The sequence below is a fragment of the Spirochaetota bacterium genome, assembly GCA_035477215.1.
In the GTDB taxonomy this organism is placed as follows: Bacteria; Spirochaetota; UBA4802; order UBA4802; family UBA5368; genus MVZN01.
Genome location: DATIKU010000036.1, coordinates 1 through 57,671, shown reverse-complemented (window position 1 = coordinate 57,671; position 57,671 = coordinate 1). Strand labels below are relative to the sequence as shown.

The following is a 57,671-nucleotide window of genomic DNA, read 5'->3' as shown; positions in this document are numbered from 1 at the left end:
TTGATCTTTAAGCCTTCGTGGCTGCGGTGCTTTTCGGCGGCCCGTCGGGGTGCCTTGCAGAAGCGGATTACCATACGGTATCGAACGATAGACAGCGCAGATTCGGCGAAAACACATCCTTGGAAGAAACACAATCTTCGGCCATTAGCGAATCGAGTATAGTGCGGCACTGTTTTTATGTGCCTTCCCGCCGTACGGCATTTTTGGAGAGCGGCATTACCATCGACAATCCTGTGTGACGGAACACGAGAGACTCTTAATAACAGCAAAGGTGAATTATGGCACGAGTAAACGGGACTTCCAGGCCTGAGGGCAGGTATACCGCCGGCTCGGACGAAGAAAAAAGAAGCGGTTCCGCGTCGCCCCGGCCGGCCGGAGAAAACGGTGGAGAGAGCGCTTCGCCGGCGCCTCACAGGCGCAATCTTCCGCCCGAAAACAGGCTGGACCTCTCCGACCTGAAATCCAAGACCATCAACGAGCTTCTGGCGCTTTCGCGCACCATGGGCGTCGATGGCGTTTCCGGTCTCAAGAAGCAGGACATGATCTTCGAGCTGCTCAAGGCCCAGACCGAGCGTAACGGCCTTATCTTTTCGAGCGGCGTGCTCGAGATACTCAGCGACGGGTACGGATTTTTGCGCTCCCCGAATTACAACTATCTGCCCGGTCCCGACGACATCTACGTTTCCCCGTCGCAGATACGCCTCTTCGGTCTGCGCACCGGCGACACCGTCACCGGTCAGATACGGCCCCCCAAGGACAACGAGCGTTTCTACGCGCTGCTCCGGGTGGAGGCCGTCAACTTCGAAGACCCGGACCGCCTGCAGAGCCGGACGCTCTTCGACAACCTTACGCCCCTGTATCCGATGGAGCGCATCGTAATGGAGACCGCGTCGGAAAATGTCGACATGCGCATCGTCAACATCATGACGCCCTTCGGCAAGGGTCAGCGCGCTCTCATCGTCGCCCCGCCGAGGACCGGTAAAACCATGCTGTTGCAGAAGATCGCCAATTCCATCACCACCAATCATCCCGAAATATTCCTCATCGTGCTGCTCATAGACGAGCGCCCCGAAGAGGTCACCGACATGCAGCGCACGGTCAACGGCGAGGTGATATCGTCCACCTTCGACGAGCCCGCCTCGCGCCACGTGCAGGTGACCGAGATGGTGCTCGAAAAGGCCAAACGACTCGTGGAGCACAAGAAGGACGTCGTCATCCTGCTCGATTCGATCACGCGCCTGGCGCGCGCGTACAACCAGGTGGTGCCGACCAGCGGCAAGATCCTCTCGGGCGGCGTGGACTCCAACGCCCTGCACAAGCCCAAGCGCTTCTTCGGCGCGGCGCGCAATATCGAGGAGGGCGGGAGCCTCACCATTCTGGCCACGGCGCTCGTCGACACCGGAAGCCGCATGGACGAGGTCATCTTCGAGGAGTTCAAGGGTACGGGTAATTCCGAGCTGCACCTGGACCGCAAGCTCTCCGACCGGCGCATATTCCCGGCCATCGACATCAACAAATCGGGAACGCGCAAAGAGGAATTACTGCTTGACGATGAGGAGCTTAACAAGCTATGGATACTGCGCAAAGTCATCTCGGCGATGAGTCCCACCGAGGCGATGGAGCTACTGGTTGAGAAAATGAAGGCCACGAAGAACAACAAGGCGTTCTTCAAGGCGATGAATACATGATGAGGAGACTGAAATGAAGCCGAACATTCATCCCGAATATAAGGAAACCGTCGTCAGGTGCGCGTGTGGAAACGAGATCAAGACGCGCTCGACCTCCAAGGACCTCCGCGTGGAAATATGCTCCGCATGCCATCCCTTCTATACGAAGCAGCACAAGATTCTGGACGCCACCGGACGCGTGGATAAATTTAAAAAGAAGTATAACATCAAGTAACCCCCCGCGCACTATCTATTCGAAAAGAACCACCAGTGTAAAAATTACACACTGGCGAGCGAGATATGTGTAAATAATACACTATTGTGTGCTTTTTACACTCCAGATGCGCTATTTGTTGCCGGTCGAACGGCCCTATCAGGATATACCGGTACCTCCACTTTGCCGGAGCGCATGAATATAGCCGCCTTCCGCAGTCGATGCACGTAAAATAAACCGCATAAACGCTGTTTATACTGGAAAAACCGGCGCTTTTGCGCTCCCGGGACGATCGTGTTTCCGCCAGGGGCGCTGTTTGAAGTAATATTGATTAATGATCGAGCGCAGGGACTTCTGGAACGATTATTGCTTGTTAATGGTCAGTACCCCTTAGAGAAGGAGAGTTGCATGAGAGCGTACGAAGGCTATGATGAAATCAGCATCAGTCAGTATTTCCACGCAATCAACGCGGTGAAGCTCCTCACGGCCGAGGAGGAAGTCGAGCTGGCCATCGCGAAAGGAGAAGGAGACGAGCTCGCCAGGGAGCGGCTTGTAAACGCCAACCTTCGACTGGTGGTCAAGATTGCGAAGAACTACACCGGCCTGGAACCCTCGCTCATCGACCTGGTGCAGGAGGGGAACATCGGTCTCATGCGGGCGGCCGAGAAGTTCGATTACAAGATGGGCTGCCGTTTTTCGACCTACGCGTCGTACTGGATAAAGCATTACATCACCCGCTTTATCGCAAAACGGAGCCGGGCAATCCGCATCCCGATTCGCAAGGGCGACCTCTTCAAAAAGGTCAGGATGGCGCAGGAATCGCTGACGAACGACCTGGGCAAGGAGCCGTCGACCAGGGAGATCGCCGATCTCCTGGGGGTCGATGAGAACACGGTGGTCGATATCATCGAGGTGTTTCAGCCGACGGTATCGCTCGAGCATCCGCTCAACGACGACGAGTTCAACCTCTATGAGGTGGTGTGCGACGAGAAGTACCAGTCGCCCGACCAGGCCGTTTACCGGAAGGATCTCCGCGGGGAACTGGAAGAGGCGATGTCCTCGCTCATGAATAACGAAAAAAAGATTTTACGGATGCGCTTCGGTTTCGACGACGAGCGGCCGGTCACGCTGAAGGAGGTGGGGGCCGAATTCGGCATCTCCGCCGAAACGGTGCGGCAGATCGAGTCGAGGGCCATGAAGAAAATCAGGAAGACGTACGCGCACCTGGAAAACTATCTGATGTAACAGGCTTGCCCAAGCCGGTCTCTACCCCATTCCCGCTTCAGGAGGATCCCCATCCTCCTTTTTTGTTTTTCCGGGGCGACTTGTCGTTGACACAACAGGGGCTATTCGTAAATATTTATTATAATAGTATAAAACGGATATCACGCACACCGGGCGAACCCGATGATTTCACATTCTGCATCAGCGCTACCGACAAATGATCGGCGGACTCGCCGATAGGGCGGCATGATGGTCGAACCCGACGCTTATGATCCGCGGAACCTGCTTGTCCCGATCGAGGGGCGGGCCGGCGCCATCGTGAGGGTTGAGAGTCTCATCGCGGAGATGTCGCACCCCAATATCGACTGGAAACATGTGGTGGCGGGCATCCGCTCGTACCTGTTCGATCATATCCACGATATTTCCCCCCACGCGGATACGGTGCTGCCGGTCATCTTCCACTACCTGCGCGAGGCCACGCTAAGAAAAAAGGGATCCACCCTCAGGGCCGGCGAGACATTTTTCGACCGGTACCTGTTCGTACTCACTGCGATCGCGGAGGGGCGCGCCGAGCTTGGGCCGATCGCGCTCCGTTTCCACGAGTTCGCCCGCGACTACCTGGACCTCATGAAGCGCGAGAGCGCCGACGGCTATTATTTCGAGGGGGTCAACGAAAGGGTTTGCAGGGTCGGTGGCGTCCTCGCGGCGAACTCCGGTGCGGGGGACGGCATCCTCGACCTGGTAAGCGACCTGCTCGTGGGGCAGCTCGCCCTTCACGCGGAGCGATCGGTCTCGGCGCGCGATGTCGAGGTGGAGAATCTGCGCGCGGCGCTGGGCCGTGACGCCGGCACCGCGGAGCTCTTCGAGCTTCTGGAAAAGGTTTCGCAGCGCAGGAAGCGGGAGGATGTGCTTCTGGCCGCCCGGCCCAATGCGGGGAGCGCGGCGGAACGCTTCGCGCGGATCGCATCCGTGGCCGATTTCTCGCGCAACACGCGCACGTGGGAGCGCATCTGCGCGGTCGGCAGGGGTCTTGTGGAACGGGGCTCCGTTTCGAGCGAGGAGGGGGTTCTCGCGCTGCTCGCCTTCCTCATCCGCAGGGCGCAGGAGGGCGATGACCGGGACCTCCAGCTTTTCATCTCGCGTAGCGTCGCCTCCTTCTGCGGTGCGCTCGACGGCTCGGGTCGGGGTTCGCTCCTTAAAAGCGTCGTCGACATGGTGATGCCGCTCCTCCTGCGTGAGGTCGAATCGGACGGTAGCTATTATTCGGCCTTCGCCACCATCTACACCATCGGCAAGACGGTCGTCGAGTCCGGAAGGGTCTCGCTCATCGACCATTTCGTGGACATCCTCATCCAGTCGCGCTTTCGATTCCCCGAGTTCTCCGGCATCGCATCGGACTGGTCGGTGATCGTCAACTCCAGCCACCTTGAGAACATCCGCACGTGGATGCGGCTCATCGAGATCGATCCGCCTGTCATGAAGAAGCTCGCCGCCGGGCTCATCGTCAACCTGAAGCTCGGCGGCGTGTTCCTCAAGGACACAGATGTCTTCCAGCGAGACATCTCGCAGCTCCTCAACAGCGATTATAAGGACGTATTCCATCTCATCACCTCGCTTGCGGCGGTCTTTCCCGCCTTTTATCACGATATCGGGGCGACGGGCGACATACGCTCCTTCACCGAGAAGATCGACACCAACCACCGGATGAACGACCTGGTGCACTTTCTCAGGAAGCAGGTGCACGTGGAGTCGTCGAGCCGCACGGTGCTCCTCATTCAGCGTATCATGGAATTCTGGATGACCGGCGAGGGGCGCCTGCTCGAGGGCCTGGTGCCGGCGGAGGTGTACGATACCCTGCCGCGCGCCTGGCGTCTGATCAATCTCGACAACGAACCGGCGGCGCAGGCGCTGTTCGAGGCCGCGCGGAGGCATTTCAGCGAAGTCGCCGACGGGCACTTCTGGGACTTCCTGGGCGCGGTGGGGAAGAAGCGCTTCATCGAATTCGCCGCCGTGGCGGCGATGCAGGGCGTGAGCGACGCGGAGCGCACGGACGCCATCGGCTGTTTCGAGGAGTATTTCGACACGCGCTTTCCCGCCGAGATGACTAAGATGCTGCATTTCATCAAGAACATGTTCGACATCGACACCTCGAAGACGAAGATATGGAAGTTCCTCTACGACATCTCGGACGAGGAATTCCGGAAGATGTTCGAGAACGTGCGCTTTCTCGACATCTCAAGGGTCAACATCGAGAAGTTCATCACCTTTCTGCACGTCTACCGCATGATCTTCGACAAGTACAACTTTTCTAAGGTGCGCGACGTCGAGAAGCTCGAGGCGTACGCGCGCGAGGGGCTCTTCGCCCCGCCGGAGGACCTGTTCGAGGCGCTGCGCGGAAGCGACCCGTACGCGGCGCTCGGGGCGCTGCTCGACCTCCAGTATTCGCTCAAGTGGGACATCCTGCTTTCGGGAAAGGTGTTCGAGCCGCTCGACACCATCGAGTTCAAGCGGCACATCGCGTTCGGCATTCCCTCCATGTACGGCTCGTACAAGGAGAAGAAGTTCGACACGCTGAAGGTGTTCTTCCACTGCAACCTCATCCGCGAAAGGCTCTTCGAGTCCATGGTGGAAACGTGCAGCGTCTTCTCCGGCAGGGCGCTTGACTTCGGGGAGACGCGCCGCGTTATGCGACTTTTCGGCAGGACCTTCGAGATTGACGGCCTTTCAGGCCAGGAGATGCGCTCGGTCCTGAGCCTCATGGACGCGCCGAATCTCAGGCTGTCCCAGTTCAGGGACATCGTCACGAGCCTCTTCACCATCCACGGAGAGGTGTCGGACCACTTCAACGAGATGTACAAGTACGTCTGTACCGCCATCATCAACAATATAGGCGCCGGCCGAATCGTTGAGGATTATCTTCCCGGCGAAGGCCGCGGCAGCGCCGACGTCATCGCCGACCGTTTTCTGCGCAGCCAGATCATGCTCTCGCCGCTGCTCCAGCTCTTCGACAACATGCTCATCCGCCTGCGGGAGCGCATGGACCAGGCCCTTGGGCGGGGCGACGATTCGGTGTGCCTCAATGCGTGCGATGTTCGGCGCGCCAAAGGGGATATCTTCTTCCCCATTGGCAAATACCCGGGACGGCATTCCTACAGCGAGCTCTTCGTGCCGCTGTGGCTCGCCGGAGGCAAGGCGCAGGGGCTGGTGATCGCCGCGAACATGGAAAGCATAAGCGTGCCCGAGGGCATAGTGCTCTCGGCCGAGCTCTACAAGCGCCTGCGCGAGGGCGACGTGCGCAATCCGCGCTTTCAGCGCAAGATCATCTTCTCGCTCAGGCAGTACGTCGACCGGCTCACCGACGGGCGCTTCGGCAATCCCTCCAACCCGGTGCTTCTGTCGGTGCGAAGCGGCGGGGTGTTCTCGATGCCTGGCGTGATGGACACCATAACGAACGTCGGGATCACCCAGGACGTCATCGATTATTACGCGCGGCAGGACCCCTGGTTCGCCTACGACTGCTACAGGAGGCTTATCCACGACTTCGCGCTCTCCTATTACGGGATGGACCGCGCGCTCTACGAGCGGCTCATGACGCAGGCCAAGGAGGAGGCGGCCGTCGACCTCAAGGAGAAGCTTACCGGCAGGCAGATGGAGATACTCACCAAGAAATACCGCTATGCGATCAACCGGGCCGGTTTCTCGGTGCCGAAGGACCACTACGAACAGCTCTATCATGCGATCGTGGCGGTGTACCAGTCGTGGAACTCGCCGGTTGCACGCAACTACCGGCAGTTCGTCAACATGTCCGACGAGTGGGGCACGGCGGTCATCGTACAGAAGATGGTCTTCGGCAACAACTCTCCCAATTCCATCACCGGCGTCGTGCACAGCCACTACCTGGGCTACGAGAACATCGGCCTCTTCGGCGAGTACAAGACCCGCGCACAGGGGCACGACATCGTCAGCGGCGTGGCGCGCGTGTTCCCGATCAGCGAACAGCAGCGCTCGACCTACACGGCCTCGAGTCCATTCTCGTCCATGGAGCGAAGCTATCCCGAGCAGTACCGCAAGGTGTACGATGCCGTGAAGCGCATCCGCGAGCGCTGGGGCAACGAGGTAGAGATAGAATTCACCCTTGAGAACGATACGCTCTATATTCTCCAGATACGCGGCATCACCAATCACATCTTCGAGACGGACGAGCTCGATGAGGGACCGCTCGCTCTGTTGGAATACCTGCTGGGCAAGGGGCTGGCCGCCTCGGGCGGCGCGGTCTGCGGGCGCGCGGTGTTCGATATCGACCGGATCGATATCATTCGCAAGCGTTTTAAAGGCGACAAGATCATTCTGGTGAGGCCGGAGACCAACCCCGAGGACGTGATCGGCATAAAGAAATCGGAAGGCATTCTTACCAGCGTGGGCGGCATGACCTCGCACGCCGTTCTGCAGATGCGCCGGCTCGAAAAATCCGGCGTGAGCGACTTCTCGGTCATGAGGGTCGACGAAGGGGCCAACCGCGCGGTTGTGAACCTCGAGGCGCAGGGAAAGGGGCGGTTCGTGATAGCCGAGGGGGATTTTCTGACCATAGACGGTTCGACCGGGCACGTATACTCGGGCTTTCACGCGACGGTTAAAAAAAGGTTGTAAAATGGATTGGCGGAAGGGAGAAGACAATCCTGTCATAAACAGAGCAGTGGTCTACGGAGGTGCGGTATGAGCAGTGCAGTGTCGCCGAAGGCGCCGGTCGGCGTTTTCGGCATCGGCCGAATCGGCAAGCTTCTGGTATGGCTCATCTCGGCGAGGAAGGAGCACGGGGCGGTCGTGATCGCGACGGGCAGAAAGACGGGCCGGGGGGTGGAGGACCTTGCGACCTACCTCGGGTACGATTCGACCTACGGTCCCTATTCGCGTTTCGTGGGGGGCTTTCTGGGCCGGGGCGCGGTCGAGGTGAAAAACGGCGAACTGTTTCTCAACGGCGTGAGGATCATTTGGCTTTCGGACGCCGCACACCGTACGCCGGGCGGCGTGCCCTGGGCGGAGAACGGCGTGGAGGTGGTGTTTGACACGACCGGCAAGTACACCGATCCGACGGTGAACGACGAAAACGCTCTCCGGGGGCACCTCGGCCATGCGAAGAAGGTGGTGCTCAGCGCCCCATTCAAGATAAAAAAGAAGGGAACTCCGATGCCCGATGACGCGGTGACGCTCGTTGGCGGCGTGAACTTTTCGGCGTATGACTCCGCGCGGCACAGCGTGATATCGAACGCGTCGTGCACCACCAACTGCTGCGCCCCGCCGATCAAGGCCCTTGTGGACCATTTCGGCGAGCGCTTCATCTCGTACTCGCTCACCACGGTGCACGCGGCGACGAACTCCCAGAGCGTGCTGGACATTCTTCCGAAAGACGGCGAAAAGGACACACGCAAAAAGCGCTCCACGCTGAACAACATGATACCGACCTCGACCGGCGCGGCGAACGCGGTGATAGAGGTGATCCCCGACATCCGCGAACTGGGCATAGGCTCCCAGGCATCGTCGATCCGTGTGCCCACCATGACCGGCTCGATCGTGATCCTCGACGTGTCGCTCCTGGGAGATTACGACAACGAACACGTCCACGGAATGTTCAGGGAGTACGCGCGCAAGAATCCGGACATCATGCGCTACTCGGAAGAGCAGTTGGTAAGCGCCGACATCGTGGGATGCACCCACTCGACGATCTACGATTCCAGGTTCACCCACCGTCGTACGTCGAAGCGGGGCGACCGGTACTACACCATGGTCGACCTCAACTTCTGGTACGACAACGAGTTCGGCTACGTCTGTTCGCTGGGAAGGCTCTATGATCTGCTGACGGGAAAACACTGAGCGCATGCGCTATATGCAAGATACGGACGGATCTGACAGGAGGGGCGGGAGCGTGCATCACCGTCATCATCACGACCATGCCGGCGAATGCCGCGAGTGGACCGGGGGGAGGAAGCTCCTTCTGGTAATAGCGTTCAACGCCGTCATTGCCGCGGCGCAATACATCGGGGGCGTGCTTTCTGGAAGCCTCGCGCTCATCTCCGACGCAGGACACAATCTGGCCGACGTCCTCGCGCTCGCGCTCGGATACGCGGGGGAGCGCGTCTCGAAGGGCTTTCCAAGCCGCCGTTTTACCTTCGGCCTCAAGCGCTTCGAGGTGCTCGTGGCGCTCGTAAACGCCCTCAGCCTCGTGGCCATCGGCCTGTACATTGTCTACGAAGCGGTCGAGCGGTACATGAACCCGGTGCCGGTGAACCCTTACATCCTGCTGCCCGTCGCGCTGGTGGGCCTCGCCGGGAACGTGTTTTCCATACTGGTGCTCAACCGCAGCCGAAAAGACAACCTCAACATGCGGGCCGCCTTCCTGCACATGGTGTATGATGCGATCTCGTCGGTCGCCGTTATCGGGGTGGGCGTGGCGCTTGTTTTCACCGACATCATTCTGCTCGACCTCGCGGTGGCCCTGGTGATTGCGGTCATGATCATCTGGAGCTCAATGGACATCGTGCGGGAATCCCTGCGGATATTTATGCAGGGGACGCCGTCGGGGGTCGATACCGATGCCGTATATCGCGGGCTCCTCGCCCTTCCGGGTGTGTGCGGCGTTCACGGGCTGCATATATGGTCGATCAGTTCGTCCGAGGTTTTTCTGTCGTGCCATATCCGCACTCTGCCGGGCGAGTCCGGCGATACCGACGCGGTGATCGCCGGCGCGAACGCCATGCTTAAGCGGGAATTCGGCATTAGCCACACGGCCATACAGGTCGAGCGCGGTCTCTCATGCGGAGAAACCCCCGAAAACTGCTGCCGGTAGATGGTCCGCCGTCGGCGACGAACCGGCGTCGCTTTCCGTTTTGTGCTTGTTTTTCACCGGGCATTGACTAAGCTGGCGGCATGAGACATCGCGCCTTCGCCATCGCGGTTTCGACGCTTCTTGCACTCTCGATGGTCGGTTCGCTCCATGCGCAGCCGGAAGAGGCGGCTCCGCCCGAGAGCGCTTTCCGCCATGACGGACTCTTTTTACGCTTTCAGACCGGTTTTGGGTTCGGACGCACGCTGGAAAAAGACGTCGGCGGGCGCGACATTACGATGAGCGGCAACGCTGGGGCGTTTCGTTTTCAGCTTGGGGGGGCGGTGTTCGAGAACCTCATCATCTACGGTGAACTGGGGGCCATCAGTCTGACTGATCCGTCCATAAAGGGCGAGCGGGGCTATATCGCGACCACCCCGCAAAGCGACGTCACGCTCACGATGTCTGATACGGGCCTGGGCGCGTGCTGGTATTTCATGCCCGTCAATATGTATATTTCCGGTTCGGTTACTTTGAGCAGGGACCGGCTCGAGATCGACAAGGCAGAGGGCAGCACCGATCATGGCGCCGGCGTGTATGTCTCCGCGGGCAAGGAATGGTGGGTCTCCGATAACTGGGGCCTGGGGGTCGCAATCTTTGCGTACGCAAGCAGGATGCAGACGCGGGACTCGGCGCCCTTCAGCGGGCGCTATACCGTGTATAATACGGTCGCGGGGATAGTGTTCTCGGCCACCTACAACTGACGCCGCGTCGGCATCCCCGCCGGTTTTCCCGGCCGCACGGTCCCGCTGACTGTAATCAATCAGGGCGAATTGATATGAACGCTTATTCAGGACCGCTCCGTTTCCGTTCGGCCGTGCGCGGGGATGCCGCCGGCATAGCCCGGGTGTGTTACCATACCGGCTACCATGGCGAGGACCTCGAAGGAAGCGGCCGCTTCGATGACCGCAGGCTTCTCGCATTGCTCTTCGCGAGCTACTATACGCTTTATGAACCGTGGAACGCGTTCGTCGCCGTCGACGCCGATGACCGCGTTGCGGGCTACATTCTGGGCACTACCGATTCGCGCGCCCAGGCGCGCCGCTTCCGTCGCCGAATGATCCCGCGGATCGTTCTGCGCGCCCTGGCGGTGAGCTGGTGGCGCTATCCGGAGTCCTTTAGGGCGCTGTCGCATTTCCGCCGGATTAGCGCCACCCAGGGCGCCATGGATGACGTGTTCGAGGCCTATCCGGCGCACCTTCATATCAATCTGCTCGCCGGATTCCAGCGTGGCGGGGCCGGCTCGGTCCTCATGGAGCTCTTCGAAGCGCGTGTTCGCGCCGCGGGGGTCGCCGGCATACACCTGTCTACCTCCATGCGCAACGAAAAGGCGCTGCCGTTTTATCGGAAGCACGGATTTATACAGGAGCGCACGCTCGGGCCGGGGCTGTGGCCCGACGCCCCGGACGCGCGCGCGCTTCTCTTTGTAAAGAGTCTCGCCGGACGCTGACCCTCCCTCGCCCGGGTAATTAATATTGACAGGCCCGGCCCCCACGGGTGTACTATCTCCCTGATGAGCAGAAAGCCGAAAACGACCTGGCGGTCCGACCCTGGGAGCGAAAAACGGATTGAGCCGAACGCAGGCGGCGCCGGCACGAAGGGGAAGACCGCGTCGGCCCGGCGTGTCCCGGCCCCTTTCGCGCAGGCCGAGGCCGACCGCGCATACCGCGCGATCGTCGACACGATGAACGAGGGCGCCGTTGTGCTCGATACTGACGCCACTGTCCGCATCTGGAACCAGGGCTTTCTCCGCCTTACGGACTTTCCGCCCGAAAAAATCACCGGCGCGAACTTTTACGATTTCATCAGCCAGGAGGAGATGGATGTCTTCCTGGATTTATTCTACAGGGGACTCGACGGCGTCGCGGCGAGGATCGAGCTGGACCTCCGTGCCGGCGACGGGCGTACTGTGCCGGCGTACGTATCCATCTTCCCCCTGAACCTGGCCGGAGAGACGCACGCGTGCATACTGATCACGGACCTCAGCGATCTGGCGTCTGTCGAGGCGGAGCTGAAGCATCACGAGAAGGAGCTTCGGGTAACGCGGAACTTCATTCGGCGCATCGCCGACACAACGCCCAGCATTCTGCACGTCTACGATTTGAAGAAGCGCAGGACCGCTTATTCGAACGGCCAGGCTGCGAAGATCCTCGGCTACACGACGGAGCAAATGCGCGATGAAGGCTTTGGCATGGCGGGTATCGTGGTGCATCCGGACGACTCGCCCGGCATGATCGAATATTTGAACAAGACCTCCCGGATCGGCGACAGCGAGATCGCCGAGATCGAGTACCGCGCCAAGCACGCCAACGGCGAGTGGCGTTGGCTGCGGAGCCGCCACGTGGTGTTCAACCGCGACGCGGACGGCCTTCCGGCGCGCCTCCTGGCGACCACCGAGGACATCACCGAGAAAAAGCGCGTTGAGGAGGCCCTCGGGCGGAACAACGAGCTCCTTGAAAAAATGTTCTCGAACATCAACCTGATGATCGCCTATCTCGATACGGACTTCAACTACATACGCGTCAACCACGCCTACGCATGGCTTAACGGCCGTGATCCCGAGTTTTATCCGGGCCGCAACCATTTCGAGGTTTTCATGAACCCGTCTCACAGGGCGACCTTCCGCGGCGTTGTTGAGAAAGCGCGGCCGCATTACGCCTTTATGGACCCGATCGACTATTCGCCGCGTCCCGGCGAGGACGTGATCTACTGCGACTGGAGCCTGCAGCCGGTGAGGGAGGCCGACGGCGCCGTGGGCGGGCTCATTCTCAGCCTGGTCGACGTAACCGAGCACCGGCGCGCACAGGAAGAGGTACGGCGCCTCAACCAGGAGCTCGAGGAGCGCATCGCTTCGCGCACGGCCGAGCTGGAAGCGGCCACCAGGGAGCTCGAGCGATACCGGCGGCACAGCAAACGATGACGGCGACGCGGCAGGGACATATGCCGGGCGAAATGATGAACACCAAGCAGGTGGCCGAGTACCTTGGCATCCATGAGAAACAGGTATACGCGCTTATAAAGGACGGCAGGATCCCCTGCACGCGCGTTACCGGCAAGTGGGTGTTCCCCCGGCAGCTCATCGACCAGTGGATTCGCTCGCACGCGCTCGAGGGGGTGAAGGACGAGCACCGCGTGCGCGCCGTGACGGATGACGCGCTGCTGGCGGCGGGAAGCAACGACCCGGTGCTCGACATACTGCTCGGCACCATGAAGCACGAGGGCGACGGCTTCAACATCTTTTCGTCCTCGACCGGTTCGAGCGAAGGCCTGCGCCTTCTCGCGGAGGGCGCCACCGACATGGCGTGGTGCCATCTCTTCGATCCGGAAAGCGGCGAATACAACATCCCGTATCTCGCGCGCTATCTCGAAGGGCGCGGCGTGGCGGTGGTGCACCTGTTCTATCGCGAGCTGGGGTTTCTCTCGGGTACTTCGCTCGAACGGCCCGTGCAGGCCTTCGCCGATCTCGCCGGAGGGCGCGTGCGCTTCGTCAACCGCCAGAAGGGCTCGGGAACGCGCCTGCTGTTGGATTACCATTTACAGAAAGGCGGCATCGATCCGTCGGCCATCACCGGCTACGAAAACGAGGTCTACACGCACTTCGAGGCGGGGCTGGCCATACTCGCCGGCCAGGCCGACGTGGGAATCGCCACCGTCGCGGTGTCGCGCCTGCTGGGGCTTCCGTTCGCTCCCATCGTGCGCGAGAGCTTCGACATGGTGCTCACCAAGGAGACCTTCTTCAAGAAGGGGGTGCAGGCCTTCATCGGCGCGCTCAACTCGACCGACTTCCGCGCAAAGGTCGCCGCGCTGGGTAACTACGACTTCAACGACTCCGGGAAGATCGTGTATTCGACGCCGTAAAAATAAATGGTACTTCTGGAAGACCCCGTTTGGCAACCACCCTCGGTTGACTCCCTCCTCCATGATTTTTTCAGTAAATATGGTGATAATCAAAACATTACGTGTATATATTCCCGGATAATTGGTGTATAATGGTAATAATAATGATTTATATTTTTAAAAAATGAAAAATATTACTGTATATAACAAAATATTACATATTTGGTTGACTTTTTCGGTGTATGTCTGAGCATACTTCCAGCGTAATCCCGACCCTCATTTTCTAAGGCATCCGGCCATGGAGACGAGGGCATCAGGGTCGAACCGGAAACGGAGCGGCCTCCCGCGTTGGAAAGGGTACGGCGCAGGTTTTTCAGAATCATCCGTGTGATACGGCTCCTGGCATGCGGGTGTTTCCACCGGTAAAACCGCTCATTTTACCTCCCTGCCCGCCGCCCTTTCCAACCGGGAGAGGGATTTACCAGCCTGCGTTATCATACATGTGAACGGAGAAAACCGTGAAGAAATTCTACATCTGGCTTTTTGTTGTGGCGCTGGCGTTCGCCGCCGGACCGCTCTTCGCCCAGGACGCATCCGTGGATGGGGATGCCGCGGTGGCGAAGGAAAAGGCAACCGATTCAAAGGAAGGAGCGAAGGCGACGAAGGCCTTCGAGATGGGCGAGATCGTGGTTAAAGACCGCGCGATCGCGAACATCGAGGACGCGTCGACGACGACGGAGATAACGGAGAAGGACATAAAGGCGAGGGGGGACAAGACGCTTGACCAGTCGCTGCAGATGGTCCCCGGAATGAATGTGTATCAGACCCAGAAGGGGCAGGCCGGATTTACCCTGAGGGGCTTCAGGCAAAGTAAAATAGTTATTCTGGTCGATGGCCTGCCATTCGAAGAGATTTATGATGGCGGCGGCGGGGATATATCACGAATTCCCGTTATGAATGCTTCCAAGATCATTGTGAACAGAGGCGTGTCGTCGGCGCTCTACGGGGCGAGGGGTACGTTCGGTACAATCAATGTTGTCACTAAAAAACCTGAAGAGATGTACACGAATGTGAGTGCTGAGTATGGAGAGCATAATAATTACCTGCTTAACGTTTCTCATGGTGCGCCAATAGGTGATTTCTACTACTGGCTGACGGCATCAATGATGAATTCAGATGGATATAACGTATCAAAAAAACTTGATGCCGATAAAAGAAAGGAGTGGTTTAAAAAACTCACCAACAGCGAAGTGTATGGTGCAGGTTATGACTATGATACAATATATGCCGCGAATGCCGCATTGAGGACGTATATTAACGGCGGGGATTCGTGGGACCACACGGAATACCGGAAGTATTTTGTTTCAGGAAAAGCCGGCTATAATTTTACCGATTCACTCGAAGCCGGCGTTTCAGCAAGCTACTATCAAAATAAACAGCTTTTTCTTGGTTTTTATCCCAATGCATTGAACGCTTACGAGATTACCGCAGGTGGCGTTGGTCAATGGAAAGCTGACCCGACAACTGCTAATATTTTTGAGCAGAGGGCCTGGGAATGGAGCGATGATTATCGATATGATGTTTCTCCGTATATACATTTTGAGTCAGGGGATTTATCGGTTCGGGCAAGCATATTCTATGTTTCTCAGATGAATAACCTCTATTACTGGCGAGATCTTGAACATACCCAGATTTATTCAAATGGATGGAAGCCGTCTAAGCACTACGAAGCGAGTTACGGGTTCTATATCTATCCAACCTATAAACTTGCCTCATGGAACAAGCTTTCAGCCGTGCTTCATTACAGAAATGAAAATTTTATCAAGGAACAGCAGGATATGGTTGCATTGGTCCCAACGGGTTCCTATTATAAAGTGAGAGACATGGATGCGTCGTATATAACGGTTGGTATTGAAGATGAAATGAAATTCAATACGCAAGTAGGTGATATTGGTATAACCGTGGGAGCATCGTATGACGCACAGAAATTCGATCGCTTCAAGAAGCGTTCGTTGTCAACCGATCCCTATGCGGATGGGCTTCTCCCCGATGAGGATTCCATGCTGTGGGGAACCGTCGATTCAATCAATCCTGTCGCGGGTGTAATCTATGAACCTTTGAAAAACTTTCTTGTCGTTAGGAGTTCCGCGGGGATGAAAGTCGAGTTTCCGTCCCTCTCACAAATTTCTGATAATGATAAAGCCAGTGTCACTGAGGAACTACAACCTGAAAGATCAATAAACTATAATATCGGGTTTGAATTGTTCTTCCTTGATAAGGCTATCAGTTTCCGGAGTGATTATTTTTATACACAGTTCCGGGATAAGCTTGAAAAATTCCGGGATCCTGCCGGTGGCCCAGATTTAGTTACGAATATTGATGGTCGGACTATGCAGGGTGTTGAGAACACTGTGTCTTTCAACATCAAGAATGTTATGAAAATCGCAGATGTATCTCTTTCACAGTCATACATCTATACCAATGCAAGGGATGATGATGACTCTTATGTGACCAAAGGCAAGGAGGTTCAGGAGTGTCCCGAGCATCAGTTCATGACGCAGATACTCTTCGATTTCATCACTGGCACGAGCCTCAATATCTGGGGCACTTACAAGATGAATGAGAAATTCTATGTAATGCAATCCAATCCAGGGGGTGCTGTAGCTACGCCGGGAGATTATTCCACAGATTATTATAAAACGGTTGAGCTTCATGATCCGCTCATCTTCAACGTAAAGCTTTCCCAGAAGATCATGGAAAAGTTTGAAATCTATGTGCTGTGCAAGAACGTCCTCGACGATTACAATGCCGATCCGTTTAACCCCGGTCCCGGCAGGATGTTCTACATGGGGGGCAGCGCAGAGTTTTAACGGCATTCGATAGGTGGATAACACCGTCAGGCAGATTTATCGAAGAAGAATGCGGTACCAGGTCGCGGTTCTAAAATGTGTAAGTCCATAATCTAAGCGTATGCTGAAGCGCACGGGTGGGATAAATCCCGCCCGTGCGAATTTTTCATAGAGAGGAAGGTCCGATTAATCGCCGGGCCGGTTAAAATACCTGACTTCGCTGTTAACCGACTTCAAACCAGACCGAGGCACGCAAATGAAAAAAAATCACATCATCCTGATCGCGGTGGCGGCGGGCGCGCTGGTGCTTTTCGCCGGTTACCGGCTCGTCTTCCCGAAAAACCAGATGGAGATCATGGCCGTAACCGGGGCCACGCCGCTCGCGGTGAAGCAGGACGTTAAAAGCGGCACCACGCTCGAGGTCTCAGGGCTCACGAAGAAGGTCTACACATTCGGCGCCGATGCGCTCAACGCATTCTCGCCGACCTACATCCGCACGCGCGAGGTGGAGCCCGACGGCAAATTCATGGGGACCTACCGCTACTCCGGCATACCGGTGCTGCACATCCTGGAGGGCGTGGCCGTCAAGAAACCGGAGAAGGCCGCCTTCGACCGTCCGCTGGACATGATCGTCACGTTCGAGAACGCCGACGGAGGGCGCGTGCATTTCAGCTACGGCGAGCTCACCATGACCGACGATTCGGATCCAGTCGTACTCGCTTTTGACCGCAAAGAGCTCGTGCCCAGCAAGCCGAAAAAGGACGAGCCCTATAAATGGAACGCCCATCGGGAAAACATCAAAGGGCTGCGGCTGGTATGCGCCGCCGAGCCGGATACCGGCCGCTATCTCGATGATGTCAAACGCATATCCATCAGCGAGGTCGAGGTGGACAACTCCCTGCTTCCTGTAATGAAGAAAGGCGAAAAGTGCGTCTCCGCGTCGCTTACGGTACTTGCGGGCGGAAAGGCGAAACCCGTGCGCCTGGATGGCGTCGAGCGCGCGGCGGTGAAGGGCTGGGTGCGCACCGGCCACGGTCAGGGTTACAAGGGGATTTCGAACGCGGAGGGCTACAGCCTTGCCTCGCTGCTCGTTAAAAACTTTCCCGGCTGCGGACCGAAAAATTTCTTTCTCTTCGTCGCCTGCGACGGCTATCGCTCGCTTCTCTCGGGTACCGAGATATTCAGGACCGCTGACGGGCGCGGCATGATGCTCATCGATAAAATGGACGGCAAGAAACCCGCGGCCGGTCCCATGCTGGGACCCGTCAACGATTATTACGTGGACAGGGACGTGTGGGGGCTTTCTCATATCATGCTGATCGAGGAGATCAGATAGATGAACATTCACTCCATTATGTACGGGGTGGCGACGTTTTACGCGGCCGCCTTTGCCCTGAACCTTTGATGGGAAGCGCGCAGACCTTTCCGACATCGAACGGATGCCCGGCGTGAAACGCGGCGGGAATGCGGGCACGGTGCTCTTCGGCAGCGTCGTAAAATCGCCCGGGCGCGAGTTCGACGCGGCGGCGATCGCCTGTGCGCGGGGCATCAGCTTCCGGCCCGCCCTCGCGAAGGACCGGGTCCCCATGCGCCGCCGGATCAGGCTCCCCGTACGCTTCAGGCTGGATTCCTGAGGCAAACGGAAAGAATGTTGATTTCTAACGTGCGCGTGTATATCATTCTATCGTCATGCGTTAACGAAAGATACAGGAGGCACCATGATGAAGATAAGCGCGCGTAACATGATCAAAGGCAAAGTTAAGGCGTTGACGCACGGGGCCGTCAACACGGAAGTAGTGGTGGAGCTTCCCGGGGGCACTGAGATCGTATCCATCATTACCAAAACATCCGCCGATTCGCTTGGTCTCGCGCAGGGAAAAGAGGTGTACGCGGTCATAAAGGCCTCCAATGTGATGCTCGCGGTCGACTGACGCGCGGTTCGCGAAATGCCCACCCCCGGCCGCCGAGGTGAACGCGGACTCCTGGCCGGCGTATTCTCCGCGTGAAACCGAATCGAGTATGCGCCTTGGCGCGGCTTGACTGCCGCGTGTAATACATGTATGAGGATAACCGATCAGGAGGTATCCATGAGGAGTACAGTAAAGATAATAACGCTGTGCGCCGCGGTGACGATGTTCGCGGCGGCTACGGCCCTGTGGTCGGAGGAGAAGGGGAAGGATAAAGGGGTAATTCTGGCCACGACGACCAGCACCCTCGATTCGGGGCTGCTCGACGAGCTCATTCCCGTTTTCCAGAAGAGGACGGGATACTTCGTAAAGCCCATCGGTGTGGGCTCGGGGCAGGCGATGGCCATGGGAGAGCGCGGCGAGGCCGATGTGCTGCTGGTGCACTCGCCGGACGCCGAGAAGAAGTTCATGGACGCGGGGTTCGGGAAGAACAGGCGCATCGTCATGCACAACGATTACGTTATCGTTGGACCGAAGAAGGACCCGGCCGGAATAAACAGGGCGGGATCCGTCGTCGATGCGCTGAAGAAAATAGCGTCATCCGGATCGCTGTATATCTCGCGAGCGGACAATTCGGGTACCCACGCAAAAGAGACGAAGCTGTGGAAATCGGCGGAGACGGACCCGAAAAGCGCGAAGTGGTTCCATGAAACGGGCCTCGGCATGGGGCAGACGCTCTCGGTGGCATCGGAAAAATCCGGCTATACCCTGAGCGACCGCGGGACCTATCTCTCCATGAAGAAAGGGCTTGCGCTCGCCATTCTCCGCGAAGGAGACAAGGACCTCCTGAACATATACCATGTGATCGAGGTGAACGAGGCGAAATGGCCGAAGGTGAACGCGGCCGGGGCGAAGGCGTTCGCTGACTTCATGGTGTCGGCAGAGGCGCAGAGGCTCATCAAAAAATACGGTATCGCGAAATACGGATCACCGCTCTTCTTTCCCGATGCGATGAAATAGGCGGCATATCGGTTTCCCAGGCGACGATCATGATCGTCGCCGGGTAAATTTATCGGTCCCCGAACTTGACGTCGGCGATTAGCCGGTCGAGGTTGGGCGAGAGCGCGTTGTTGATGAGGCGCCCGCGGACGGGGTGCGCCCCGAGATCGCGCATGAGTACGGGATTGCCCGCGGCCGTGTCGGGGTACTCCGCGTACTCGGTGGTGTAGAGCGGCACGCCGAGCGTCTTCGCCGACTTGGCCGCTTCGAAGGTGCCGCCCTCCGCGGGCGCTTCGACGATGTACACGGCCTTCGACAGCGCACAGGCGAGCCTGTTGCGCCGGAAGGCGTTGAACGTGGAGTATTCGGCCGGGAAGCCGAAGGCCGACACAAGGAGCATGGAGTCGGGATTGTATACTTCCCTGAGGGACTCGGGCATCTTGAGCTGGGAGAATCCGTACGGTAAAACGCCTATGGTTTCCCCGCCGCTTTCGAGTGCCACGCGGTGCGCGATCGTGTCGGCGCCGCGGGCGAGGCCGCTGATAACGGTTATGTGATGGCGTACCAGCTCCTGCGCCGCAAGGTAGGTGACCAGTTCGCCCTTTTCGCTTATGCTTTTTTCACCCAGCACCGCCGCGCCCTTGTTTCGCAGAAGAGAGCGGTTTCCATACACGTACAGCATCGATGGCGCCTCGTTTTTAAGCAGGCGCGCCAGACGTTCGGGATAGCCTTCCTCGAAGAAGAGGACGATCTCGATCCCCGCGTCGATGAGCGTAAAATACTCGTCCTCGATCAGTGAAATCCTCCCGCGCGCGGTGTCGATCGCGGAGGCGATCGGATCGCGGAGTGAAAGCTCGGCGCGCATCTCCTCGGGGCTGAGCGTGAAGAGGTCGACGATAGAGAGGCCGGGCCCTTTAAGCGCGTCGTAAATCTCTCGCATTGAGGCCGGGCCCACTCCCTTCACCTGCTCCAGCGCCATCCAGTACTTGTCGTGCTTCATGGACCTCCCCGTATATGGCGGCGCGCGTTGCGGCCGCGCAAGGCAACCGGGCGCGATTTTACCCGTTGATCGAAATCGGACAAACCGGTGCAATATGGATCAATTTTTCCCGCCCGGTCTCCCCGCGTCACAGGCGGGGGCGGGTCGAACACGCCCCCATTTTTCGTGTACAAGATCGTTCTCACTTCCGTGCCCCGGCGGGCCCATGGGCCGGAAAGTACCACATAATATTATGCGTATATATAATATTGAATATATTTAACCACTCAGAATGATGATAGATGCCCTAAAAAATGCCTAAAATATACAAAAAAGAATGAATTCATGTTGACATCCATGAGCGTGTTTTTACAGTTTCAACCGGCGAACAAGGCAAATGCCGTTCGCCGCGGGAATGCGCAATTGCGGGGATTCTTATTTAAAGATAAGAATATTGTCAATGTTTAATGGGCAGTCGTGCCCGAAAGTGTGGATGCGGATTCCCTGGCTTTCTATTCAATGAATTATTAAAACTTGCAGGAGGTTATCATGGCCTTAAATCCATTGGTTGATTCTCGGGACGTGCGTTTCGTGCTTTTCGAAGCCCTGGAAGCGGAAAAGCTGAACCAGTATTCCAAGTTTGCCGATTTCGACAAGGACACTTTCGAAGCCACCCTCGACCTCGCCGAGCAGATAGCGGTCGAGCAGATTTACCCGACCGCCGCGCTGGGCGACAAGGAAGGCGGTTGCAAGTACGATCCTCAGACTAAACAGGTTGCGATTCCCCCCTGCTACAAGCCCGTCCTCGACGCGTATTATCAGGCCGGCCTTTTCGGTCTCTCCGACGAGCCCGATCATGGCGGGTCCGGCATGCCGGTCGCGATCAACGCGGCGGTCATGGAGTACATGTGCGCGGCGAACTATCCCCTTGGAATGTATCCCGGCCTTTCGCACGGCGCGATGGAGCTCATAGTCGAATTCGGCACGAAAGAGCAGCAGCACGAGTATATGCCCAAGATGATGAGCGGCGAGTGGGGCGGCACCATGTGTCTCACCGAGCCCGAAGCCGGTTCCGACGTGGGTAACCTCAAGGCCAAGGCCGTCAAGCAGGCCGACGGCACCTATTTAATCACCGGCCAGAAGATATTCATCTCTTCCGGCGAAAACGACTACTACAAGAACATGATCCACCCGGTGCTCGCCCGAATCGAGGGCGATCCCAGGGGTACGAAGGGCATTTCGATCTTTATCGTTCCCAAGTATCTCATCAATAAGGACGGCTCGCTGGGCGAGTTCAACGACGTCACCTGCACCGGTATCGAGCACAAGATGGGTATCGCCGGTTCGGCGACCGCGCAGCTGGCGTTCGGCGACAACGGCAAGTGCGTCGGCTATCTCCTCGGCAAGGAGCGCCAGGGCATGAAGATCATGTTCAAGATGATGAACTTCGCCCGCATGGGCGTCGCGATCCAGGGTCAGGGCAACGCGTCCGCCGCGTACATGCATGCGGTCACCTACACCAAGGGCAGGCTGCAGGGCGCGCACGTCACCCAGATGCTGAACCCGGAAGCGCCGCTCGTTCCGATCATCCAGCACCCGGACGTCGTCCGCATGCTGCTGTGGATGAAGTCGCACCTCGAGGGACAGCGCTTCCTTACTTATTACATGTTCTACAACATAGACCTGGCCACCGTTATGGAAGGCGACCTCCAGAAGGAAGCGAACGGACTGGTCGAGCTCCTCACCCCGATCTGCAAGTCGGGCTGCACCGACAAGAGCGTTGAAATCACCTCCGAGGCGGTGCAGTGCTACGGCGGCTACGGCTACTGCGCGGACTACCCTGTGGAGAAGTACATGAGGGACTCCAAGATCCTCCCGATCTGGGAAGGCACCAACGCCATCCAGTCCATGGACCTCACCATGCGCAAGATCCTCATGAACCCCGAGCAGTTCAACTACAACGCATGGAAGAAGCGCGTGGACGAAGTTGTCAAGAAGGCGAAGGGAGTTGTCGAAGACAAGTACATCGACATGGTTGCAAGGGGCATGACGAAGCTCGACGAAGTCATCGAGATGATGAAGGGCCAGATGGCGGGCGGCAAGTTCATGCACCTGTTCATGAACGCGACCCTGCTCCAGCAGGCCATGTACATGCTCGCCATGGCGTGGGCGCATCTCTGGATGCTCACCATCACCATCCCGAAGAGGAAGGCGATCGTGGGCGACGCGAAGGGCGCGGACCTCAACAAGCTCCTCGCGGACAATCCCGAAGCGGCGTTCTACTCGGGCAAGGTGCTCTCGTCGCAGTTTTACATCGGTATGGAGTTCCCGAAGTACTTCGGAAGGATCGAGGGCCTGCTCGGCGGCGAAGCCGCCGTCATCAAGGCGAGCCCGGAAATATTTACCGGAGCGCTGGAGGCCTAAACGGCTTTTCATTCACGGAACAAACAAAAACGGCGGCCCGGAAGGCTGCCGTTTTTGTTTATACGCGATAGGGGGTGAGTTCAAAAAAATCATCCCGGATCGAATCGTGATTGACAGGGAAAAACGTTCCACGTTGTATAATTAAATTACTGTATTATGTTTATATCATAGTTCAGCCTGATCATTTGGTTGATATTGAAAGCTGATACCTGTTGCATTATCGGAAATCGCAAGGGGCCCGCCATCACGTTAGTCGCGATTTCCACGGTGTTTTTAATCGCGCGCATTAATGTCCGGTGCGCCGGCCAGGATAGTGGAACCGGCGGCGCGGACAGTCGGACGGCGACGATATACTATACACGATATTCGAGGAGGGTTAAATGGCGCTTAACAAGCTGGTGGACTCGAGGGACGTGCGGTTCGTCCTTTTCGAGATGTTGAAGGTCGACGAGCTGGGAAAATTCGAGAAGTATTCCGGCTTCGACAAGGACATGTACGAGGACACGCTTCAGCTCGCCGAGAAGATGGCGGTGGAGCAGATCTATCCTACAAACGCCGACGGCGACAAAACGGGCGTTACCTACGATCCGGACAAGAAGCTGGTGAAGGCGCCCGAATCGTTCCGCGCGCCGCTGAAGGCGTTCAACGAGGCGGGATTCGTCGGCATCTTCGACGACTCCGAGGTGGGCGGCATGGGGCTTCCGCACTCGGTGGGTTTTTCCTGCTACGAGTACTTCTGCACGGCCAACGTATCCCTGACTACCTACCCGGCGCTGGCGCACGGCGCCGCGGCGCTGTTCATGAACTACGCGAGCGACGAACTGAAAAATATCTATCTCGGAAAGATGCTAAGCGGCACCTGGGGCGGCACCATGTGCCTCACCGAGTCGGACGCCGGAAGCGACGTGGGAGCGCTCAAGGCCAGGGCCTACCGGCAGAGCGACGGAACCTTCAAGATCGTCGGCCAGAAGATATTCATCACCGCCGGCGATAACGACCTCTACGAAAACATCATCCATCCGGTGCTCGCGCGCATCGAGGGCGACCCTCCCGGGACCAAAGGCATATCGATCTTCCTTGTGCCAAAGTACCTGGTGAACCCGGACGGTTCCGTGGGCGCGTCCAACGACGTGGTGTGCAGCGGTATCGAGCACAAGTGCGGCATTCACGGCTCGGCGACCTGTACGCTCTCTTTCGGCGACAACGACAACTGCCGGGGGTGGCTCCTGGGCCAGGAGCGGCAGGGCATGAAGATCATGTTTCAGCTCATGAACGAGGCGCGCACCGACGTGGCGATTCAGGGCCTTTCGGTCGCCAGCACCGCCTACATGCACTCGATAAGCTACGCGAAGAACCGCAAGCAGGGCGCCCACATAACGCAGATGATGAACCCGGAGGCGCCACAGGTGGCAATTATAGAGCACCCTGACGTAAAGCGGATGCTTTTGTGGATGAAGTCCTACGTTGAAGGGATGCGCATGCTCACCTATTACCTCTCGCACCACCTGGACCTTGAGCACGTGTACGAAGGCGACGCCCAGAAGGAGGCGAAGGCGCTGATCGATATCCTTATCCCGATCTGCAAGGCGGGCAACACCGACGCCGGCGTGCTCGTGGCTTCGGAGGCCATGCAGGTCTATGGAGGCTACGGCTACTGCGCGGATTACCCGGTGGAGCAGTTCTACCGCGACGCCAAGATCTTCGCGATTTACGAGGGGACCAACGGCATCCAGTCCATGGACCTGACCATGCGCAAGATTTTAATGAACAAGGACCAGTATAACTACCAGGTCTGGAAAAAGCGGGTGGACGATGTGGTGAAGAAGGCGAAGGGAGTCGTCGAGGACAAGTACATAGACCTGGTGGTAAAAGGCGTGGCGAAGCTCGACGAGACCATCGAATTTTTAAAAGGCCAGATGGCCAAGGGCGCGTTTATGAACCTCTTCATGAACGCCTCGCAGCTTCGCAAGGGAATGTTCATGGTGTGCCTGGCGTGGCTGCACCTGTGGAGCATGACGCTTTGCACGCCGAAGATGAAAGAGCTCCTTGGCGAGGCGAAGGGCGAGGAGCGCGAGAAGATACTTGCCGACAACGCCGAGGCGGCCTTCTACGCCGGCAAGGTGCTCGCCGGCCAGTTTTTCATCGGCTACGAATTCCCCGAGTACTTCGGCAAGCTCGATTCGATACTGGGCGGGGAGTCGGCCGTCATCAAGGCGAGCCGCTCCATCTTCACCGGGGCTCCGGAGGAATAGGTGCGGCACGGGAAAGGTAGCGGGATCGGGATCCCCGGTTGCGGTTGACCGACGTTGCCGGGTTCCGCGGCGGGTTTCTTTCAAGCGACAAAAAGGACGCGGGTGACCGCGTCCTTTTTGCACGCCGTAACAATTTGTAATTGCCCCCGGTTTTATCCGCGATAGAAGCTCCCCATCGAGTGCGCTCCCGGGAGAGCGAACCGTACGACGTGAATACCGGACAGGGAGTGAATGGAATGAAGGTCGTCGCGTTTAACGGCAGTCCGAGGAAACAGGGGAATACGTCCATATTGATCAAAAAGGTGTTCGAGCCTCTCGAGGCCGCGGGAATCGAATGCGAGCTTGTGCACATCGGCGTAAAGCCCGTCCGGGGCTGCACGGCCTGCGGCAAGTGCAGGGAGCGGAAGGACCGTCGCTGTTCGATCGATACAAACATCGTAAACGAATGCATAGCGAAAATGCTCGCGGCGGACGGCATCATCATCGGCTCCCCCACCTATTTTACCGGGGTGACGGCCGAGACCAGGGCGCTCATCGACCGCTCCGGCTGTGTGGCGCGCGGTAACGACAACATGTTCCGCCGCAAGCCCGGCGCCTCCGTGAGCGCGGTGCAGCTCTCGTCGGGGGTCAACCGGGCGAGGGCGACCGGACCGACAGAATGGCCCTGCAGGGCAGGGTCGTTCTCGGGTTCAGAATGACCGACACGCTTTCGGTCTTCGCCGGGGCGGCACGAGCTATATCTTCGAGGCGGACGGCGCCTTCGGGGACGGTGAATTCGAACCGCTGTACATCGGGGGCATCGCGTACCGGCTTTAAGCCGTCGATAACGGACACGGAAAAAGGGCGGGAGATACCCCGTCCTTTTTTTGTCCTCCGACCGGCGGGCGTGAAAAAAATGGAATATTACGTGTATCCCATGCGTCAAAATGGTATCATGGAGAGCATGAGATTGCGGAATGACGCCGTCCCATCACCCGTGTCCGCGTTCGGCGGCGAACGGGGGATGAAGGATTTTGTCGAACGGTATTACGGCAGAGTGTACAACCTCTGCTTCTCTTTCGTACGCGACCGCGACGAGGCCTGCGACCTTGCCCAGGACGTGTTCGTGAAGCTGCTCGACAGGATGGAGTCGTTCAGGGGTGAGGCGGATCTGTCGACGTGGATCTACCGTATCGGCGTCAATACCTGCATCGATTCGCTCAGGAAACGCAAAAGAAGGGCGGCGGAGCCGTTCGACGAGCGTTATCATGACGTCGCAGGCGCGGACGATTTCACGCATAAGTCGGCCGTTTCGGATATGGTGCGCGGCGCGCTCATGGATCTACCGGTTAAATATCGTACGGTCGTTATTTTACGGGAGTTCGAGGGCAGGTCGTACCGCGAAATCGCTGACGTACTCGAGTGCTCCGTGGGGACGGTCGAATCGCGCCTCTTCCGGGCGCGCGAACTGTTGAAAAGAATTCTGCATCCCATTATTCGGGGGGAGGTGGACCATGAAGTGTAAAAATGCCGGGAGACTGCTCAACCGCTATGCCGACGGCGAGTGCGCGGACCCTGTCGAGATGTCCGGCATCGAGGAGCACCTTGCCATTTGCTCCGTCTGCTGCGCGCGCCTTGACGAGATCCAGGCCCTGCGCCGCATTCTCATCCGGGCGGGAGGGACCGTAACGGCGTCGGCGCCTACGGCCGAAATTATCCGAAAATATCGTGAGGGGAAGCGCAGGGCGTTATGGCCCGGGCGCCCGTTCGGCCCTGTTCCATTCGCCGCCGCCGCTGCGGCCGTTGTTTTGCTGATCGGATCGATCGGAATAATCAACGAAAACGGCGACGCTTCGCTCGGGCAGTATCTGCTGGGGAGCATGAGCGAGACCGAGGTTGTGTATCTTGCGGTTGGAGAAGGCGTCTATCCTCACGAGTTTTACGTCAGGTAAGATGTATGATAGAATTGTTGCTTTACCGAGTGTCATTGCGAGCCCAGGCCTTATCGGGGCGTGGCAATCTCATAACGCATTTGGTTTTTTAGTAAGAACCTGTTGCCTTTTGAGATCGCCGCGTCGCTGCGCTCCTCTCGATGACATCTTTTCAGATACGCAACAACTCTAATCAAAAAAGGAGGGCTCGGATGAAAGCGATGTCCAATTACACGGCCGCGGCCATGCTGGCTTTTATATTCGTGCTGGGCGTGTTTATCGGCGTGGGGGCGGATCGATGGTACGTGAAGCGTAACTTTCACGAATTCGCACGGTCTCAGTTCATGGGAGAGGTGGAGCGTCATGGGCCGCCGATGTTTTTACGCGGCGGAGACAGGCCGTTTCGGCACGACGATGCAGAGTTCAAGCAAAGGGTGATGAAGAAGTTCGTCGAGCGCCTCGCGTTGAATGATGAACAGGCCCGCGCGGTAGGGGCCCTGCTCGAATCCAACCGCGGGCTGATGGACGGAAAGAGGGAGCTGTTTTTCAAGGAAATCCGAAGCGTTATGGAGCGCACCGATGTGGAGATCATGAAGCTGCTCGATGAAAAGCAGAAGGCGGAGTTCAATAAAATGATCGCCGAAAAAAGGGCCCGCGGCGAGCGGCCTGCCGGCGGTCCGGGAATGGACGGTCCTCCCCGGGACGCTTCGCACTCCGGCCCGCCGGAGGACGGGCCGCGACGCGGAGTTCTTTCCGGCGGGAAACTGAAATGACGCGCATGGCGGCGTCGATCGGGCGCCGTTGGGCACACAGCAATTAGATGAAGGGGAGTATATCCGTGAAGGATCAATCTGAAACCACGCGGGGCGGATCGGGGTCCGGGGGAGTTACCGCGCTGAAACGTCTCATTCCAGAATGCCTTGCGCTCGTGCTGCTCCTGGCTCCGTCGCTGTACGCCGACGCCCCGATAGTCGTGGAGACGCTCGGCTGGGAGGAGTGCGCGGCGCTCGCGAGAGCGCACCATCCCGATATCGTATCGGCGAAGGAAAAGCTGCAGCAGGCCAGGGACGCGAAGGGAATCACCCGGAGCGCCCTCCTGCCGCAGGTGAGCACATCGCTCGACATCGACAGGACGCGGAAGGACGCTTCGGCCCCTTCGCAGGGAACCGTGGACGATACCACCTACTCGTACGGGATCACCGCGAAGCAGCTTCTTTTCGATGGAGGCAGGGCGCTCTATGACACCAGGGGCGCCGACGCGCAGGTACGGCAGGCCGTTTACAGTACCATGGCGACATCCTCGACTGTGCGCTACAGCCTGCGAAGCGCGTTCATCGAATTGCTCAGGGCGCAGGAGTTGCTGGGTATCTCCGACGAGATAGTGGAGAGGAGGAAGAAGAGCCTGGACCTCGTTCGAATGCGGCACAACGCGGGGAAGGAGCATCGCGGCTCCCTCCTTACCGCCGAGGTAAACCTGGCCCAGGCCGTGGCGGATCGCGTACAGGCGGACCGTGCCGTTTCGCTGGCACGTCACAAGCTGGCGCGCGAGATGGGGCTGAAGGAGTGGAAAAAATTTACGGTTAAGGGCGACCTCTCCTTACCGGAAACCGGTACCGGATATCCGGACTTCGCGTCGCTGGCGTCGCGCACGCCCGCCGTGCGTCAGGCGGAATTGCAGAAGGAATACGCCGATTACGCGCGGAAATCCGCCGAGGCCGGGCATTTCCCCGAGGTGTACGGAACCGCCAGCGCGGGGAAATCCGACACTTCGTGGCCGCCAAGGGAAAGCCAGGTATCGGCCGGGGTGGGGATCACCCTTCCTCTCTTCGAAGGGGGAAAACGCGTTTACCGGAGCTCGAAGGAAAACGCGGCCTATCGTCAGGCCGTCGCCGAATTCGAAAGTGCGAAAGGCTCGGCCTCCGTAACGCTGGAGCAGAAATGGATCGCGTTCATGTACGCCATCGACACCTTCGGTATAAAGGAAAAATATCTTCGCGCGTCAGAGGAGCGCGCCCGCATCGCGGCGGCCCAGTACAATATCGGGCAGGTGAGCTTCGACAACTGGATCATCATCGAGAACGAGCTGGTCGAGGCCAAGAAGAACTATCTTAACGCGCGTGCGAGCGCGCTCGAAGCCGAGGCCTCATGGAAAAACGCGCAGGGAGTGACGCTTGAAAATGAAATCTAACGTGCAGAAACAGGTCATCCGTGCCGCCGCGTTCGCGCTTGCCGTCTCGCTCGCGGGACTCGCGTGTTCGAAGGAACAGGCCGTGGCCAGTCGCACCGTGCTCCCCGAAAGGGGATTGATCAGGAAATACATCAGCACGACGGGGACGGTGGAGCCGCGCAACCGCCTGGAGATAAAGCCGACCATCGCAGGGAGGATCGAAAGCGTCCTGGTGGTCGAGGGGCAGACGGTCCGAAAGGGGCAGCTCCTGGCCTGGATGAGCTCCAATGAGCGCGCGGCCCTTATCGACGCGGCACGCATGCAGGGTGATGCCGAACTGAAATACTGGGAAAGCGCCTACAAGCCTTCGCCGATTGTCGCCCCCATAACGGGCATGGTGATCGTCCGCGACGTCGAGCCGGGGCAGACGGTGAGCACCACCACTGCGGTGCTGGTGCTGGCCGACCGGTTGATCGTCACGGCCAATGTCGACGAAACGGACATCGGCAACGTAAAGATCGGCATGACGGCGGAGTTGAGCCTGGATTCGTATCCCGGGGTCGAGGTAAACGGCAGGGTTCGGCACATATCATACGAGTCGACCGTCACCAACAACGTGACAATGTATAAGGTGCAGATCATCCCGAACAGGGTGCCCGAGGTTTTCAGGTCGGGCATGAGCGCAACCATCAATATCATCCAGTCGGCGCGGGGAAACGCGCTCCTTCTGCCGATCGAGGCAGTCCTCATGGAGGGGCGGACCAATTACATACGCGTCGGCAGGGGGGAAAAAGCGCCGCCCGAGTTGCGCGAGGTGAAGATCGGCATATCCGACGAGTCGCGCATCGAGATACTGTCCGGGCTGAATGAAGGAGAGAAGGTTCTTGTGGCCGACGGGAATGCCGAGGTCCGCTCCGCGACCGGCACCAATAAGAAAAACCCTTTCATGCCGACGCCTCCCGGCAGAAAAAGGAATTAGGCGCCGGAATGATAGAGCTGAAAAACATATCGCGGTTGTACGAAACCGGGAAGGTCAGCGTCGCCGCCCTCGATAACGTGAGCCTGCGGATAGAAGAGGGCGAATTCGTGGCCATCATGGGACCCTCAGGTTCCGGCAAGTCGACCCTGCTCAATATCCTCGGCTTTCTCGATAAACCCGACCGCGGAAGCTATCTGCTCTTCGGGCGCGATATCAGCCGTCTCGATGACGACAGCCTGTCGACGCTCCGCAACCACGTCGCCGGCTTTGTGTTTCAGCAGTTTCACCTGCTTCCGCGCCTTTCCGCGCTCCAGAACGCGGAGCTGCCGCTCATATATGCGGGAAAGAGGGAGCTTCGCGCCGCCGCGCGTGCGCGCCTTGAAGACGTCGGCCTGGGAGGGCGGGTCGAGCACCGGCCGGGCGAACTATCGGGCGGCGAGCAGCAGCGTGTGGCGATCGCGCGATCGCTCGTTAACGACCCGCGCGTGATATTCGCCGACGAGCCGACTGGCAACCTCGACACGAAGAGCGCGAAGGAGATCATGGCGATTCTCCAGGAGCAGAACCTCCGGGGGAAGACGATCGTCATGGTCACCCACGAGAACGAGGTTGCCGCGCACGCCCGGCGCATCATCCGCATGAGGGACGGCGTAGTGGTCTCGGATGAGCGAAGTAAACCGCGCGGCCGTGCGCAGGCCCCGGCCCCCCCGGCTTTGCGGGAGCGGGCGTTCGAAAGCGGTCGATCGGGCGTCGACAGGGCCCAGTATGCGGACTACTTCCGCCAGGCGCTGGGATCGATACTGACCCACAAGCTGCGCTCGCTCCTTTCCATTACGGGCATTCTGATCGGCGTGGCGGCGGTGATATCCATGATGGCGCTGGGCGAAGGGGCAAAGGCGTCTATTTCCGAGCGGTTGAGCTCGCTTGGAACGAACGTTCTGACCGTAATGCCGGGCGCACGGCGCGCGGGCGGGGTGGCGGTGCAGACGGGAGCGATCACCCGGCTCACGCTTGGCGACGCCGAGGGGCTTTCCCGCATTGCCGCGGTATCGGCAGTTTCCCCTTCCGTACGCTCGCGCGTGCAGTTGGTACACGGTAATAAAAACTGGAATTCCCTCGTCGAAGGTGTCGGGCCGAGTTATGCGTCGATACGCTCGGCGACACCAGTGACCGGGCGTTTTTTCACACCGGAGGAATTTCGCATGCGGAGCAAGGTGGCCCTGGCGGGCGCGACCGTTGTGCGTGAATTATTCGGCGCCACATCGCCGGTGGGACGGAGCATCAAGATCAACCGCATCAATTTCACGGTGATCGGCGTACTGCCGGCCAAGGGCATGTCGTTTCGAAGCGACCAGGACGACGTGGTGGTGGTGCCCGTGACCACCGCGATGTACCGGCTGCTGGGCAAGACCTACGTCGACACCATCGATATCCAGGCGGCCAGCCAGGAGCGTATCGATGAGGCGAAAAAATCGGCAAGGCTTTTGTTGAACAAACGCTACCGGCTCGCCCCGGACAATGAAGAGTCGTTTGAAATAATGGACCTCTCGGAGATCCGCGAGGCGCTTTCAAGCACCACGCGCACGATGAGCCTCCTCCTGGGGATCGTCGCCGCGATCTCTCTCCTCGTGGGCGGGATCGGAATCATGAACATCATGCTTGTCTCGGTCAAGGAACGCGTGAAGGAGATCGGCCTTCGCAAGGCGATCGGCGCACGCAGAAAGGACATCCGGCTTCAGTTTCTCATCGAGTCGGGGATGCTCACGGTCACCGGCGGTCTGGCGGGCATTTTACTCGGCACGGGCATCACCATTTTCATTACTGTCTTCGCGGGGTGGTCGGTGAAGATTTCGATATTTTCAATCGTGCTATCCACGGCGGTCTCGATCATCATCGGAATCGCCTTCGGCTTCTGGCCGGCGGTCCAGGCCTCGCGCTTGAATCCCATCGAGGCGCTGCGGTACGAATAAGTGGGGCGCACCGGGTATTCTTCTTTACATTGCTTCACTGTGTGATACTCTTTCGCCGCCCGGGTCCGTAACACGCCGGATGCGGCGCAGGGGGATCATCATGGCCGTGCTCGTTATGCTGTATGCGTTTGCCGTGTCGCTCGCGGTGACCGTGTTGTACGGCATCATTCGCCGTCCGCGTCCATCGGATCCGGTATCCATCTCCGGCCAGCGTTTCCCCGGGGGCTTTCTCTGGGCCACCGGCGAGGACGCCTATCAGCACGAGGGGGGGAACCTGGCCAACGATTGGGCGCGCTGGGAGGCGCAGGAGCCGTCGCCCATTGAAAACGGCGACCGCTGCGGCATCGCTGCCGATTTCTACAACCGCTACGAGTCCGACTTCGACCTCGCCGCGCGCGACGGGCAGAACGCCCACCGCATCGGCATCGAATGGAGCCGGCTGGAGCCGGAGAAGGGCCGCTACGATGAAGAGGCCTTCAGGCGTTACGACGCGATGATCGACGCCATGCGACGGCGCGGCTTTACAGTCTTCCTTAATCTATGGCATTTCACGCTCCCCCTTTGGGCGGCGGACGAGGGCGGATGGGAAAGCGCGCAGGTGATGGGGCGCTGGGAGGCCCTGGTGCGCCAATGCGCGACGAGGTTCGGCGGCCGCGTCGATTACTGGAGCACCATGATCGACGCGCAGATCTATGCGCTCGCCGGGTACGCCGTGGGCGAAATCCCGCCGAATCAGAAGGATATAAAGCGGGCCCTCTCTGTCTACCGCACGCTCATTCACGCGCACGCACGGGCGTATCACCTCATAAAAAAACACGCCGCACCGCCCGGTGGGGCGTCGGCTCCGCGTGTCGGCCAGATATACTTTTTCTTTCATTACGAGCCCAAGGGCTTCCTGCTCGACCGCGTCATCACGCGGCAGATGGACCGCATCTTCAACGAGAACCTGCTCGACGCGCTGTACACCGGGACCATCGAGCTAAGGGTTCTCATGGGCCCCACGGTACGGGAGCACGACGACTCGATCCGCGGCACGCTCGACTGGATCGGCGTGAACTACTACACGCGCGAGATCCTCTCGTTCAATCCCCTGAAACCCGGCTTCATCGGGCGCAAAACCTGCGCATCGTCGCGCACCACCGACATGGGCTGGGAGATCTATCCCGAGGGGATCTACCGCCTGTGCAAAAAGCTCGAGGGCCGTTACCCCGGCGTGCCGCTTTTCATCGCCGAGTCGGGCCTCGCCGACGCGGCTGACGACCGCAGGCCGCGCTTCATCCTCGAGCATCTGGCCTGGGTGCACCGGCTCATAGGCGAGGGATGTCCCATAACGGGTTTCACGCACTGGAGCATAACGGACAACTGGGAGTGGGCGAAGGGCTTCGGCCCGAAGTTCGGCCTGTACCGCGTGAACAGGGAGACCATGGAACGCGTCGAGACCGCATCCGCGCGCCTCTACCGATTCATCGCGCACAACAACCGCCTTCCCGAAGAAAGCGAGATCGACGCGATACTCTGCGGCCATGCCGGGCCGGTCAGTTCCTGACGAAAGCCTTCCCGTCCTTTTCGCGGATGGGGTAGCGTGTGAAAAACGCAAGCGAAACGAGCGCGGCGGCCCCGGCACTCACCGAGATCATCCGCAGGCCCCATACCGACGCGGTTTCCGAACCCCCGCCGTACATGAGCGCGGTCGCCACGGCGATCGAGAGCCCTATGGCGATCTTCTGGAAAATCGCCTGCACGCCGAAGTAGATGCCCTCCCGCCGCTTGCCGGTGAGTGTCTCGTCGTGATCGATAACGTCCGCCAGGAGCGCCGGCGGCAGCACCATGATTCCCGAAACGGGAATGCCCACCAGCGCCATCGCGATCTGCGACTGGAGCATCATGTCCCCGAAGGGAAGGTAACCCGAGAGGCCGAGAAGCGGCATGGTGACCGCGGCGCTGGCGAGCGTCGCGACGAATGCGGTGAATTTGCCGAGGCGTTTGGCGATATAATTGAATACGAAAAAGAATACGATATTGACGACCAATAACGGCGCCATGAGTAGCACCACTTCGCGGTCGGTCATGTCGAGGGCGTACTGCACCCAGAAGGGCACCACCAGGATCACCATGTTGAGCGCGAACCACAGTGACGATGTCGCGGCGACCAGAATAACGAAGGACCTGTTTTTAAACGTGGTCCGTGTCCAGTCCATGATCGTGGTGAACCGGAAGCGCTCCTTCGCGATGCGTCCGATCGAGGATTTCTCCTTTATCGTGAAAACCGTCGGGAAAAACGAGACAAGGGTGAGCGCCCCGGTGACCGCGCCGATGCCGATCCATCCGAGTTCGTCCTTGATCGCGCCCATCGCGCCGAAGATGAAGGTGCCGATCATCAGGAAGACCGCCTGCATGGTGGTGATGTTCACGCGCTCGTCGAGGTCGGAGGTGATCTCGGGGAGCAGTGCCATGTAGGGATTGGCCAGGAAGGTCCAGCAGATGAAGAAGAGCTGAACCATCACGAAGAGGTACACGGCATTGAGCCAGTGTGACCCATCCGGGTAGGGCGGCACCCAGAGGAGAAAACTCACCAGCGCCGCGGGAATCGTCATGGCGGCGATGAAGGGGATGCGCCGCCCGCGCTTCGACTTGAAGTGATCGCTCACGAAACCGGCCACCGGATCGATGATGCCGTCCATGAGGCGTCCGGAGAAGAATATCCCAGCGAAGAGCGCCCCGGCCACCAGGGCCGAATCGCGCGAGGGCACGTAGAGTTTCATGAGCCACTGCGAGATTACAAGGTTGGCGAGGTTGAGCGCCATGCCTCCCATGGCGTAGGAGAGTTTTGTGCCGAATCGGAGTTGTCGCATGCTTCCCCCCGGGAGTGATCTGGGTATCGACGCGGGAGGGGTGCGGCGCGACCGCCCCGCGGCCGTCGCAACTATAGACCGCATGACAGGCGCAGCGCAACACATTTACCGGTCATGCCGGGTGCGAATCCACTGGATCATTTCTCTGACCCACCGTACCCTTCCGGCAATAACCGATTCATGAAGTCGCGACGGCGCCATCTATCGCACCTCCGGCAGTATGCGCCGCCGTTCCCGCCAATAGTGCGCCGGGTCGCCGGCGCGGCGGAGAACGTACAGTTCGAGTTAGGCCTGTTCGCCGGGGTCGTTACGATAAAGGAGTTCGCCCCGGATGATGGCCAGGGACAGGTTGTGGTCGGCGGCGCAGGCGCGCAAACGTTTGCGCGCCCGTGCCTGGTTCGATTATTTTCTTGAAACCGGAAGCCCCGTGTGTACAGTATGGCGTTCCGTGAGCGCCGGGCCCGCAGAGAACGAAAATCCAATCACCGACAGGGACCATGAGAAAGACCGGATTCGACAATGAAAGATATCTCGGGGAGCAGAAAGAAGCCATCCTCGAACGGGTGAGCGCTTTCAACAACAAGCTCTACCTCGAATTCGGGGGGAAGCTGTTGTTCGATTATCACGCCGCGCGGGTGCTTCCGGGTTTCGATCCGAACGTCAAGATGCGCCTCTTGCAGCAGCTCAGTGACCGCGCCGATATCATCCTGTGCATCTACGCCGGCGACATCGAGCGCAAAAAGGTGCGGGCCGACTTCGGCATCACCTACGACGCCGACGCCCTCAAGCTCATCGACGACCTCAAGGATTATGGCATCGACATCTGCGCGGTGGTGATTACCCGCTACGAGGAACAGCCCTCGGCGGCCATATTCAAAAAGAAGCTGGAGCGGCAGAACGTCCGGGTGTACACGCACCGCTTCACGCGCGGCTATCCCACCGACGTGGACCTGGTGGTGAGCGACAAGGGCTACGGCGCGAACGAGTATATAGAGACAAAAAGCCCGCTCGTTGTGGTGACCGGCCCGGGCCCCGGGAGCGGCAAGATGGCGACCTGCCTCTCGCAGGTGTACCACGATCACAAACGCGGCAAAAGCAGCGGCTACGCGAAGTTCGAGACCTTTCCCATCTGGAACATCCCGCTCAAGCACCCGGTCAACCTGGCCTACGAGGCGGCCACCGCCGACATCGCCGATTACAACCTCATCGATCCGTTTCACCTCGAGGCGTACGGCGAGATCGCCATCAACTACAACCGCGACGTCGAATCCTTCCCGGTGCTTCGGCGCATACTCGAGAAGATTGGCGGCTCGAAGACCGCGTATAAATCGCCGACCGACATGGGGGTCAACCGGGCGGGATTCGGCATTACCGACGACGAGGTGGTGCGCGAGGCGGCGCGCCAGGAGATCATACGGCGCTACTTCCGCTACTCGTGCGAGTACGTTATGGGTTTCGTGGAGCGCGAAACCGTGCAGCGGGTCGAGCTCCTCATGAAGGAGCTCGAGATTGCGCCCGAGAGCCGCCCGGTGTTTATCCCCGCAAGGAAGGCCGCCCTCGAGGCGAAGGAGACGGGCAAGGGGAACGAGGGGATCTTCTGCGGCGCCGCGGTCGAGCTTCACGACGGCTCGATCGTCGCGGGCAAGAACTCGCCGCTGTTGCACGCCGCGCCGAGCCTGGTCCTCAACGCGGTGAAAAAGCTCGCCGGCATACCGGACCGCATCCATCTTCTCTCGCCGCACATCATCGATTCGATCATGCGCCTCAAGGGCAATATCCTCGGTTCGAGGACCTTAAGCCTCGACCTCGAGGAAACGCTCATCGCGTTGTGCATAAGCGCCGAGGCAAATCCCACGGCGCTCATCGCCATGGAGAAGCTCATTGACCTTAAGGGATGCGAGATGCACATGACGCACATCCCCTCGCCCGGCGACGACGCGGGACTGCGTAAGCTCGGGATCAACTGCACGTCCGAACCGAATTTCTCGACGAAGAACCTGCTGGATATCTGAGCCCGGGGCGCCGCGCGCGGCAGGCGGACACGGGGAAGGCCGACGGGGCCTTCCCCGCGCGTATATGGCTATCGCCGCATGACGGGCAGGATGAGGTGCGACGGGCGTTCCCGGTCGTGGAACACGCTCTGGCGCGCCTTAACAGTCGCGGCGGTCGTGCCGTTGTCCTCGCCGGTCTGCAGATTGCGCCCGTATTCGGGGAAGTTCGAACCGGCTATCTGCAGGCGTATGCGGTGCCCCTTCTTGAAGAGCATGCTGGTGTTGCCAACCTGGATCTCGAATCTATAAACCCTGTCCTTCTCGAGTGGCGCGGGCCTGAGCAGCGACTCCCGGTTGCTCGCGCGATACACCGCGGACTGGATATTCACCGAGGTGCCGTCCGGACGCACCTGTGCGAGCTTGACGGCGAAGTCGGTGTCACGCGCCGACGAGGAGGCGTAGAGCACAAGCCTCACCGGTCCGGTGACCTCGATATCAGATTCGAGCGGCGCGGAGGTGTAGACGAGCACGTCGTCCCTCGACTCGACCTCGCGCTGGTCGAAGGGGCCGGCCTTGAGCTTCCCGAAGATGGAGGTCCCGCCGACGCTCGGCACGGGGTTTTCCGGGTCGGCGATGTACGAGTCGGGCTTTCCGGCCGCGGGGGCCGTTTCGGAGAGAACACCGTCGCCCTTCGCCGAGTTGGCCCCGCCGTCGCTCTTAAGGTAGTACGGCGTGTACCGCGTTCCGGCCGGCGGCCATTCGTTCGCGGTGCGCCACTCGTTCGCGCCCATTGTGAAGAAGCGCACGGGCCCGTCGTCGAGGATGCCGTTTTTCTCGCCCTTCAGCCAGTAGTCGAACCATGCGAGTATCACGCGCACCTGCTTCATGAACGAGGCCTGCTTGCCGAAGTCGGCGTCCGCGAACTTCGATTTCGAGGCGTGCGTCCATGGCCCCACCAGCAGCACGCTCCGGCGGGCCTCGTCGCTGCCGCCCGCGGCCTTCATGCGCCTGAAGTCATCGATCGCAAGGTTCAGATAGTAGTCGTACCATCCGTCGATGATGAGGGCCGGCGCCTGAATGTCGGCCACCTTGTCGTCCACGCGCACGCGGTCCCAGTAGGGGCCGGGGCGCGGATGGGCTATCCAGTCGTTGTACGCCGGGATGTCGGCCCCGAGCGAGTCATCGGCCTTTGAAAGCGGGAGGGTGCGCACGGCCCTGTCCCAGTCCACGCCCTCGGCGTTCTGTGCGCGTTTCGGGGCGTTCTCGTAGTGCCACACCAGCACGTCGTTAAGCCTGAAGATGCCGTTGTAGATCCAGCGCGGGTAGACGTCCTGGCTCGTCACAATGGGGACCATGGCCCTCAGGTATGCGCTTCGAAGGGGGGCCGGAAGCCACTGCGTGGAGCCCCAGTAGGAGAAGCCGTAGGCGCCGACCTTCCCGGTGCTCCATTCCCGCGAACCCGCCCACTCGATGGTGTCGTGCCCGTCCTTCGCCTCGGAGATATAGGGGTAGAATTCACCCTCGGAGTCGAACTTGCCGCGCACATCCTGAACGATGAACACGTAGCCCTGGGAGGCGAAGAGGCTCGCGGTGAACGAGTATTTGTGGCCCGGGTTGCGCTTGCCGTACATGGTGCGCAGCACTATCACCGGGTACTTTCCCTCTTTCGAGGGGCGGTAGATGTCGGCCGACAGTCGTACACCGTCGCGCATCGGCACCATAACGTCCTTCCGCACGGTTACGGAATGTCCGGGGGCCGGCAGGCCCAGATACCAGGCGATGATGCGCCATTGCATGCACCATACCAGAACGGCGCACAGTGCGAGCGTGATGACGACAGGAATGGTTATTTTGAGGATGCGCGAACGCGACGAATTCATGATGTCCTCCTTAAAAGCGCGATTGGCGTTGCGATCGTGTGGAATGATAGGGGGGGCGACCGATATTACAAGGATATTTATACCCGGTCGGCGCGTGGTGTCGGGGACCGCCGCGCGAACGAATTTTTCGCACGCCGATGCAAACATAATTTGACAACAGGCGGGCATGTGTGTATCGTCATCAGAACATTTTGCACAACGCGAGGTGAAAGCGATGCCTAAAACGGGCGAGATCAAGAAGGAAGCGAAGAAGAAACCTCAGAAGACCACCAAGGAAAAGAAACAGGCGAAGAAGGAGAAAAAGCAGAACCGGGATCGCGAGTAGGCGTGTTCCCCGAAGGCCCGCGTCCGGCGGGCCTTCACATCATCTCCCCTCTCTGAGAAAAGAAATTAGAGCGCCCGGGCCTCGCGTCCGGCCAGGAGCCGCTCGAGCAGCTCGCGGTGCCGGTCCCTGTTCTCCTCGCAGTCGTGCTTTGTCGCCAGAAAATGCTCCATGATGCTCTCGGGGCTCTCGTCGATCATGCGGATGCCGCGCTCCACGGGCACCGCGCCCTTGGCGATGAGGCAGCACTCCTCCTCGCCCGGCTCCACGACGATCCGGCCGCTTTCGTCCACCCAGAAGGGATATATCTTGCACACCCGCGGGCGCCGCTCGCCCAGCACGCACCCCTGGCCCCTGCGGAGAAAGACGCACTGCGCGCGCTCGTTCTTGCGCGTGGTGAGGCGGAAAAGCCGCCCGTCGATTTCGGTCATGCCGGCGCGCCACCAGAACTCGGCGTCGTCCAGGTATTCCTCGTAGTACTCGCCGGCCTGCGCGGCCTCCTCGAGCGTGTAGCCCAGATCGAGTATGGCCGAGATGTCGGCGATGGTAAGCGGAACGTAGCTTTCGGCGCAGCAGCTCTCCTCGTTACCGGCGCACTGAAGGCACCCGGAGGCGATGAAGAGCCCGTGCTCGCTCTGGCAGGCGTTGTCGGCGGCCATGGAACAGTCCTTTGACGAGTGAGAGTAAACGCGGCGCCGGTGCGGCCGGTCGCCGGTGGTGCGCAACGACCATTGAAAAACGCACCGGCGGTAAAAACGCAAGACATTTTGCGCCCCCGCGGGTCAAACGGAAAATTTTTTTCGGGGGGTGATGGGAAGGCCCGTGCGGCGGGCGTACGCTCATTTCGAGGGAATATGCGCCAGTATCGCTTCGAGCGCCGGGGCCTTCACTCCGGCGCCGCGCACCAGCTCCATGAGCCCGTCGGCGAGAAGCCTCATCTCGCCCGGGGCGTTGCGCACGTGCAGGGCGGCAAGGAACTCCATGTCGGCCCTCGCCATGCCGAATCTCAGGGCTTTCAGCATGAGGCGCCCGGGCATCAGCTCTAAGACGCGGAGCTTGGACGGCGTGACCGGAACGCCGATGGCGTGAAGCGCCGCGAAGCACTCCCTGATGGAGCGAAGCATGAGCCGCAGGATGTCGCTTCTTCCGGCGAGCGAGGCGGGGGAAGTGCCGGCCATGTACAGGGCGGCCGCCAGAGGCAGTATCCAGCACACGTGGGTCTTCTGCCAGGCCTCCATGTTCCGCTCGACGGCGACCGGGAATCTCGCATTGCGGAAGGCGGCCTATCCGCGAGCTGGAATATCGACACAAAGCCCGTCGAGTAGAGGCGGTTGAATTCGGTGATGGTCGTTCGTACCCACCTTTCGCTTTGCGGCGAAGCGGTGAATATCCGGAACGTGTCGAGCGGGCAGCATAATGCGGCTACCGGGCCATCAAAAAGTTCATCGAAAACAGGAAAAACCGTAAGCGAATAACCCTTACTTTGACCGTTGACGTTCGGCTAAAAATGCGTCAAGTGCGCGTTTGCTCTCTTCAGTGGCCTTGAAGGGTTCCCTGTTTTCCCATACATCGATATCCAGCCAGCCCGTATATCCATCGTCGAGAATTTGATTTAACATCGACTTCCAGTCCATTGAACCCTCGGTCAACGCCAGATGGGTTGAACTGCGGGATTCTATCTGTGTGCAGGTGCCGTCGTTGCCGGCCAGGTGGAGATAACCGATATAGGGTTGGAGCTCTTCAAGCAATGGTAACGGGTTCTGTTTGCTGAAGATATTGATATGTGTGAAATCGCACAGCGCCTTTAAATGATCACTGTTCGCGGCTTTTAATATCCGAAACCAGATCTCGGGAGTATTAACCTGTTGCACGGGCTCTGCTTCCAGAACAAGCGGAATGCCGGCGTCTTCCGCAAGTCGGGCGCACTGTGTATAGACCTCCGCCATATAGTTGATGCTCTGTTCATTGGGGCCGCTGCCGAATAATTCGCCCGCCCAAACACCCATCGCATTACAGCCGAGCGTAACGGCTAAATCCAACATGTTCTGGATAAACGCCACATAGTCTTTTCGGCAGATGGAATAAGCACTCGCGGGATGCCCGTTGCCGAGTCCCCCCGGCAGCGATTGTATGCTGGCGATAACCAATCCATGATCTTCAATTCGTTTTCTCAGCGCAAGCCGTTTTGAATTATCGACAGGATAGTTATCAGGCATCCCGAATAATTCAACACCGTCAAAGCCAAGTCTCGCCGCGTGGGCCAGGATCGCATCAAAATCATATGGGTGATTGTATACGACGTGAGCCCAGCCAAAACCATTAAGCCCCATGGCGGTTTTATACTTTTTCATTTTATTCCCCTTATGTTTGATATTCGGGTTGAATACAGAGAAAATCCCTCTCTGTCTGAAGCACGGTTCTTCCAGGAATATGGCTACATATCGGAAGCCACACTCAGGGGCGGAAGCATCTTCCCCGGACAAAACGACTATTCGCCATTTTGCATAGAATACAAAACATTTGCACAAAAGTCAATTAAAATTATTTAGCCTTTTATGGTGCAGTTCTCGAGGTGTGTACCGCGCCCGTTTTCCATGGACAAAACCAGCGCCGGGCCGATGGTTCAGCGTTGGTGAAGAATAATCGGTTCGGGGCAGGAGTCATGTTTAAGTCGAGTGCTGAATGAGACGGGGTGAAGACGTGTGAATACGTGTACGCTCAAACGCTGGTTTTCGGGACAATCCCGACAGTTCGCGCTCTTCTTCGCGGCGGTGGCCGTGTTCGGCTTCTCTCAGCGCGTGGTGGACGCCACACTCAACAACTTTCTGGCCGAAACCTTCTCAAATAAACGAGTTCCAGCGCGGCTTCATGGAGCTCCCGCGCGAGATGCCGGGCTTCCTGGTCATCTTTCTCTCGGCGCTCTCCTTTTTCGTGGGAAGCCGCCGCCTGGCGGCCCTGTCGCGCGCGGTCCTCATACGAGCGCCCCGGCCAACGCCTCGGCGAGCCGCGAGCGGAAACGCGCCATCGGGGAGATCAACACCGCCGTGCTCGAGGTGGACAGGGTCACGCGGAACAATTCGTCCCTGGCCGGGGAGACCGCGGCCATCGGCACGGAGACGTCCCGTTAGGCCGGCGAGATGCGGGAGCTTACGGGCAGGTTCATCGTGAGCCGGCGTAGACAATAGGGGCTGGAACGCGGTGGCGTAATGATTGGCTTGACAGGTCGCATATTCGCTTATATCATAACAAGACCGTTGGGAACGCGCGCTGTGACGGTCGAATGGATTCCCGTTGCCGGCAGACGGGTTCGCCGCTTTTCCCGTGGCGCGCTTGATTATAATGAGAGGTTTTCACGATGAAATCGACGGACGCTGTTCTGGAACGATTGAGGGAAACCGTTCCGGTGCTGTCCGAAAGATACAACGTTAAACGCATAGGCGTTTTCGGATCGTATATACGCAACGAGCAGAAGGAAGCGATCTCGACGTTCTTGTCGATCTCGGTCCGGAACCCTCGCTCGGGCTGTTCGGGCTCGTCGAAATGGAAGAGTACCTGTCGAATACCGTGGGCGTCAGCGTGGATCTCGTCACGCTGGAGGGACTCAAGCCCCGTATCGGCAGAAGAATCCTCGAAGAGTTCGTGTACCTGTGACCGGAAGGAGCGCGAGTGATTACATCCAGGACATCATCGATTCGATCGATGCGATAATGATTTTACCGGCGCGATGACGTACGACGAATTTATCGCGGACCGCAAGACCATCTACGCGACCGTGCGCGCGATACAGATTATCGGCGAGGCGGCGAAAAAGGTGCGGGACGATCTCCGTTAGGCGTAACCGATGGTGCCATGGCGCAGCATGGCCGGCATGAGGGACAAGGTTACCCATGAGTATTTCGGTATCCAAATGAGGATTCTCTGGAATACCATAAAAGAAGATCTGCCGCCCCTGAGAGGTGTCCTGTCCAAAATTCTACGCGAGATCGACCGTAACGAAGGCTGATCGGTTGCATGGCTGCTCACGGGGGCGGACAAACCTCAAGAAAATCATCTATCCGCTGCTTGAGCTTTATGAGCGCCGTGATCGTTTTGTCCCCGGTGTCCATGAGCATTTCGTCGTCGATGGCGATCTCCGTGCCCACGGAAACGGTAGCGTCCCACTCTCTCCACTGGCCCGCGAGGGCCATACCGAAGCAGGCCGACAGGATGTCCGAGCTCGTCTGCGCGAGACTCGCGAGCACGCTGTTAAGCGCCGAACGGTAAGACTCGCTGTTTTTCCACGACTGTAGCCTGAACTCGTCGATATTGAAAAGCTCTCCGGCGGTGTGCTTTCGGGCAGGCAGGCTCCCTGTGTCGTTCCTGACGGGGCCTTCGCTTTCGCTCCGGTGCGGCCCTCCGCGCGCTTCCGTGTCCTGAGCCTCGGGGATTTTGGCCGGGGACCCGTCGCGCGTTGTGGTGGTGCGGTCCTGTTTTTCCATGCCGCCTCCTGGCGTATCCATCCGGTCACCCGGCGGGCCGAACGGAGAGTGCCGCGCCTTTCTGCGCGGGAAAGAGGACGGCACCCCGGCATACGGATGGAAGGTCGCCGGGGTGCCGCCAGCGACTGTCTGTATGTACCGAATATAGCCGAAGAGGCTCCGGGGAGCTCTACCTTCGCGGTCTACCTGGGAAAAAGTTTGATGTTAAAAGCTTCCGGGGGAGATGAGGCGGTCAGTCCCGCTCCGCCGGTGTTGTGATTTAACGCCCGGGGGTCGCGGTAGCGCTGTGCCATTGCACTCCCCGGCCGTTATGGAGCGTTAAGTGTTACGGGAATACCCTGTCATTGCGAGCCCCTGTCTCATCGGGGCGTGGCAATCTCTTTATAGCGGATGCTCCATGAATCGACGTGTTGTCCTTTGAGATCGCCACGTCGGCCCGCGGCCTCCTCGCAATGACCGCGCACGCTTGGGATTTAATGTACCCGCTCCGCCGGAGGGATTTCGTTCAGCCGCAAAAAGTGTTGCGTTTCCCGCGGGTGTCCGCTACCATGCGACAAAAACAGAGAGGAGCCGAAATGAAAGACGCTCCCATCCCCAATCCCGAAACCCGGCTCGGCGTCATCAAGCGCTGCCTGCACGTGCTGGCGCTTCTGCAGAATCCTTCGGATACGGTGCAGTGGAACGCCGGAAGCCTCGCCGACCTGCTCTCCATGGACGAGCCGCGCGACCCCATCACCGACAAGGCCGTGCGCGACTATATCCAGAAGTACCTGGTAAACGATTTCGGAATAGAGGTCGCCACCGAAAAGGGCAAGCGGCACACGGGGCTCCGCATCCCGCTCGGCGAGGAGCTCCAGCTCCGCATGGCCGCGGTCTATTCGGGTTTCGTGACCGCGGACACGGGCCGCGACATTATACTGCGTAAGCTCATCGCGCGCCATCCGGAGGACGGCCTGTGGATGCTGGCCCGCGTCTACTTCGCCGCATTATTAAAAAAGAAGATGGAGTTCGACTACACCCCGGCCGCGGCGAGCGAGCCGCGGCGCTACCGCGTGCACCCGTATCACCTGGTGTTCCGCAACAACAACCTGTACCTGGTGTGCAGAAGCCTCACGCATAACGTCACCGCGCTCTTTATCTTCAACCGGATCAACGCTCTTGCCGTGCTCGACGACGAGTTCCCCGAGGACGCCCCGCCGGTAGAGGAGGTCTTCCGCGATTCGCTGGGCTCGTTCATCGGCCCGAAATACGCCGTGGCCCTTCGCTTCCACGAAAAGCTCCTCGGCACGATGGAGGAAAACCTCTCCATTCTCGACCCGGACATCCGCCCCGACGGCGAACACCACTACCGCGCCTCTTTCACCGTCTCGGACGATCGCTTCCTCTGCAAGCAGCTCTTCCTGTACGGAAGAAACGTGGAGATCCTCGAGCCGCCCGAACTGCGCAAGACCATGGTCCAGATGCTCAAAGAGAGCTCTTCGGTGTACCGGCGCGCCCGCTGACCGCTTTGCGCCTGCGCCTGTTTTTTAAACCTCGACCTCGAAGGTGTACCATTCCCTCCGCGTTTTCCGCATTATTGGCGTACTCATTTCAATAATGGAAGTACCGCGCGTCCGTTGAGCGCGTCGTCGTGAGGCGGCCCACGGCTTCCGCGCCGGATGGCGGACGCGATGCACAGGGAATGGTGCCGGCGGCATGGTCATTCGAAAAAAAACCGATAATCGGTCCGCCGCGCCCGTCTCAAGTACCATTACGTTCGGGGACCCCGCGGACCCCGCGTCACGGAGGATGAACGAGATGTGCCACGACATCATACTTACCGGCGCAACCGACATTCACATCTTGAAGAAAGAGTATGGATACCGCCTTCGCGCGGGAATGGGACAGTCGATACTCCTGGCCGGCGTCACCAGCTTCGAGTGGCGCGTGACGCAGGGCCTCTCGGCCCCGCTCACGCGCCTGTACGCCGGTTCCGAGAGCGGCAACACGGAGGAGTTCGTACTGCACGCGCAGTTCGGCGCGCCCTGCACCGTGCGGATATCGAATCCCGACGCGCGCTGTTACCTGTACATAGGACCGAAAGCGGAGTGAGTCACCGTATCCCGCCGCGGAGGAGGAGACATGAAAAAGAGCCACTGGCTGCTGACAGGCTTCATGGCGTTCAACACCGCCTGCGTCGTCGAAAACGCGTTTCCGGGCTGGAGCGCGCTCTACGCCTCCGCATGCGAGGTGGCGGGAGGCGCGTTCGACCTTGTCGCCGCGGTGACGGACCACTGGGTCAACCGGCACGGAATATATCTTCCGACGTATCCGGAGTTCGAGTTTATCGCCTGGAGCGAGGCGTCACTCTACCTTACGCTGGGTCTGTTGGTGCGTCTGCTGGTAAAAAGCGAGCTCGCGCTCCGCGCCCTGCGGCGCGAGCGCCTCGAGCGCGAGATGAAGGAGGAGGCGGTTGCGGTGCGTGTTTCGGCGGCCGCCAGGTCGGGTGCGCATCCGCCCGCCGGGGAGAAGAGCCGGAAGGCGCCCGCTCCTTCCTCCGGCAGGGCCCGGCGCGCGGCGGCCACGGAGCCCGGGGCGGAGCCGGACGCGGACATGACGAAGGCCTTTCCCATCGAATCGAAGTCCTCGGAGCTCGCCTTCGTCATCGAGATCGCCATACAGCGCGGTCATTGGGTGGCGTTCGATTACGAGGACAGGCGGTTAAACTCCACGCGGCGCTGGGTGAGGCCGCTTCGCGTACTGTCGTACCGCGGTGAGGCGTATATGACGGGCTTTTGCCGCCTTCGCGGGGAGGAGCGCACGTTCAGGATCTCGCGCATGAGCGCCGTGCTGGTGGTGCCGGACCGCAGGCCGGGAAGCAAGACCGCCTAACGGAATAACGGGCCTGGGTCCAGGTGCCCGCCCAGCTTCCGGACGTGCTCCAGCAGTTTTGCATACTGCGGCGCCTTCTCGAGCACCCCTGGGCATCCCAGCAGCACCAGGTGCTCGCGGGCGCGCGTAAGGGTGACGTTGAGCTTGCGGTCCACCGCGCCGTCGGGGGAGAGCGATTGGGCCTGGGCGATCCTACCGGGATGGTTGAGGGCGAACGAGACCACGATGATGTCGCGCTGGCTCCCCTGGAAGCGCTCGACGGTGTCGACGGTGACGAGCGCGTCGAGGTCGAGCGGCGAATCGATTTCGGCGATCTCCCTTCGGATTTCGCCTATCTGGGCGCGGAAGGGGGTGATGACGCCGAGCGACCTAACCGTAAAATCCCCGCCGAGTGCGCTAAGCGCGCATTCGACGATCCGCCGCACCGCGCGCGCCTCTCCCCTGTGGGTGCGCGTTCCGGATTCCGCCGTGGACGGAAAGAAGACCACGCGCGCGGAGCCGAGCGCGCGCTCGAGCACGTCGCCCGAGGCGGGATCGAACATCCCCCGCGCGGCCGTCTGCCGTTCGAGGGCCTCCGTGAGCCTTCCGCCGTAGTACTCGCGGTTGGAGAATTCGGCGATGTCGCGATGCATGCGCCCCTGGGTTACGAGCATGCCGTGCGCCTCACTCCAGCCCCTGGCCGCGGCGTTTCGCACCAGCCGCTCGAAGAGCGAGCCCGAAAGCGAGGCCAGGCCGATGTCGCGAAGCTTCGTGTCGTCCACCACGCAGTGTTCCTCGGCCTGGGTCACCACTGCCGGAAGCTGTTTCTCGTCGCCGATCAATATGAAGCGCTCGAAGCGCGTTAAAAGGCCTGCAAGGGCGGGCTCGGTGAGCTGCGAGGCTTCGTCCACGATGAGCGTGCGGAAGCGCTTTATGCGGAAGAGCGCCGGCGCGCGCTGGGCCGAGGCCGCGGTCGAGACGAAGACGCGCTCGGCGCGCAGGCGCCCATAGAGCTCGGCGGGGCCCATTTCATCACTGAGCGACTGCATGCTCTTCTGCGCGTTCCCCGCGTCGCGCCCGAGGCGGATGAAGGGTATGGATGCCTCGGCGAGGTTGTCGCAGATCTCGTCCACGGCGCGGTTGGTGAAGGCGATTATCATGAGGTTTTCGGACGTTCCGCGGTGCAGGTGTCGCACGATCTCCTTCAGCGCGATGGAGGTCTTGCCGGTGCCGGGCGGGCCCTGTACGAGATAATAGTCGCGCGAAGAGAGCGCGCGCCCGAGCGCGTCGGCCACGGCGCCGTCGCCGCCGTCGTAGTCGAGCGGCACGGGACAGGTTTCCTCGAAGCGCGGGCGAGAGAGGCCGAGGATGAGGCCGCGCGTTTCGGCCGGGGCGCAGAGGAAGGCGTAGAGCGCGCGGTAGAGGTCGTTGAAGCCGGACTCCATGAGGTCGCGCTCGAGTGACCAGTAGGGAAACTGTTTCAGGTAGCGCCGGTCGGCGTTCCTGTTTCGCAGGGCCACCGTCACGAGGTCGGGCGACAGCTCGCGGATCGTCCCCTTGAGCACGGTCCGCTCCCATGGCCTGGACTCGCCCTGTTTCTCCACGGGATAGAGAAGGCAGATATCGCCCGTGCGGAAGCCGGTCTCCCTGTCGGTGTAGAGGCTGCGCTTGAAGGTTAGGTGAAATTTTTCGAAATCACACTTTTTAGGCTCAATCTCGAGGTAGTGCAGTATGGAATAGGACTGCTGTTTCTGGTCGACGCTCGCGTTCCAGAGCGCCGCGTGGCCGGCGCTTCCGGCGCGGGAGGCCGCGCCGAGCTTCGCCGTCCACTGCTCGCGCGCGACGAACGAGGCGAAGGCGGAAAACCAGGCGCGCTCCAGCGGCGCGGTCGATGCGAGGGCGCGGTGAAATTCCCCGGCCCACTCGCGCACATATCCCGGCATGCCGGCGAAGGCGTCCGGGCGGATGGAGTGGAGCACCGACGTGTCGCCGGAAGCGAGCCGCCGCTCGAGGGACACGATGCGGTTGCGCACCATGAGCGCGTTCTGGCGGCTGGACGTTTTGCTTTCAACATGGCGAAGCGGCGTTCTTCCGCTCGCGTCGGAACAGTAGAGGATACAGCCCGCGCCCTCGCGGCCCCGGAAGGTCGAGTCGAGCATGAGCTCGTAGCACAGGGCCTGGGCGGCGTCGTTGGGCCACGGCCCGCGGCCGTCCGGGACCCGCCCGGACGACTTGAGCTCGATGACGTCCCAGCGTTCGCCCCCGTGCTCCACCAGGAGGTCCAGCCGTCCCTGCAGGCCGTACCGCGGGGAGATGAAACTCGGCTCGATGTGGATCTGGGAGGAGCGGAATTCCTGCAGGCATTGTTTTATAACGGCGTAGTGGGTCCTTGCCGAGTTCTTCAGAGAATCGATCGCCGCCGGGTCGGGCCCCGCGTCGCCGTGCAGCAGCGCGGCGATGTCGAGCGCGCATTCGGCCGTCGCCTCGCCGAAGAGCCGCTCGAAGGGCGCCTTGCCGTCGGCGACCAGGCGGTCCAGCAGATGGTTGGCGATGGTTCCCCTGACAATGGACTCCCGTATCTCGTAGGGCCTGAACCGGTTGAGGAGGTGCACAAGCGGGTTCGCCCCGCTGTTTGAAAAACAGCCCGCGACCGCGGTGGCGTCGACCAGGTAGTCGGGCTCGAGCACCACCATGGAAGACCGCGTGGTGGAATACAACCGCTCGCCCTTCGAGAGCTTCTCTATGTCGAAAAGGTGCACCGTGGCCGGGATCCAGGCGAGGTCGGCCATGTCGCCTATCTTTTGCCCGGGCGCGTCGCCGTCGTGGTCCCAGAACGAGATCCCGAGGCCGTCGCCGTTGCCGTCGGAACATGCCAGGAAACTCTCCGCCGATCTGCCCGCCGGCTTCGCGCGCTTCACCGCGCGGACTACGGCGCGGAGGAATTCGATCCGCTCCCTCGGCGGGGTCTCTTTCCCCTTCATGGAGATATGCGCGACGGGGCCGTAGCGTTCGGTGAGCGCTTTCGGCGCGCCATGCGGCGAGAAGTATTCTATCGCGCCGCACAGGGTCTTCAGGCATACGAGGTACTTCTCCGTGTCCGGGTCGGGATGCCCCGGGTGATGGAAGAGATTGGTGTAGGCGCGCAGGGCGTTAAGCTCCCTCTGGAGGTCTTTCGGAGCGTTATAGGTGTCGTAGATGAAGTACATGCGCCCGGCGTGATCGGAGGCGAAGCACAGGCGCTCGTCGCGCGTGAGGTGCAGGAAGAGCTCCTCGAGCGTTACGCGGAACCGGTCGAGCTTGAGGGCGGCGTCGTACACGGCCGCGTCGATGTCGCGGACCTGGCCGAAAAGCAGGTCGGCCGTTTCGGCCTGGATTTTTTTCATCGGTATGCGTCCTCGATGTATTTTCGGGAGGTGCCGCCGCGGGCTCACTTCCCGTAGTATACGTAATTGTACAGCGCGATGTCGCGCCCGCCGAAGCGTTCGGCGAGCGCCGCCAGGGCCCGCGCGAACGCCCGCGCCGGGGACACTCTGGGGACCAGCATGGCGTCGGTGACGGCCTCCAGGAACGCGCGGCTGCGCTCGAACTCGAGCAGCCAGCGCGTGCCGATGTAGGTGCGCACCCCGGCGCGCATGGCGCTGCAGGCGAAGGAGTGCGCCGCGAAGGGCATGGAACGCGCACTGTGGCAGGAGTTGGAGATGATGAGGTCGGGCGGCGTGTTCTCTATGCAGCGGAGGCTCCCACAATGGAAAATCTCGCCGTTTACGCAGCGCCAACCGGTCTCCTCCTCAGACGGGCCGTACTCCGAGTGGCCGAAATACAGCACGGCGTCGTAGCGGCGCGTGCCGAGCTCCTTCTGGAGCGCGCCGCGGGACTCGGCGACGGCGGTCCGTATCTTGACGGGGGAGCGCAGGGAGTAGGCCCCGAGCCAGTCGGCGATCTCGCCGAAGAGCGGTATGCCCTCGGCGGAGCCCAGAATCACGAGCGCCCCCTCCTTTTTCTGCGTGGTCGGCTCGAGCCGGCGGTAATCGATGGTCCGGTTGAACATGCGCTGGAGGGGAATAGGCGTTCCGTACAGCCGGTTGAACGCGACCTCCCAGGGAATGCCGGCGAGCTCGGTGTCGAGGTGCAGTCGAAGTCCTCCGGCGGCGCCCCGTATCCGCTCGTCCAGGCCCTGAGGCATGAGCATGGAGCGTACCAGGCCGGCGAGATCGTCCAGCTCGCGCTGTGAATCCTCTCCGCGCAGAACATTGGCGTTGATGCGCGCGTATATGGCGTCGATCTCCGCGCGCACGGTCTCCACGACCGAATCGCTGAGGTCGGACAGGGTGAACTTGTAAGGGGTGCCGTCCGCGTCGAAATTGAAGACGGCGGCCCCCGTGGCCGGGACGAGGCTGACGGTGAGGCGGGGGGCGCTTTCCATGCGGATGGAGGTCAGGCCGTCGCGATCGGCGGAGTGTATGTAGAGCGATTCGCTGCCTGGCTCCGGGATGTCCGAGTTCGGGATGTACGACTCGCTGTCGATGTAGCACAGGTCGAATCCGAGCTCGCGGGCGATGAGGCCCAGCTGCATGGAGAGTATCTTCTTGCCGCCGGTGATGTCGCATAACGTATGGCCGTCGAACGGGCGCGACGCGAGGGCCCCGCGGATGGCGGCGTAGTTGGCGTCGTGGTCGGCGGAGGAAAGCTCTATCGTCTCAATGCCCCCGCGCGGAATGGAACCGTCGAGCGCGGGAAGCACCCTTTCCCGAAGCAGTTTGCCGTGGCGCGGCGGATGGAACAGGACGAGTTTCGGCGGCGCGAAGGCGTTGGCGACGATGAGCGAGGGGATGGGATTGTGCCCCAGGGTGAGCGCCAGCCTGCCGTAGCGGGGGATGAGGCCCGAGCGCGCCCTCTCCCCGGCCTGCTCGCGAAGTATTTCGGTTATGCGCGGACGGACCTCGTCGAAATACAGCCTGAAGCGCTCCTTGCGTTTTGCGGCCTTCAGGCGCCTTGTGAGTTCCGGATCGACGGCGTGCGCCGGCCTCTGCTCGATCAATAGGGTGCTTCCTTTCTGTTTATTGGATTGAACGGTTCGCGCCTATCCTGCGCCCGTCGAGTGTAAAATTCAAGCATTTTGCGCGTACCGCGCGTTTTTTGCCGATATTTCCCCATGTATCCTCGTCGTACCATGCATGGGATGAGCATATGAGCGGCGCGGGCCCTTCGTAAAAGGATTGACGGATGATGGAATTCGTGTACACGGTACGGTTTCATGAGAACAAGCGCGGCCTGATCGCCATGAAACCGGACCATCCCATCGATCCACCGGACAACCGCAACGCGATGAAGGCCATCGCCGAGCATCACGATATCATCCGGGCGTACGTGCGCAAGCTCGGGCGCAACTACCACGGCGCGTTCAACGAGCACGATCTCGACGACATCACGCAGGCGGTTTTCGAAAAAATTCTCAGGGACGGTCTGCGTTCCTTCCGGGGCCTCTGCCCCCTCTCCGCGTACCTTGTCATAATCGCACGCAACGAGTTTAGGGACCAGATGCGGGCGATGAAAACGCGCCGCGAAAAAACCGAACACTGCTTCGACGCCGAAGAGCTCGACCGGCGGTCTTTTCCGGCCTCCGGGCCCGGCCGCGGCGCGGGTTTCGAGCTCGCACTGGAGGACCGCGATATGCTGGAGTTCGTGAAGGCCGAGGCGGCGCGCCTCCCCGGAAAGCAGGCCCTTATCTTCGCGATGATCGCCCTCGACGGCATGACCCAGCAGGATGCGGCGCGCGCCCTGAACCTGCGGCAGTCCACCGTATCCGAGCATTACGCGAAGGCGCGAAAGCTCGTGTTGTCCGCGCTTAAAAGGCGCCATCCCGACGTGGGGTTCGATTAGGAGGGCGCCATGGACGAAAAACGGCTGAATAAAATCCTTGAGGCGCCCCCATGCCGCGACGACATGTCCGAACTGGTGATGGCCTTCGCCGAGGGGCTCATCGGAAGCGAGGCCGAGCGCGAGCGCGTGATGGCCCACATGGCCGCGTGCGACTCGTGCCGCTACTTATTCGAGGACTATTACCTCTACGAGGAGGCGCTCGCCGAAACCGCTGCGGACGAGACCACCCGCCTGCCGTCGGTCGCCTTCGCCGTCGCCTCCGGAGCCGTGCGTCCGGCCGCCAGCCCCTATCTGGACTCCGGCGCGCGCGCCCACGTGCTCGGCGACTCCGACGCGCCCGTCGCCGATTACCGTCTGCCTATGCGCCGCGGCGAACTGCCGTTTCGGGTCATCGCGACGGAACGGGGCGCCACCCTCGAGGTCCGCGCGGTCGACGACTCGGCGAAGTACTACCTCATCGGTAAGCGCGGCTACACGGTGGCCCGCGTCTACGACGGCTTTGCCGTCTTCGAGCGCGTTGGCCCGGGCGAGTACCTGCTGTCGGAAAATCTGAACGGATTTGTGGGGATTTCGATTAAAGATTGAAGATTGAAGATTGAAGATTATGGCCCCCTGCGACGACCGTCATCGTCGCCCGGGGCTTCCCGCCTTTCCTCTCTATACTCGGCATTTCACAACCGCCATGCCCGACGGCGCGCGGACGTATTGAATAAAAAAGAGTTGAAACGGTTTATACGATTTGCTACATAACGGATAGTGGCGGGGATGCTTCGATGAAAATGAAAATTGATTATTCGCGGGAAAAAATCGCGGACTTCTGCCGCAGGAACCGTATCCGCCGCCTGTCGTTTTTCGGTTCGGTTCTGCGCGATGATTTCGGCGCCGACAGTGATATCGACGTGCTGGTGGAGTTCGAGCCCGGAGTAAGCGTCGGTCTTCGGTTTTTCGATATCGAAATGGAACTCTCCGGGATACTCGGCCGCAGGGTCGATCTCAACACCGAAGGTTTTTTAAATCCGCGATTTCGCGACAGGGTGCTGGCTGAAGCGGAAACGGCCTATGCTTCCTGAGAAAGACCGCGTTCGAATTCTCGATATGCTCGACCATGCCGGCGAGGTGCTCCGCTTCGCTGAGGGGAAAAGTCGTTCGGACCTCGATGAACTACGCTGGCTGAATCTTTCCCTTGTGCGGCTCCTTGAGATAATCGGGGAGGCCGCGTCGCGTGTTTCGGACCGGACGCGTGACGAGTATCCGGCCGTTCAGTGGCGTCAGATAATTGCGCTCCGAAACCGGCTTATTCATGGGTACAACCAGGTGGATTTCGATATCCTGTGGGACATAGTGAGAGAGGACATTCCGCGCCTTGTGTCGGACCTCGAGAGCATTGTCCATAACTGGTGAGACTTTAAGGGTCAAGATTACAGATTGAAGATTATGGCCCCCTGCGACGATCGTCATCGTCGCCCGGGGCTTCCCGCCCTTCCTCCGATATGGATGGCCTTCCCCCTCATTCCTCACGCGCGTACCCCGCGGCAATTGCCCGCTCCTCGTTTTCAAAGAGGATGCGCTCCTCAGGAAGGTGGCGGCCGAAGCTTTCGGGCGGGCCGTAGCGCCCGGTGCGCAGGTTTCCGACCCACCAGTACGGGGCGCGGCCGCCCAGGCGGAGGCGGAAGCGCGCGGGTTCCTCCGGAAGGGCGCGTCCCGGGGCGAACAGGCCGCGGCCCTCGCGGCGCGCCTCGGCGCAGGCGCCGGCGAACTCGACGGCCATGCCCATGGCCGGGTGCACCAGGTAGGGCAGGGCCAGGCCCTCGCGGACCAGCGATAGGTTTACGTTCGTTTCACCGCGAAAAACCAGGCCCAGTGTACGGCCGTGCCGGTCGAGCGCCTCGGCGGGAGTGCTCACGCGCACCCTCGAGCCCTTCGGCGCGAGGCGCGCGAGGCGCCGCGCCGCCATGGAGGCCCAGGGCTCCTGCGACGATCCCTTGTAGCGCGATTCCGGCGCATCGATATTGACGAGGCGAACCCGCAGGCGCCGCCCGTCCTCCCTCAGCACGATCAGCGTGTCGCCGTCAACAACGCGCGAAACGACCGCCTCGAACCCGTCGGACGGCGCGCCCTGCAGAAGTATCGCGGCGAGTACGCCGGCTATAATCGCGTGCATGCCCGGTCCTCCATAATGCCATGGTGCAAACATGAATCCGATGGAGAATACCCGGCGCGCGGAAGGCGCGCAAGCAAAAAGCTTAGCGTATTTTTCTTATGACCACGTTAACTTTCGGAATGTTCCTGAAGTGAGCGTCCCCGGTGTAGAGGAACAGCCCGTATTGTTTCGCGAGTGCGGCGATCCATATGTCGTTTTCGGGTATCGGCGAGCCCTTCTTCCGCAGATCGCTTTTAATTATGCCGTATTCCCTTGCCGTCGTGATGTCCGGTTCCAGTACGGAAGAAGAAATTACAAATTCTTCCAGTTTCGCGAGGTTTTCTTTTCGCTTTGTCGATGTATAGGCTCCATAGTATAGCTCGCCGATAACGACGGTGCACAAATGAACCTCGGAGGCTTCACGCAACCAGTCTGATATATCGGGATCTCCGTTGAACAACGCAATTACTACATTGGTGTCTATCAGATATTTACCACTCACTTCGGTCCACCCTCTCGCACTCCGCGACCGCTTCTTTCATTTGCCGTATGGATTTTTTATCGAACGTCCCCGAAAATCTCAGCAGATCGGTTCCGCGGGCCCCGGCCGGCCTTGAAACAAGCAACGCCCGCGCAAAATCATGCAGTTTTTTCTGCTGCCCGGGTGATAATTTTTCAACATCCTCGATAAGGGCTTTTTTTATGCCTCGAAGCGTCATCGTGTACCGCCTCCCAGTGTGTATTCCCGTGATTGTTCAAAAATAGTATTTTCCGCGAATTATTACAACGAATTTCCGGACGCGGAAGCGGATTCCGGCGTTTCCGCGCTTACCGCGACAGGCCCCCGGAAAAATTTCCGATATTTCCCGCCGCGCATCCGTCGCAGTATGAATGGGCGGCCGGAAACACGCCCGAAGACCCGGCGGAAACGGAGGGCAACCGTGATTGTACAGCACATGCCGTACGCACTTCTGCTCTGCGCCGCGCTCTGCGGCGCGGCCGCGGCCGAAACGGCCCCGCGGAAGATGTACGTTTCCGCCCTCGGTGCCTCGGGGGTGGGTGTTAAAACCGCGCGGGTGGCCACCGACGCGCTGGTGCTCGCGCTCCTGGGCCGGGCCGACGACCGCCGCCGCGTGCTCGGCGACGACGACATACGGGCGCTGTACCGCCGGGCGGAGACGGCCATGGCCGCCGGGAAGGGCGCGGACGAGCAGGTGCGCGAGATCGCCGACGCGGTGGAGGCCGACGAGATCGTCTACGGCGAGGTGCGCGCCGAGGGGCACCTGCTTCGAATCGTCGCCCACTGCATGGCGCGCCAGGGCGCGAAGGGTTTTTACAAGAAGTCCATGGTCGATTTCACCTGCGCCGAGGCGGAGCTGGCCTACTACATGGGTGAGGCGGCGCGCGCTCTGGTCGAACCGTCGTACAGAATGGCGGTAAAAAGCGCCGCGCCCGAGGGTCTGCCCACGCTCGCGCCGATAGCGGTCCTGCGCTTCGACGCCGCCGACGGGGCCATGGCGGCCGCGCTCTCCTTCCTTAAAGACGAGCTCTCCGCCGCCGACGCGTCCTTCGAGGCGGGCCGGGCCGAGGAGGCCCTTGCCGCCTACGGCGCCCTGCTCGAGCGCGTGGACGGCAGGCTCTCCGACGAGCACCGCAGGGCGCTCGCTCCTTTCCGCGGCGCCGTGCGCGAGCGCATGGACGCGGCGCTCGCCGTAATCGCCGCCGTGCACGACGCGGCAGGCGACGGGCGTTACCGCGCGTGGGAGTTCGCCGAGGCGCGCCTGTGCTACGAGGCCGCGCTCATGGAGGCGCGGAAGATTAACGGCGCCGCGCGCCGCGTCCCGCTCGAGAAGGCGCTTGTTGCCAAGGCGTCCGCCTCGGCAAAGACCGGCGAGAACCACCTTAACGGCCGCGTGCGGACCCTCGTCGAACGCGCGATGGCGGCGAACCTGCGCGACGAGTTTGCCGAGGCCTCGGCGGCGCTTTCGGAGGCGCGCTCCTGTATTATCGACTCGGCGTTTTTTTCGGCGGACGCCTTTCGCGCGTACAACGAGGCGGCGCGCCGCGTCGGCGGCGAAAACGCCGGAGAGATCGCCCCCGGCGAGCACGGCATCTTCATGACGCGCGCGGGCGCGCTCATCCGCGACCGCGAGGTCCTTGTGGTCGACGCCTGCGAATTGGAAACCGAGGGGCGGACCGCGCCCCCGCCGCGAAGGATCAAAAAGGGCGAAAAGTACGGCCTCGTGGACGCGGGCGGCAGGATCATACTGGATTTCGTCTACGACGAGATCGACTGCTACGGCGAATACCTCGCGCGCTTTAAAAGCGGCGGGCGATGGGGATACCTGAACGACCGGGGCGCGGTGCGCCTTCCGGCGGTCTACGACGAGGCCGAGAGCTTTTTTGGAGGCCGCGCCAGGGTGCGGCGCGGGGTGCTGTGGACGTGGATAAACGCCTCCGGCGCGAACGACCCCGACCCGGACGAGCAGCTCAAAGCGGTTTACTGCGAGGAGAAGGGCCTCTACGGATATGCCGACGGCGAGGGCCGCGTGTTCATCGCGCCGCGCTACGTCGATGCCCGCGCCTTCGACGGCAATCTCGCCGCCGTGCGCCTCGCGAACGGATGGGGCTTCATCAACCGGCGCGGCACGCTTGTGGCCGGCGGCTGGTACGACGAGGTGCGCGGCTTCGCCGAGGGCCTCATCGCGGTGAAGAAGGACGGCTTCTGGGGATACATCGACTCCGCGGGAAATACCATCCTCCACTGCACTCTGGACGAGGCCGGCGACTTCAGCAACGGCAAAGCGGACATCACCTACCGCGGGTGCCGGGGCACCGCATACCGCAACGGGTATTTCGAGTATTATACGTGGAGGTAGGGCTAATGGTTTTGCGGCAGTCGGGTGTAAGGGTTTCCCTTACATGCGCGTTCGCGCTATGCGCCCTTGCGCGCGGTGAAATGGGGTTGACGGATTGGGGATTAAAGATTACAGATTAAAGATTGAAGATTGAAGATTGGCCAT

At 60.1% G+C, this 57,671-nt stretch carries 48 protein-coding genes, 1 pseudogene and 1 riboswitch; of the genes and pseudogenes, 37 read left to right on the top strand and 12 right to left on the bottom strand.

Features of this window, described 5'->3' with window-relative positions:
- Positions 1 to 440 precede the first annotated feature (440 nt).
- From rho to VLM75_08490, 15 genes are all read left to right on the top strand, one after another.
- Positions 441 to 1,688, top strand: a complete 1,248-nt coding sequence (rho, locus tag VLM75_08560) for a transcription termination factor Rho (protein HSV96970.1) — start codon at positions 441 to 443, stop codon at positions 1,686 to 1,688.
- Positions 1,689 to 1,701: 13 nt separating this feature from the next.
- Positions 1,702 to 1,902, top strand: coding sequence for a 50S ribosomal protein L31 (gene rpmE, locus VLM75_08555; protein HSV96969.1), 201 nt, complete (start codon positions 1,702 to 1,704; stop codon positions 1,900 to 1,902).
- Positions 1,903 to 2,289: 387 nt separating this feature from the next.
- Entirely contained in the window at positions 2,290 to 3,126 is an 837-nt protein-coding gene (locus tag VLM75_08550; protein HSV96968.1) for an RNA polymerase sigma factor RpoD/SigA, read from the top strand.
- 225 nt (positions 3,127 to 3,351) lie between these two features.
- On the top strand, positions 3,352 to 7,752 hold the full coding sequence (locus tag VLM75_08545) for a PEP/pyruvate-binding domain-containing protein (protein HSV96967.1): 4,401 nt from the start codon (positions 3,352 to 3,354) through the stop codon (positions 7,750 to 7,752).
- A gap of 66 nt (positions 7,753 to 7,818) precedes the next feature.
- Entirely contained in the window at positions 7,819 to 8,973 is a 1,155-nt protein-coding gene (locus tag VLM75_08540) for a glyceraldehyde 3-phosphate dehydrogenase NAD-binding domain-containing protein (GenBank protein HSV96966.1), read from the top strand.
- Between the two features lie 52 nt (positions 8,974 to 9,025).
- Positions 9,026 to 9,946, top strand: a complete 921-nt coding sequence (locus VLM75_08535) for a cation diffusion facilitator family transporter (protein ID HSV96965.1) — start codon at positions 9,026 to 9,028, stop codon at positions 9,944 to 9,946.
- 80 nt (positions 9,947 to 10,026) lie between these two features.
- The gene (locus VLM75_08530; protein ID HSV96964.1) at positions 10,027 to 10,686 is read left to right on the top strand and encodes a hypothetical protein; all 660 of its coding nucleotides are present in this window, start codon (positions 10,027 to 10,029) and stop codon (positions 10,684 to 10,686) included.
- Positions 10,687 to 10,760: 74 nt separating this feature from the next.
- Positions 10,761 to 11,432 carry a GNAT family N-acetyltransferase gene (locus tag VLM75_08525; GenBank protein ID HSV96963.1) on the top strand — a complete coding sequence of 224 codons (672 nt, stop codon included), beginning with the start codon at positions 10,761 to 10,763 and terminating at the stop codon, positions 11,430 to 11,432.
- A gap of 63 nt (positions 11,433 to 11,495) precedes the next feature.
- Positions 11,496 to 12,902, top strand: coding sequence for a PAS domain S-box protein (locus VLM75_08520; protein ID HSV96962.1), 1,407 nt, complete (start codon positions 11,496 to 11,498; stop codon positions 12,900 to 12,902).
- Positions 12,903 to 12,922: 20 nt separating this feature from the next.
- The gene (locus tag VLM75_08515; GenBank protein HSV96961.1) at positions 12,923 to 13,840 is read left to right on the top strand and encodes a substrate-binding domain-containing protein; all 918 of its coding nucleotides are present in this window, start codon (positions 12,923 to 12,925) and stop codon (positions 13,838 to 13,840) included.
- Positions 13,841 to 14,075: 235 nt separating this feature from the next.
- Positions 14,076 to 14,194, top strand: a riboswitch (molybdenum cofactor riboswitch).
- 143 nt (positions 14,195 to 14,337) lie between these two features.
- On the top strand, positions 14,338 to 16,689 hold the full coding sequence (locus VLM75_08510) for a TonB-dependent receptor plug domain-containing protein (protein HSV96960.1): 2,352 nt from the start codon (positions 14,338 to 14,340) through the stop codon (positions 16,687 to 16,689).
- Positions 16,690 to 16,924: 235 nt separating this feature from the next.
- The gene (locus tag VLM75_08505) at positions 16,925 to 18,004 is read left to right on the top strand and encodes a hypothetical protein (protein ID HSV96959.1); all 1,080 of its coding nucleotides are present in this window, start codon (positions 16,925 to 16,927) and stop codon (positions 18,002 to 18,004) included.
- Between the two features lie 112 nt (positions 18,005 to 18,116).
- Positions 18,117 to 18,302: a TonB family protein gene (locus VLM75_08500; GenBank protein ID HSV96958.1), complete on the top strand. Its 186-nt coding sequence runs from the start codon at positions 18,117 to 18,119 to the stop codon at positions 18,300 to 18,302.
- 87 nt (positions 18,303 to 18,389) lie between these two features.
- Positions 18,390 to 18,599 (top strand): TOBE domain-containing protein, encoded by a 210-nt coding sequence (locus tag VLM75_08495; GenBank protein HSV96957.1) that lies wholly within the window; start codon positions 18,390 to 18,392, stop codon positions 18,597 to 18,599.
- A gap of 156 nt (positions 18,600 to 18,755) precedes the next feature.
- Positions 18,756 to 19,595: a substrate-binding domain-containing protein gene (locus tag VLM75_08490; GenBank protein HSV96956.1), complete on the top strand. Its 840-nt coding sequence runs from the start codon at positions 18,756 to 18,758 to the stop codon at positions 19,593 to 19,595.
- 49 nt (positions 19,596 to 19,644) lie between these two features.
- On the opposite strand, the gene VLM75_08485 is transcribed toward VLM75_08490, so the two are convergent.
- Positions 19,645 to 20,574: a DNA-processing protein DprA gene (locus tag VLM75_08485; GenBank protein HSV96955.1), complete on the bottom strand. Its 930-nt coding sequence runs from the start codon at positions 20,572 to 20,574 to the stop codon at positions 19,645 to 19,647.
- A gap of 528 nt (positions 20,575 to 21,102) precedes the next feature.
- Here VLM75_08485 and VLM75_08480 point away from each other — a divergent pair.
- From VLM75_08480 to VLM75_08435, 10 genes are all read left to right on the top strand, one after another.
- Positions 21,103 to 22,977: an acyl-CoA dehydrogenase gene (locus VLM75_08480; protein HSV96954.1), complete on the top strand. Its 1,875-nt coding sequence runs from the start codon at positions 21,103 to 21,105 to the stop codon at positions 22,975 to 22,977.
- A 380-nt stretch (positions 22,978 to 23,357) separates the two neighbouring features.
- Positions 23,358 to 25,229 (top strand): acyl-CoA dehydrogenase, encoded by a 1,872-nt coding sequence (locus VLM75_08475; protein ID HSV96953.1) that lies wholly within the window; start codon positions 23,358 to 23,360, stop codon positions 25,227 to 25,229.
- 236 nt (positions 25,230 to 25,465) lie between these two features.
- Positions 25,466 to 25,927 carry a flavodoxin family protein gene (locus VLM75_08470; GenBank protein ID HSV96952.1) on the top strand — a complete coding sequence of 154 codons (462 nt, stop codon included), beginning with the start codon at positions 25,466 to 25,468 and terminating at the stop codon, positions 25,925 to 25,927.
- Positions 25,928 to 26,172: 245 nt separating this feature from the next.
- The gene (locus VLM75_08465; GenBank protein HSV96951.1) at positions 26,173 to 26,733 is read left to right on the top strand and encodes a sigma-70 family RNA polymerase sigma factor; all 561 of its coding nucleotides are present in this window, start codon (positions 26,173 to 26,175) and stop codon (positions 26,731 to 26,733) included.
- Positions 26,723 to 27,160: a zf-HC2 domain-containing protein gene (locus VLM75_08460; GenBank protein HSV96950.1), complete on the top strand. Its 438-nt coding sequence runs from the start codon at positions 26,723 to 26,725 to the stop codon at positions 27,158 to 27,160. Before VLM75_08465 ends, VLM75_08460 begins: the two co-directional genes overlap by 11 nt.
- Before the next feature lie 191 nt (positions 27,161 to 27,351).
- Entirely contained in the window at positions 27,352 to 27,912 is a 561-nt protein-coding gene (locus VLM75_08455) for a hypothetical protein (protein ID HSV96949.1), read from the top strand.
- A gap of 65 nt (positions 27,913 to 27,977) precedes the next feature.
- On the top strand, positions 27,978 to 29,327 hold the full coding sequence (locus VLM75_08450) for a TolC family protein (protein ID HSV96948.1): 1,350 nt from the start codon (positions 27,978 to 27,980) through the stop codon (positions 29,325 to 29,327).
- Entirely contained in the window at positions 29,317 to 30,285 is a 969-nt protein-coding gene (locus VLM75_08445; protein HSV96947.1) for an efflux RND transporter periplasmic adaptor subunit, read from the top strand. The genes VLM75_08450 and VLM75_08445 overlap by 11 nt, the downstream gene beginning before the upstream one ends.
- Positions 30,286 to 30,293: 8 nt before the next feature.
- Positions 30,294 to 32,255, top strand: coding sequence for an ABC transporter permease (locus VLM75_08440; protein HSV96946.1), 1,962 nt, complete (start codon positions 30,294 to 30,296; stop codon positions 32,253 to 32,255).
- Positions 32,256 to 32,355: 100 nt separating this feature from the next.
- Positions 32,356 to 33,801 (top strand): glycoside hydrolase family 1 protein, encoded by a 1,446-nt coding sequence (locus tag VLM75_08435; GenBank protein ID HSV96945.1) that lies wholly within the window; start codon positions 32,356 to 32,358, stop codon positions 33,799 to 33,801.
- On the opposite strand, the gene VLM75_08430 is transcribed toward VLM75_08435, so the two are convergent.
- Positions 33,791 to 35,107, bottom strand: a complete 1,317-nt coding sequence (locus tag VLM75_08430; GenBank protein ID HSV96944.1) for an MFS transporter — start codon at positions 35,105 to 35,107, stop codon at positions 33,791 to 33,793. The genes VLM75_08435 and VLM75_08430 overlap by 11 nt on opposite strands.
- Positions 35,108 to 35,604: 497 nt before the next feature.
- On the opposite strand from VLM75_08430, the gene VLM75_08425 reads away from it, so the two are divergent.
- Complete coding sequence (locus VLM75_08425; GenBank protein ID HSV96943.1) at positions 35,605 to 37,119, top strand: DUF1846 domain-containing protein; 1,515 nt, start codon at positions 35,605 to 35,607, stop codon at positions 37,117 to 37,119.
- A gap of 68 nt (positions 37,120 to 37,187) precedes the next feature.
- On the opposite strand, the gene VLM75_08420 is transcribed toward VLM75_08425, so the two are convergent.
- From VLM75_08420 to VLM75_08405, 4 genes are all read right to left on the bottom strand, one after another.
- Entirely contained in the window at positions 37,188 to 38,978 is a 1,791-nt protein-coding gene (locus VLM75_08420) for a CocE/NonD family hydrolase (protein HSV96942.1), read from the bottom strand.
- Positions 38,979 to 39,368: 390 nt separating this feature from the next.
- Positions 39,369 to 39,959 (bottom strand): YkgJ family cysteine cluster protein, encoded by a 591-nt coding sequence (locus tag VLM75_08415; GenBank protein ID HSV96941.1) that lies wholly within the window; start codon positions 39,957 to 39,959, stop codon positions 39,369 to 39,371.
- Positions 39,960 to 40,139: 180 nt separating this feature from the next.
- Positions 40,140 to 40,538 (bottom strand): hypothetical protein, encoded by a 399-nt coding sequence (locus VLM75_08410; GenBank protein ID HSV96940.1) that lies wholly within the window; start codon positions 40,536 to 40,538, stop codon positions 40,140 to 40,142.
- A gap of 240 nt (positions 40,539 to 40,778) precedes the next feature.
- Complete coding sequence (locus VLM75_08405; GenBank protein HSV96939.1) at positions 40,779 to 41,651, bottom strand: sugar phosphate isomerase/epimerase family protein; 873 nt, start codon at positions 41,649 to 41,651, stop codon at positions 40,779 to 40,781.
- A 351-nt stretch (positions 41,652 to 42,002) separates the two neighbouring features.
- Here VLM75_08405 and VLM75_08400 point away from each other — a divergent pair, with 351 nt between their 5' ends.
- From VLM75_08400 to VLM75_08390, 3 genes and pseudogenes are all read left to right on the top strand, one after another.
- Entirely contained in the window at positions 42,003 to 42,428 is a 426-nt protein-coding gene (locus tag VLM75_08400) for a hypothetical protein (protein HSV96938.1), read from the top strand.
- Between the two features lie 319 nt (positions 42,429 to 42,747).
- Positions 42,748 to 42,951: a nucleotidyltransferase domain-containing protein gene (locus VLM75_08395; protein ID HSV96937.1), complete on the top strand. Its 204-nt coding sequence runs from the start codon at positions 42,748 to 42,750 to the stop codon at positions 42,949 to 42,951.
- Between the two features lie 73 nt (positions 42,952 to 43,024).
- Positions 43,025 to 43,303, top strand: a pseudogene (locus VLM75_08390) (DUF86 domain-containing protein).
- Positions 43,304 to 43,319: 16 nt separating this feature from the next.
- Here the strand turns inward: VLM75_08390 and VLM75_08385 are convergent.
- A complete protein-coding gene (locus tag VLM75_08385; protein HSV96936.1) occupies positions 43,320 to 43,799 on the bottom strand; it encodes a hypothetical protein in 480 nt (159 codons plus the stop codon).
- Positions 43,800 to 44,353: 554 nt separating this feature from the next.
- Between VLM75_08385 and VLM75_08380 the strand changes: the two genes are divergently transcribed.
- The 3 genes from VLM75_08380 to VLM75_08370 all read left to right on the top strand — a co-directional run bounded on the left by VLM75_08380 (position 44,354) and on the right by VLM75_08370 (position 46,649).
- A complete protein-coding gene (locus VLM75_08380) occupies positions 44,354 to 45,280 on the top strand; it encodes a WYL domain-containing protein (protein ID HSV96935.1) in 927 nt (308 codons plus the stop codon).
- Positions 45,281 to 45,575: 295 nt separating this feature from the next.
- Positions 45,576 to 45,869 carry a hypothetical protein gene (locus tag VLM75_08375; protein ID HSV96934.1) on the top strand — a complete coding sequence of 98 codons (294 nt, stop codon included), beginning with the start codon at positions 45,576 to 45,578 and terminating at the stop codon, positions 45,867 to 45,869.
- Between the two features lie 30 nt (positions 45,870 to 45,899).
- Positions 45,900 to 46,649, top strand: a complete 750-nt coding sequence (locus VLM75_08370) for a WYL domain-containing protein (protein HSV96933.1) — start codon at positions 45,900 to 45,902, stop codon at positions 46,647 to 46,649.
- On the opposite strand, the gene VLM75_08365 is transcribed toward VLM75_08370, so the two are convergent.
- Both VLM75_08365 and VLM75_08360 read right to left on the bottom strand, forming a co-directional pair.
- Positions 46,646 to 50,011 carry an AAA domain-containing protein gene (locus VLM75_08365; GenBank protein ID HSV96932.1) on the bottom strand — a complete coding sequence of 1,122 codons (3,366 nt, stop codon included), beginning with the start codon at positions 50,009 to 50,011 and terminating at the stop codon, positions 46,646 to 46,648. The two genes, VLM75_08370 and VLM75_08365, sit on opposite strands and share 4 nt — an antisense overlap.
- Before the next feature lie 44 nt (positions 50,012 to 50,055).
- Positions 50,056 to 51,666 carry a CHAT domain-containing protein gene (locus VLM75_08360; protein HSV96931.1) on the bottom strand — a complete coding sequence of 537 codons (1,611 nt, stop codon included), beginning with the start codon at positions 51,664 to 51,666 and terminating at the stop codon, positions 50,056 to 50,058.
- 185 nt (positions 51,667 to 51,851) lie between these two features.
- Here VLM75_08360 and VLM75_08355 point away from each other — a divergent pair, with 185 nt between their 5' ends.
- The 4 genes from VLM75_08355 to VLM75_08340 all read left to right on the top strand — a co-directional run bounded on the left by VLM75_08355 (position 51,852) and on the right by VLM75_08340 (position 53,909).
- Positions 51,852 to 52,508 (top strand): RNA polymerase sigma factor, encoded by a 657-nt coding sequence (locus tag VLM75_08355; GenBank protein HSV96930.1) that lies wholly within the window; start codon positions 51,852 to 51,854, stop codon positions 52,506 to 52,508.
- Between the two features lie 9 nt (positions 52,509 to 52,517).
- The gene (locus tag VLM75_08350) at positions 52,518 to 53,093 is read left to right on the top strand and encodes a zf-HC2 domain-containing protein (GenBank protein ID HSV96929.1); all 576 of its coding nucleotides are present in this window, start codon (positions 52,518 to 52,520) and stop codon (positions 53,091 to 53,093) included.
- Between the two features lie 188 nt (positions 53,094 to 53,281).
- Positions 53,282 to 53,578, top strand: coding sequence for a nucleotidyltransferase family protein (locus VLM75_08345; protein HSV96928.1), 297 nt, complete (start codon positions 53,282 to 53,284; stop codon positions 53,576 to 53,578).
- Entirely contained in the window at positions 53,568 to 53,909 is a 342-nt protein-coding gene (locus VLM75_08340) for a HepT-like ribonuclease domain-containing protein (protein HSV96927.1), read from the top strand. The genes VLM75_08345 and VLM75_08340 overlap by 11 nt, the downstream gene beginning before the upstream one ends.
- 106 nt (positions 53,910 to 54,015) lie before the next feature.
- Here VLM75_08340 and VLM75_08335 read toward each other — a convergent pair whose 3' ends face one another.
- The 3 genes from VLM75_08335 to VLM75_08325 all read right to left on the bottom strand — a co-directional run bounded on the left by VLM75_08335 (position 54,016) and on the right by VLM75_08325 (position 55,367).
- Positions 54,016 to 54,669, bottom strand: coding sequence for a thermonuclease family protein (locus VLM75_08335; GenBank protein HSV96926.1), 654 nt, complete (start codon positions 54,667 to 54,669; stop codon positions 54,016 to 54,018).
- A gap of 82 nt (positions 54,670 to 54,751) precedes the next feature.
- Positions 54,752 to 55,150: a type II toxin-antitoxin system VapC family toxin gene (locus VLM75_08330; GenBank protein ID HSV96925.1), complete on the bottom strand. Its 399-nt coding sequence runs from the start codon at positions 55,148 to 55,150 to the stop codon at positions 54,752 to 54,754.
- Positions 55,140 to 55,367 (bottom strand): hypothetical protein, encoded by a 228-nt coding sequence (locus tag VLM75_08325; GenBank protein ID HSV96924.1) that lies wholly within the window; start codon positions 55,365 to 55,367, stop codon positions 55,140 to 55,142. The genes VLM75_08330 and VLM75_08325 overlap by 11 nt, the downstream gene beginning before the upstream one ends.
- A 222-nt stretch (positions 55,368 to 55,589) precedes the next feature.
- On the opposite strand from VLM75_08325, the gene VLM75_08320 reads away from it, so the two are divergent.
- On the top strand, positions 55,590 to 57,527 hold the full coding sequence (locus tag VLM75_08320) for a WG repeat-containing protein (GenBank protein ID HSV96923.1): 1,938 nt from the start codon (positions 55,590 to 55,592) through the stop codon (positions 57,525 to 57,527).
- The last annotated feature ends 144 nt before the right edge of the window (positions 57,528 to 57,671 follow it).

What these genes read in the sequence shown, in the direction of transcription:
- VLM75_08550 (HSV96968.1), top strand. Translation starts at nt 2,290, where the DNA reads ATGAGAGCGTACGAAGGCTATGATGAAATCAGCATCAGTCAGTATTTC.
- VLM75_08405 (HSV96939.1), bottom strand. Translation starts at nt 41,651, where the DNA reads ATGAAAAAGTATAAAACCGCCATGGGGCTTAATGGTTTTGGCTGGGCT.
- VLM75_08370 (HSV96933.1), top strand. Translation starts at nt 45,900, where the DNA reads ATGAAAAAGAGCCACTGGCTGCTGACAGGCTTCATGGCGTTCAACACC.
- VLM75_08350 (HSV96929.1), top strand. Translation starts at nt 52,518, where the DNA reads ATGGACGAAAAACGGCTGAATAAAATCCTTGAGGCGCCCCCATGCCGC.
- VLM75_08385 (HSV96936.1), bottom strand. Translation starts at nt 43,799, where the DNA reads ATGGATACGCCAGGAGGCGGCATGGAAAAACAGGACCGCACCACCACA.
- rpmE (HSV96969.1), top strand. Translation starts at nt 1,702, where the DNA reads ATGAAGCCGAACATTCATCCCGAATATAAGGAAACCGTCGTCAGGTGC.
- VLM75_08490 (HSV96956.1), top strand. Translation starts at nt 18,756, where the DNA reads ATGAGGAGTACAGTAAAGATAATAACGCTGTGCGCCGCGGTGACGATG.
- VLM75_08420 (HSV96942.1), bottom strand. Translation starts at nt 38,978, where the DNA reads ATGAATTCGTCGCGTTCGCGCATCCTCAAAATAACCATTCCTGTCGTC.
- VLM75_08480 (HSV96954.1), top strand. Translation starts at nt 21,103, where the DNA reads ATGGCCTTAAATCCATTGGTTGATTCTCGGGACGTGCGTTTCGTGCTT.
- VLM75_08430 (HSV96944.1), bottom strand. Translation starts at nt 35,107, where the DNA reads ATGCGACAACTCCGATTCGGCACAAAACTCTCCTACGCCATGGGAGGC.
- VLM75_08460 (HSV96950.1), top strand. Translation starts at nt 26,723, where the DNA reads ATGAAGTGTAAAAATGCCGGGAGACTGCTCAACCGCTATGCCGACGGC.
- VLM75_08540 (HSV96966.1), top strand. Translation starts at nt 7,819, where the DNA reads ATGAGCAGTGCAGTGTCGCCGAAGGCGCCGGTCGGCGTTTTCGGCATC.
- VLM75_08520 (HSV96962.1), top strand. Translation starts at nt 11,496, where the DNA reads ATGAGCAGAAAGCCGAAAACGACCTGGCGGTCCGACCCTGGGAGCGAA.
- VLM75_08495 (HSV96957.1), top strand. Translation starts at nt 18,390, where the DNA reads ATGAAGATAAGCGCGCGTAACATGATCAAAGGCAAAGTTAAGGCGTTG.
- VLM75_08440 (HSV96946.1), top strand. Translation starts at nt 30,294, where the DNA reads ATGATAGAGCTGAAAAACATATCGCGGTTGTACGAAACCGGGAAGGTC.
- VLM75_08505 (HSV96959.1), top strand. Translation starts at nt 16,925, where the DNA reads ATGAAAAAAAATCACATCATCCTGATCGCGGTGGCGGCGGGCGCGCTG.
- VLM75_08525 (HSV96963.1), top strand. Translation starts at nt 10,761, where the DNA reads ATGAACGCTTATTCAGGACCGCTCCGTTTCCGTTCGGCCGTGCGCGGG.
- VLM75_08345 (HSV96928.1), top strand. Translation starts at nt 53,282, where the DNA reads ATGAAAATGAAAATTGATTATTCGCGGGAAAAAATCGCGGACTTCTGC.
- VLM75_08435 (HSV96945.1), top strand. Translation starts at nt 32,356, where the DNA reads ATGGCCGTGCTCGTTATGCTGTATGCGTTTGCCGTGTCGCTCGCGGTG.
- VLM75_08545 (HSV96967.1), top strand. Translation starts at nt 3,352, where the DNA reads ATGATGGTCGAACCCGACGCTTATGATCCGCGGAACCTGCTTGTCCCG.
- VLM75_08455 (HSV96949.1), top strand. Translation starts at nt 27,352, where the DNA reads ATGAAAGCGATGTCCAATTACACGGCCGCGGCCATGCTGGCTTTTATA.
- VLM75_08415 (HSV96941.1), bottom strand. Translation starts at nt 39,959, where the DNA reads ATGGCCGCCGACAACGCCTGCCAGAGCGAGCACGGGCTCTTCATCGCC.
- VLM75_08515 (HSV96961.1), top strand. Translation starts at nt 12,923, where the DNA reads ATGCCGGGCGAAATGATGAACACCAAGCAGGTGGCCGAGTACCTTGGC.
- VLM75_08365 (HSV96932.1), bottom strand. Translation starts at nt 50,011, where the DNA reads ATGAAAAAAATCCAGGCCGAAACGGCCGACCTGCTTTTCGGCCAGGTC.
- VLM75_08485 (HSV96955.1), bottom strand. Translation starts at nt 20,574, where the DNA reads ATGAAGCACGACAAGTACTGGATGGCGCTGGAGCAGGTGAAGGGAGTG.
- VLM75_08410 (HSV96940.1), bottom strand. Translation starts at nt 40,538, where the DNA reads ATGGAGGCCTGGCAGAAGACCCACGTGTGCTGGATACTGCCTCTGGCG.
- VLM75_08375 (HSV96934.1), top strand. Translation starts at nt 45,576, where the DNA reads ATGTGCCACGACATCATACTTACCGGCGCAACCGACATTCACATCTTG.
- VLM75_08465 (HSV96951.1), top strand. Translation starts at nt 26,173, where the DNA reads ATGAGATTGCGGAATGACGCCGTCCCATCACCCGTGTCCGCGTTCGGC.
- VLM75_08325 (HSV96924.1), bottom strand. Translation starts at nt 55,367, where the DNA reads ATGACGCTTCGAGGCATAAAAAAAGCCCTTATCGAGGATGTTGAAAAA.
- VLM75_08335 (HSV96926.1), bottom strand. Translation starts at nt 54,669, where the DNA reads ATGCACGCGATTATAGCCGGCGTACTCGCCGCGATACTTCTGCAGGGC.
- VLM75_08425 (HSV96943.1), top strand. Translation starts at nt 35,605, where the DNA reads ATGAGAAAGACCGGATTCGACAATGAAAGATATCTCGGGGAGCAGAAA.
- VLM75_08470 (HSV96952.1), top strand. Translation starts at nt 25,466, where the DNA reads ATGAAGGTCGTCGCGTTTAACGGCAGTCCGAGGAAACAGGGGAATACG.
- VLM75_08475 (HSV96953.1), top strand. Translation starts at nt 23,358, where the DNA reads ATGGCGCTTAACAAGCTGGTGGACTCGAGGGACGTGCGGTTCGTCCTT.
- VLM75_08380 (HSV96935.1), top strand. Translation starts at nt 44,354, where the DNA reads ATGAAAGACGCTCCCATCCCCAATCCCGAAACCCGGCTCGGCGTCATC.
- VLM75_08445 (HSV96947.1), top strand. Translation starts at nt 29,317, where the DNA reads ATGAAATCTAACGTGCAGAAACAGGTCATCCGTGCCGCCGCGTTCGCG.
- VLM75_08355 (HSV96930.1), top strand. Translation starts at nt 51,852, where the DNA reads ATGATGGAATTCGTGTACACGGTACGGTTTCATGAGAACAAGCGCGGC.
- VLM75_08340 (HSV96927.1), top strand. Translation starts at nt 53,568, where the DNA reads ATGCTTCCTGAGAAAGACCGCGTTCGAATTCTCGATATGCTCGACCAT.
- VLM75_08530 (HSV96964.1), top strand. Translation starts at nt 10,027, where the DNA reads ATGAGACATCGCGCCTTCGCCATCGCGGTTTCGACGCTTCTTGCACTC.